Annotated in this window: 53 protein-coding genes and 1 pseudogene (2 of these 54 only partly in view); 44 read left to right on the top strand and 10 right to left on the bottom strand. The window is 61.1% G+C overall.

Annotation, left to right across the window (positions count from 1 at the left end; genetic code table 11):
- Both ABVQ20_RS16325 and argE read right to left on the bottom strand, forming a co-directional pair.
- On the bottom strand, positions 1 to 235 hold the 5' portion of the coding sequence (locus ABVQ20_RS16325; protein ID WP_354460547.1) for a 2-hydroxyacid dehydrogenase. The gene continues 689 nt to the left of window position 1, outside the view; only the first 235 of its 924 coding nucleotides appear in the window; its start codon is at positions 233 to 235; its stop codon lies beyond the left edge, outside the window.
- Positions 236 to 247: 12 nt separating this feature from the next.
- Positions 248 to 1372, bottom strand: coding sequence for an acetylornithine deacetylase (argE, locus tag ABVQ20_RS16320; protein WP_354460546.1), 1125 nt, complete (start codon positions 1370 to 1372; stop codon positions 248 to 250).
- 208 nt (positions 1373 to 1580) lie between these two features.
- Between argE and ABVQ20_RS16315 the strand changes: the two genes are divergently transcribed.
- The 16 genes and pseudogenes from ABVQ20_RS16315 (at position 1581) to ABVQ20_RS16240 (ending at position 17904) form a co-directional block, all read left to right on the top strand.
- The gene (locus tag ABVQ20_RS16315; RefSeq protein ID WP_354460545.1) at positions 1581 to 2483 is read left to right on the top strand and encodes a GNAT family N-acetyltransferase; all 903 of its coding nucleotides are present in this window, start codon (positions 1581 to 1583) and stop codon (positions 2481 to 2483) included.
- Positions 2484 to 2487: 4 nt separating this feature from the next.
- Entirely contained in the window at positions 2488 to 3414 is a 927-nt protein-coding gene (locus tag ABVQ20_RS16310) for a LysR family transcriptional regulator (protein WP_354460544.1), read from the top strand.
- Positions 3415 to 3557: 143 nt separating this feature from the next.
- Positions 3558 to 4751, top strand: a complete 1194-nt coding sequence (locus ABVQ20_RS16305) for an FAD binding domain-containing protein (RefSeq protein WP_354460543.1) — start codon at positions 3558 to 3560, stop codon at positions 4749 to 4751.
- A 244-nt stretch (positions 4752 to 4995) separates the two neighbouring features.
- Entirely contained in the window at positions 4996 to 6198 is a 1203-nt protein-coding gene (locus tag ABVQ20_RS16300; protein ID WP_354460542.1) for an MFS transporter, read from the top strand.
- Positions 6199 to 6241: 43 nt separating this feature from the next.
- Positions 6242 to 7561, top strand: a complete 1320-nt coding sequence (locus ABVQ20_RS16295; protein ID WP_354460541.1) for a c-type cytochrome — start codon at positions 6242 to 6244, stop codon at positions 7559 to 7561.
- 10 nt (positions 7562 to 7571) lie between these two features.
- Entirely contained in the window at positions 7572 to 8066 is a 495-nt protein-coding gene (locus ABVQ20_RS16290; RefSeq protein WP_354460540.1) for a (2Fe-2S)-binding protein, read from the top strand.
- Positions 8063 to 10294: a xanthine dehydrogenase family protein molybdopterin-binding subunit gene (locus tag ABVQ20_RS16285; protein ID WP_354460539.1), complete on the top strand. Its 2232-nt coding sequence runs from the start codon at positions 8063 to 8065 to the stop codon at positions 10292 to 10294. The genes ABVQ20_RS16290 and ABVQ20_RS16285 overlap by 4 nt, the downstream gene beginning before the upstream one ends.
- Before the next feature lie 594 nt (positions 10295 to 10888).
- Positions 10889 to 11173 (top strand): annotated as a pseudogene (locus tag ABVQ20_RS16280) (ArdC-like ssDNA-binding domain-containing protein); the annotation flags it as partial.
- A 235-nt stretch (positions 11174 to 11408) separates the two neighbouring features.
- A complete protein-coding gene (locus ABVQ20_RS16275) occupies positions 11409 to 12071 on the top strand; it encodes a phytoene desaturase family protein (protein ID WP_354460538.1) in 663 nt (220 codons plus the stop codon).
- 450 nt (positions 12072 to 12521) lie between these two features.
- On the top strand, positions 12522 to 13817 hold the full coding sequence (blh, locus tag ABVQ20_RS16270) for a bifunctional sulfur transferase/dioxygenase Blh (protein WP_354460537.1): 1296 nt from the start codon (positions 12522 to 12524) through the stop codon (positions 13815 to 13817).
- Between the two features lie 26 nt (positions 13818 to 13843).
- A complete protein-coding gene (gene bigR, locus ABVQ20_RS16265; RefSeq protein WP_354462190.1) occupies positions 13844 to 14149 on the top strand; it encodes a sulfite-sensing transcriptional repressor BigR in 306 nt (101 codons plus the stop codon).
- Positions 14146 to 14556: a YeeE/YedE family protein gene (locus tag ABVQ20_RS16260; protein ID WP_354460536.1), complete on the top strand. Its 411-nt coding sequence runs from the start codon at positions 14146 to 14148 to the stop codon at positions 14554 to 14556. Before bigR ends, ABVQ20_RS16260 begins: the two co-directional genes overlap by 4 nt.
- Positions 14553 to 14987 carry a DUF6691 family protein gene (locus tag ABVQ20_RS16255; RefSeq protein ID WP_354460535.1) on the top strand — a complete coding sequence of 145 codons (435 nt, stop codon included), beginning with the start codon at positions 14553 to 14555 and terminating at the stop codon, positions 14985 to 14987. The genes ABVQ20_RS16260 and ABVQ20_RS16255 overlap by 4 nt, the downstream gene beginning before the upstream one ends.
- Positions 14984 to 15763 (top strand): sulfite exporter TauE/SafE family protein, encoded by a 780-nt coding sequence (locus ABVQ20_RS16250; protein WP_354460534.1) that lies wholly within the window; start codon positions 14984 to 14986, stop codon positions 15761 to 15763. The genes ABVQ20_RS16255 and ABVQ20_RS16250 overlap by 4 nt, the downstream gene beginning before the upstream one ends.
- Before the next feature lie 456 nt (positions 15764 to 16219).
- The gene (locus tag ABVQ20_RS16245; protein ID WP_354460533.1) at positions 16220 to 17131 is read left to right on the top strand and encodes a LysR family transcriptional regulator; all 912 of its coding nucleotides are present in this window, start codon (positions 16220 to 16222) and stop codon (positions 17129 to 17131) included.
- Positions 17132 to 17235: 104 nt separating this feature from the next.
- On the top strand, positions 17236 to 17904 hold the full coding sequence (locus tag ABVQ20_RS16240) for a glutathione S-transferase family protein (RefSeq protein WP_354460532.1): 669 nt from the start codon (positions 17236 to 17238) through the stop codon (positions 17902 to 17904).
- A gap of 97 nt (positions 17905 to 18001) precedes the next feature.
- Here ABVQ20_RS16240 and mocR read toward each other — a convergent pair whose 3' ends face one another.
- Positions 18002 to 19444 carry a rhizopine catabolism transcriptional regulator MocR gene (gene mocR / locus ABVQ20_RS16235; RefSeq protein ID WP_354460531.1) on the bottom strand — a complete coding sequence of 481 codons (1443 nt, stop codon included), beginning with the start codon at positions 19442 to 19444 and terminating at the stop codon, positions 18002 to 18004.
- A 267-nt stretch (positions 19445 to 19711) separates the two neighbouring features.
- On the opposite strand from mocR, the gene iolE reads away from it, so the two are divergent.
- From iolE to ABVQ20_RS16195, 8 genes are all read left to right on the top strand, one after another.
- Complete coding sequence (gene iolE, locus ABVQ20_RS16230) at positions 19712 to 20620, top strand: myo-inosose-2 dehydratase (RefSeq protein ID WP_354460530.1); 909 nt, start codon at positions 19712 to 19714, stop codon at positions 20618 to 20620.
- A gap of 28 nt (positions 20621 to 20648) precedes the next feature.
- Positions 20649 to 21740 carry an ABC transporter ATP-binding protein gene (locus ABVQ20_RS16225; RefSeq protein WP_354460529.1) on the top strand — a complete coding sequence of 364 codons (1092 nt, stop codon included), beginning with the start codon at positions 20649 to 20651 and terminating at the stop codon, positions 21738 to 21740.
- A 1-nt stretch (position 21741) separates the two neighbouring features.
- On the top strand, positions 21742 to 23061 hold the full coding sequence (locus ABVQ20_RS16220) for an extracellular solute-binding protein (protein ID WP_354460528.1): 1320 nt from the start codon (positions 21742 to 21744) through the stop codon (positions 23059 to 23061).
- The gene (locus tag ABVQ20_RS16215; protein WP_354460527.1) at positions 23061 to 23969 is read left to right on the top strand and encodes a carbohydrate ABC transporter permease; all 909 of its coding nucleotides are present in this window, start codon (positions 23061 to 23063) and stop codon (positions 23967 to 23969) included. The genes ABVQ20_RS16220 and ABVQ20_RS16215 overlap by 1 nt, the downstream gene beginning before the upstream one ends.
- Positions 23966 to 24784: a carbohydrate ABC transporter permease gene (locus ABVQ20_RS16210; RefSeq protein WP_354460526.1), complete on the top strand. Its 819-nt coding sequence runs from the start codon at positions 23966 to 23968 to the stop codon at positions 24782 to 24784. The genes ABVQ20_RS16215 and ABVQ20_RS16210 overlap by 4 nt, the downstream gene beginning before the upstream one ends.
- Before the next feature lie 97 nt (positions 24785 to 24881).
- Positions 24882 to 25874, top strand: coding sequence for an inositol 2-dehydrogenase (gene iolG, locus ABVQ20_RS16205; protein WP_354460525.1), 993 nt, complete (start codon positions 24882 to 24884; stop codon positions 25872 to 25874).
- Positions 25875 to 25905: 31 nt separating this feature from the next.
- Entirely contained in the window at positions 25906 to 26844 is a 939-nt protein-coding gene (locus ABVQ20_RS16200) for a sugar phosphate isomerase/epimerase family protein (protein WP_354460524.1), read from the top strand.
- A gap of 369 nt (positions 26845 to 27213) precedes the next feature.
- The gene (locus ABVQ20_RS16195; RefSeq protein WP_354460523.1) at positions 27214 to 27804 is read left to right on the top strand and encodes an NAD(P)/FAD-dependent oxidoreductase; all 591 of its coding nucleotides are present in this window, start codon (positions 27214 to 27216) and stop codon (positions 27802 to 27804) included.
- Between the two features lie 198 nt (positions 27805 to 28002).
- Here the strand turns inward: ABVQ20_RS16195 and ABVQ20_RS16190 are convergent, their stop codons facing one another.
- Entirely contained in the window at positions 28003 to 28860 is an 858-nt protein-coding gene (locus tag ABVQ20_RS16190; RefSeq protein WP_354460522.1) for a LysR family transcriptional regulator, read from the bottom strand.
- Positions 28861 to 28958: 98 nt separating this feature from the next.
- On the opposite strand from ABVQ20_RS16190, the gene ABVQ20_RS16185 reads away from it, so the two are divergent.
- From ABVQ20_RS16185 to ABVQ20_RS16140, 10 genes are all read left to right on the top strand, one after another.
- A complete protein-coding gene (locus tag ABVQ20_RS16185; protein WP_354460521.1) occupies positions 28959 to 30296 on the top strand; it encodes an aspartate aminotransferase family protein in 1338 nt (445 codons plus the stop codon).
- 31 nt (positions 30297 to 30327) lie between these two features.
- Positions 30328 to 30780, top strand: a complete 453-nt coding sequence (locus ABVQ20_RS16180; RefSeq protein WP_354460520.1) for a cobalamin B12-binding domain-containing protein — start codon at positions 30328 to 30330, stop codon at positions 30778 to 30780.
- Positions 30777 to 31778, top strand: a complete 1002-nt coding sequence (gene meaB, locus ABVQ20_RS16175) for a methylmalonyl Co-A mutase-associated GTPase MeaB (protein WP_354460519.1) — start codon at positions 30777 to 30779, stop codon at positions 31776 to 31778. Before ABVQ20_RS16180 ends, meaB begins: the two co-directional genes overlap by 4 nt.
- Positions 31775 to 33466 carry a methylmalonyl-CoA mutase family protein gene (locus ABVQ20_RS16170; protein ID WP_354460518.1) on the top strand — a complete coding sequence of 564 codons (1692 nt, stop codon included), beginning with the start codon at positions 31775 to 31777 and terminating at the stop codon, positions 33464 to 33466. The genes meaB and ABVQ20_RS16170 overlap by 4 nt, the downstream gene beginning before the upstream one ends.
- 10 nt (positions 33467 to 33476) lie before the next feature.
- Entirely contained in the window at positions 33477 to 34226 is a 750-nt protein-coding gene (locus ABVQ20_RS16165) for an enoyl-CoA hydratase/isomerase family protein (protein ID WP_354460517.1), read from the top strand.
- A gap of 7 nt (positions 34227 to 34233) precedes the next feature.
- A complete protein-coding gene (locus ABVQ20_RS16160) occupies positions 34234 to 35862 on the top strand; it encodes an AMP-binding protein (protein ID WP_354460516.1) in 1629 nt (542 codons plus the stop codon).
- A gap of 19 nt (positions 35863 to 35881) precedes the next feature.
- Entirely contained in the window at positions 35882 to 36967 is a 1086-nt protein-coding gene (locus ABVQ20_RS16155) for an AraC family transcriptional regulator (protein ID WP_354460515.1), read from the top strand.
- A gap of 75 nt (positions 36968 to 37042) precedes the next feature.
- Positions 37043 to 37810, top strand: a complete 768-nt coding sequence (locus ABVQ20_RS16150) for a 3-hydroxyacyl-CoA dehydrogenase (RefSeq protein WP_354460514.1) — start codon at positions 37043 to 37045, stop codon at positions 37808 to 37810.
- Positions 37811 to 37836: 26 nt separating this feature from the next.
- Positions 37837 to 39027: an acetyl-CoA C-acyltransferase gene (locus tag ABVQ20_RS16145; RefSeq protein WP_354460513.1), complete on the top strand. Its 1191-nt coding sequence runs from the start codon at positions 37837 to 37839 to the stop codon at positions 39025 to 39027.
- A gap of 130 nt (positions 39028 to 39157) precedes the next feature.
- On the top strand, positions 39158 to 40276 hold the full coding sequence (locus ABVQ20_RS16140) for a branched-chain amino acid ABC transporter substrate-binding protein (protein WP_354460512.1): 1119 nt from the start codon (positions 39158 to 39160) through the stop codon (positions 40274 to 40276).
- A gap of 597 nt (positions 40277 to 40873) precedes the next feature.
- On the opposite strand, the gene ABVQ20_RS16135 is transcribed toward ABVQ20_RS16140, so the two are convergent.
- Genes ABVQ20_RS16135 through ABVQ20_RS16120 form a run of 4 tightly spaced genes read right to left on the bottom strand, consistent with a single transcriptional unit; the run spans position 40874 to position 43794 of the window.
- Entirely contained in the window at positions 40874 to 41314 is a 441-nt protein-coding gene (locus ABVQ20_RS16135; protein WP_354460511.1) for an RbsD/FucU family protein, read from the bottom strand.
- Between the two features lie 13 nt (positions 41315 to 41327).
- The gene (locus ABVQ20_RS16130; RefSeq protein WP_354460510.1) at positions 41328 to 41912 is read right to left on the bottom strand and encodes a DUF1349 domain-containing protein; all 585 of its coding nucleotides are present in this window, start codon (positions 41910 to 41912) and stop codon (positions 41328 to 41330) included.
- A gap of 41 nt (positions 41913 to 41953) precedes the next feature.
- Positions 41954 to 42790, bottom strand: coding sequence for an amidohydrolase family protein (locus ABVQ20_RS16125; RefSeq protein WP_354460509.1), 837 nt, complete (start codon positions 42788 to 42790; stop codon positions 41954 to 41956).
- Positions 42791 to 42807: 17 nt separating this feature from the next.
- Positions 42808 to 43794: an aldo/keto reductase gene (locus ABVQ20_RS16120; RefSeq protein WP_354460508.1), complete on the bottom strand. Its 987-nt coding sequence runs from the start codon at positions 43792 to 43794 to the stop codon at positions 42808 to 42810.
- A gap of 102 nt (positions 43795 to 43896) precedes the next feature.
- On the opposite strand from ABVQ20_RS16120, the gene ABVQ20_RS16115 reads away from it, so the two are divergent.
- From ABVQ20_RS16115 to ABVQ20_RS16090, 6 genes are read left to right on the top strand one after another with little or no spacing between them, the layout of a single operon-like run.
- Positions 43897 to 44859 (top strand): aminotransferase class IV, encoded by a 963-nt coding sequence (locus ABVQ20_RS16115; protein WP_354460507.1) that lies wholly within the window; start codon positions 43897 to 43899, stop codon positions 44857 to 44859.
- Positions 44860 to 44882: 23 nt separating this feature from the next.
- Positions 44883 to 45929 (top strand): ABC transporter substrate-binding protein, encoded by a 1047-nt coding sequence (locus ABVQ20_RS16110; RefSeq protein ID WP_354460506.1) that lies wholly within the window; start codon positions 44883 to 44885, stop codon positions 45927 to 45929.
- Positions 45926 to 47035, top strand: coding sequence for an ABC transporter ATP-binding protein (locus tag ABVQ20_RS16105; protein ID WP_354460505.1), 1110 nt, complete (start codon positions 45926 to 45928; stop codon positions 47033 to 47035). Before ABVQ20_RS16110 ends, ABVQ20_RS16105 begins: the two co-directional genes overlap by 4 nt.
- 4 nt (positions 47036 to 47039) lie before the next feature.
- Positions 47040 to 47939: an ABC transporter permease gene (locus ABVQ20_RS16100; protein ID WP_354460504.1), complete on the top strand. Its 900-nt coding sequence runs from the start codon at positions 47040 to 47042 to the stop codon at positions 47937 to 47939.
- Positions 47936 to 48733: an ABC transporter permease gene (locus ABVQ20_RS16095; RefSeq protein WP_354460503.1), complete on the top strand. Its 798-nt coding sequence runs from the start codon at positions 47936 to 47938 to the stop codon at positions 48731 to 48733. The genes ABVQ20_RS16100 and ABVQ20_RS16095 overlap by 4 nt, the downstream gene beginning before the upstream one ends.
- 45 nt (positions 48734 to 48778) lie before the next feature.
- Positions 48779 to 49438, top strand: coding sequence for a helix-turn-helix domain-containing protein (locus ABVQ20_RS16090; protein ID WP_354460502.1), 660 nt, complete (start codon positions 48779 to 48781; stop codon positions 49436 to 49438).
- A gap of 24 nt (positions 49439 to 49462) precedes the next feature.
- Here the strand turns inward: ABVQ20_RS16090 and ABVQ20_RS16085 are convergent, their stop codons facing one another.
- Positions 49463 to 50422, bottom strand: coding sequence for a GntR family transcriptional regulator (locus ABVQ20_RS16085; RefSeq protein WP_354460501.1), 960 nt, complete (start codon positions 50420 to 50422; stop codon positions 49463 to 49465).
- 18 nt (positions 50423 to 50440) lie between these two features.
- Positions 50441 to 51970, bottom strand: coding sequence for a UxaA family hydrolase (locus tag ABVQ20_RS16080; protein ID WP_354460500.1), 1530 nt, complete (start codon positions 51968 to 51970; stop codon positions 50441 to 50443).
- A gap of 106 nt (positions 51971 to 52076) precedes the next feature.
- Here ABVQ20_RS16080 and ABVQ20_RS16075 point away from each other — a divergent pair, with 106 nt between their 5' ends.
- The 4 genes from ABVQ20_RS16075 to ABVQ20_RS16060 form a co-directional block, all read left to right on the top strand.
- The gene (locus ABVQ20_RS16075) at positions 52077 to 53000 is read left to right on the top strand and encodes a dihydrodipicolinate synthase family protein (protein WP_354460499.1); all 924 of its coding nucleotides are present in this window, start codon (positions 52077 to 52079) and stop codon (positions 52998 to 53000) included.
- A gap of 132 nt (positions 53001 to 53132) precedes the next feature.
- Positions 53133 to 53948, top strand: coding sequence for a shikimate dehydrogenase family protein (locus tag ABVQ20_RS16070; RefSeq protein ID WP_354460498.1), 816 nt, complete (start codon positions 53133 to 53135; stop codon positions 53946 to 53948).
- 63 nt (positions 53949 to 54011) lie between these two features.
- Positions 54012 to 55256 carry a DegT/DnrJ/EryC1/StrS family aminotransferase gene (locus ABVQ20_RS16065; protein WP_354460497.1) on the top strand — a complete coding sequence of 415 codons (1245 nt, stop codon included), beginning with the start codon at positions 54012 to 54014 and terminating at the stop codon, positions 55254 to 55256.
- A gap of 566 nt (positions 55257 to 55822) precedes the next feature.
- On the top strand, positions 55823 to 56160 hold the beginning of the coding sequence (locus tag ABVQ20_RS16060) for an APC family permease (protein WP_354460496.1). 1150 nt of this gene lie beyond the right edge of the window; only the first 338 of its 1488 coding nucleotides appear in the window; it begins with the start codon at positions 55823 to 55825; its stop codon lies off the right edge, out of view.

The following is a 56160-nucleotide window of genomic DNA, read 5'->3' as shown; positions in this document are numbered from 1 at the left end:
TCGCCGGCACCGCAGCGAAGCGAAATTGGTCAACGCCCGCGCCGAGGGAAAACAGGATCTCCAGGTTCCTGTAGCGGGCGAGGTTATCCGGCACGGTCCAGGTGATGAGATAGCGCACCGCGTCGGGATCGACCGTCGCGGCGTCTATGGCGAAGGGGAGGTCCGGCAGTTCTTTGGCAAAGGCACCGGCGAAGACCGCGCCGCGGCGCGCATCGGAATTGAACAGGAATGACATCCCGGTTCTCCTTCAAGCCGCGCAACGTGCGCCCAGCGCTTCGATCATCCGCAGGCAAGCAGTGAGTTCGCTGGCAAGAATATATTCGTTCGGCTTGTGGGCACGACCGATGTCGCCTGGGCCGCAGATGATCGCTTCGAGGCCGGCGGCCTGGTAGAGCCCGGCTTCGGTGCCGTAGCTGACGGCGGCTAGCGGCGCTTCGCCGGTCAGTTCGCTCAGCAGTGCCGCCAGCGCGGCGTCTTGCGGCAGCGACAGCGCTGGGTAGGCGCTCATCGGCGTCCACTCGACAAGAAAGCCGTCGGCTGCGAGGGCCTCGACCTGCGCCCTGACCGGCGCGAGCAGGCTCGCCGGGTCGACACCGGGTATGGCGCGTGCCTCCAGATCCAGCGTACAACTATCGGGGATGATGTTGACCGACTGTCCTCCTGCGATAACGCCGGCTTGCAGCGAGGAATAGGCCGGCTCGAAGGCGGAGTTGAATGGACCGTGCGTCAGCCGCTCGGCTTCGCTCACGGCCGCGCTCAGCGCTTCGGACATCGCGTGGATGGCGTTGAGCCCGAGATCGGGCCGAGAAGAATGGCCGGAGCGCCCTTTGATGGTTACGCGGGCGGCAGCCTTGCCCTTGTGGCCGCGCACGGCGCGCATGCCGCTAGGCTCGCCGACGATGACGCCGAGCGGTTTTGCGCAAAGATCGGGAAGCCGGGCGATCAGGTGTGGCACGCCGCGGCATCCCACTTCCTCGTCGTAGGAGAAGGCGAGATGGATCGGTCTGGCGAGGCGCAGTCCAGCCAGCATGGGCACAGCCGCCAGCGCAGCGGCAAGAAACCCCTTCATGTCGGTGGTGCCGCGACCATAGAGGTATTCGCCTTCGCGGCGCATCGTAAAAGGGGACGAGTTCCACTGCGGTTCGCCGGCGGGGACGACGTCCATGTGGCCGGACAGGATGTAGCCGGGGATATCAGTGGGGCCGATCGTCGCGAAAAGATTGGAACGGTCGCCTTCCGGCCCTAGGATCACAGTGACCTGCGCCCCGTGTTCCGCGAGGTAGGCCTCAATCCAGCCGGCGATGTCGCCGTTCGGTTTGCCGGCCACCGATGGAAAGGCGACGAGACGGTCGAGGATGTCGAAGACGTCCATTCCAGCCCTCAAGGCATTTTGGGATTTTGCATTCCGGGCTCGCCGGGCAGGTACCCTCAAGCATGTCTGCGTTCTTTCGCGATTGCATGCCGAAAGCGGAAATGTTTCAGTTGAATCTTGCGTTGGTGCGCGGCTTTCGAACAGATCATATTGGTCTGGTTGTTTAGCGTTGGCAGGGTCTCCCTCTATCGCGGCATCTTTCAGAGGCATGGAATTGAAGCCATCCGAAAGCTTGAAAATCGATGCCTTCTCGATGCGGGTCGGCGACCTTGAAGGCGTCGAACTGGACCGGCTGCACGCGCTCTCCCTGTCCGTGGGATGGCCGCATCGGGCCGAAGACTGGCAATTCCTGCGCGACGTGGGACAAGGTTTCGTGGTGCTCGATGAGATCGGACGGGTTCTCGGTTCGGCAATGTGGTTCGCGCATGGCGCCGATTTCGCGACCGTGGGGATGGTCATCACCTCGCCGCGCCTGCAGACGCTGGGGGCGGCGCAATGGCTGATGAAGCGGATATTCGATAAGGTTGGCGGGCGCGATCTACGCCTCAATGCAACCCGGGCGGCAAGGCGGCTCTATCTTTCGCTGGATTTCGTGCCCGAAAAGACGGTCTATCAATGCCAGGGCATAGCCCGCGCGCAGTCGATGGGCGGATCGACGGAGACGCGGGGCGATATCCGAGGCCTGGACGCTAGAGATATTCCCTCGGTGATCGCGCTCGACGCGGCGGCATTTGGCGTCAGGCGGGCGGCGCTCATCGAAAAGCTTTTCGCGCACTCGGCCGGCTATGGTCTTTTCAAGGGAGATACGCTGAAGGCTTTCGCGCTCTGTCGGCCGTTCGGGCGGGGCCATGTCGTGGGGCCGGTCGTGGCGGAAAGCGACGCTGAGGCCGTGGCGATCGTCCGACCGCATGTGGCCGACCATTCAGGATCTTTCCTCAGGGTCGACACCCATATGGACAATGGCGAATTCGCCGCCTTTCTGTCGCACAGCGGAATGCCGGTCTTCGACACGGTACTGACCATGTCGATGGGCAAACGCCTCCCCGATTTTGTCATCAGCGGTGCAGCTACACCGATGATCTATGCACTAACCAGTCAAACTCTTGGGTAGTTCGATGGACAAGTTTGCCGCGCTGAGCGCGTTCGTAGCTGTAGCCGACCATGGCGGCTTTGCGCCCGCCGCTCGCCGTATGGGCCTCGCACCTTCTTCGTTGACGAGGCAAATCAGTTTGCTTGAAGAAGCCCTCGGCGCTTTGCTTGTGAACCGATCGACACGCAGCGTAACGCTTACGGATGCCGGGGCGCGCTATCTCGAGGATGCCCGCCGCATTCTCGACGATATGGAGAACGCCGATCGCAGCGTCAGCGAGCAGGGCGGGCCGCCCAGCGGGGTGTTGCGTATATCCCTGCCGGTTGCCTTCGGCCGGCTGCATGTTGGACCGGCTCTTCCGCTCTTTCTCAGACGTTTCCCAGGGATGAGGCTCGACATCTCGCTTTCGGATACGGTTGTGAATCTGGTCGAGGAGCGGATCGATATCGCCATTCGCCTGGGTGCATTGGCTTCCTCCAGCTTGATTGCTCGCAAGCTGGCGCCGCATAGGCGACTGATATGTGCCAGTCCGGACTACATTGCGGAACATGGCGCGCCGGTATCTCCGCGTGATCTTCCACGCCACAATTGTCTGCTGTTCGACTATCTCACGGGCGAAACCACTTGGACTCTGGTCAAGGATGGCGCCCGCGAGCGGGTCTCCGTTTCGGGAAATCTGCGCGCCAGCGGTTCGGAGCTTTTGCGGGAAGCGGCGATCGGTGGTGCGGGGCTGATCTTGATGCCGACGTGGCTGGTCGGCCCCGACCTTTCCGACGGTCGGCTGGTGCCGGTCCTGGAAGAATGGTCCGTCAGCCCCGGCGCGGAGGAAGGCGCCATTTGGGCGCTCTACCTCTCCAGCCGGCGCGGATCGCGCAAGGTGAGCTGCTTCCTGGACTTTCTGGCAGAACACTTCGGATCACCGCCTTACTGGGATACGGCAGGCGGTCGCTGAGCGACCTGGCGGCTCATCGCCTTTTGCACCTCCCTCGATCATGTCGATCTTTGCGTCCAGCGCAAAGAAGAGCGCGAACATCGTCGGATTATCGCCTCGTTCTCGGGCGTCCATATTGATGTCGTCAAGCAAGGAGATGACACATGTGGGACGCCCTCTCACGGACTACAAATTCCGCCACCAGGACGCGTCGCGCCATCGTCATTGGTGGCTCGCTCGGCGGTCTCTTCGCCGGCAACATGCTGCGCAGCATTGGTTGGAACGTCGATGTTTTCGAGCGCTCGGCGGGCGACCTCGACAGCCGGGGTGGCGGCATCGTGCTCCAGCCGGACGTTGTGGAGGTGTTCCGCCGCTCTCATGCCACGCTTGACACGTCCGTCCTCGGTGTCCAGTCGCGATACCGGACCGTCTTTCGACCTGACGGCTCGATCGAGTCGAAGCATGTCGCGCTGCAAACGCAGACCTCCTGGTCGCTGATCTATACAACCCTGAAAGCCGCCTTCGGCGAACAGCACTATCATCGGGCGAAAACCCTGCTGCGCGTCGAACAGGATGAAGCCGCAGGGAACGTGACGGCGATTTTTGACGACGGCAGCCGGGAAACCGGTGATCTGCTGATCGGCGCGGACGGCGGCAATTCTACCGTGCGAGGTCAATATTGGCCGGACATGCGGCCTTGCTACGCCGGCTACGTCGCCTGGCGTGGCTTGCTGGCCGAGGACAATATGCCGCCGGTCTCTCGCGACACCCTGCACGGCGATTTCGGTTTTGCCAACAACAGGGGCTCTCACATTCTCGGCTATCTCGTGCCGGGCGGCGACAACGACGTCCGTCCCGGCCACCGGATCTTCAATTGGGTCTGGTACCGCGTCGTCGACGACAAGATGCTGGCCGAGGTGATGACCGACCGCGACGGAAAATCCCGTGGCTATGCAATTCCCGAGGGTTTTCTCGCGGATCGCTGGGTCGACCACATTCACCGAGAGGCGCAGTCTTTTCTCCCGCCCGGGTTCCGCGCTGTCGTGCGGGCGACGCCACAGCCCTTCGCTCAGGCAATCCGTGATCTCGCCTCGGATCAGATGGTGTGGGGACGCGCAGTCATCCTCGGCGACGCTGCCTCGATCCCGCGTCCACATACGGCCGCCAGCACGTTGAAAGCCGCCGCCAACGCCATTGCGCTTGCCGATCAACTCGCCGCGTCGCCGGACGACGTCGATGCGGCGCTCGCGCGATGGGAGGCGCCCCAGGTGCTGTATGGCAAATACCTTGAAAAACAAGGCGTCGAGACGGGGAACTATCTGCTCTTCCACCAGTCATCAAAGACGGCGATCGGTTAGAACGCCCTGTGCCTTCCCAATCACATCAAGGACCGCCGCGCTCCATCGGACGCCGGCCGCGGCAGGCGATCCCACGATCAAGCCATCGCCATCGCGATTTCAGTCAATCGACGAGACAAATCTGCAATCCAGGCCGGCGACGATGACCTATCTTCGGACGCTTCCAACGGCGGCGGTAGCAGAAGAACCCTTAGCGAATTTCACCCACGGCTGAACGCCGATCTGCTTCAGGAGAGACCGACAAATGAGACAGGAAGCCATCGCCGTCGCACTTCCGTCCGTGCTGCGAGGGTCGGCGATCTATGCCATGGCGACCGCCGCGGGCATCGCCGTCGCGAACATCTACTACAATCAACCGATGCTCGGCCTGATCGAAGAGGCACTGCCCGGCCGGCTGACTGAACTGGTTCCGACCGCAACCCAGCTCGGCTATGCCTGCGGACTTTTTCTGCTCGTCCCGCTTGGCGATATCGTTGAACGGCGGCGACTGATCGTTCTGCAGTTCGGCTTTCTCGCCATAGCGCTCGTGCTGGCCGCAATGGCTCCGAACGCTTTGCTCGTCGTCCTCGCCTCTCTCGTGGTGGGGCTCTCGGCCACGGTCGCTCAGCAGATCGTTCCATTGGCCGCGCATCTATCGCCGCCGGAGCGCAGAGGGGCTGTCGTCGGCACGGTCCTGGCGGGCATTCTGACAGGCATCCTTTTGAGCCGGACACTTGCAGGTTTCGTGGCAACCCATGCGGGTTGGCGAGAGATGTTCTGGCTGGGTGCGCCGATGGCGCTTGCCGCGGGCGGGCTGATGTGGCTGATCCTGCCGGCCACGCCTCCTGACTCTAACCTCAGCTATGGGAAGTTGCTGCGCTCGATCCTCGGTCTTTGGCGGGAATTTCCAGCCTTGCGGCTCGCGGCCATCACCCAGGCGTTTGTCTTCGCGGCCTTCATCGTGTTCTGGACAGTGCTCGCGTTGCGGCTTCAAGCGCCGCCTTTCCACCTTGGCGCGGATGTCGCTGGGCTTTTCGGCGTCCTCGGGGCCGTCGGCATCCTCGCCGCGCCGCTGGCCGGCCGCTTCGCCGATGCGCGCGGCCCCGCGCCAATCGTCGCGATGGGAGCCATCGTGACATTGCTGTCCTGGGTCGTCTTCGGCGTGTGGACCTCGCTTGCAGGCTTGATTGTCGGTGTCGTGCTGCTGGACTTCGCCGTGCAGTCGGCCCTGGTCTCGAACCAGCACATCGTCTTCGCATTGCGACCTGAAGCTCGAGCCAGGCTCAACACCGTCCTGATGGGCGCGATGTTCCTTGGTGGTGCGCTTGGCTCCGCAGGGGGCACGACGGCCTGGCAACTCGGCGGCTGGACCGGCGTGGTCGGGCTCGGTCTGATCTTCGCCCTCGTCGCGACGGCGTTGCAGCTTGCGAATATCAACCGCGGCCCGCGCCCCACACGCGGGTCCTGACGTTCTCGCCGGCACAATTGCGTTGCGAAGGGAGCAGCGGATCATGCGTCTCAAAATCATCCTCGGCATCGGCGCTGCTTTCGCCGTGCTCGCTGGCGGAGCCGCGCTTGCCTATGCATGGCGCTCCGAGATCGCTCCAATCGCAACACCCTCGCCAGCCAGCTTCGATCCAGAGATCGTGGCCAGGGGAAAGGCACTGGCTCTCATTGGCGATTGCCGAAGCTGCCATACGGCTCCAGCCGGCCGCGTCTTTGCCGGCGGCCTGGCGATGCCCACTCCCTTCGGCATCATCTACTCCACTAACATCACGCCGGATCGGGAAACCGGGATCGGCTCATGGTCGGGGGAAGCGTTCGCGCGGGCGATGCGGGAAGGCGTCGATCGGCAAGGCCGCCATCTCTACCCGGCCTTCCCATACGACCACTTCACGCTGACGAACAGCGAAGACATCAAGGCGCTTTACGCCTACTTCATGACGCGGGAGCCGGTGAGCGCCAAGACGCCCGCCAACCAGCTTCCTTTCCCCATAAGTATCAGGCTCGTTCTCGCCGGCTGGAAGCTGCTGTTCCTTGACCAGAGGCAACTACAGCCCGACTCCGCGAAGGACGAGCGGTGGCACCGCGGGCGATACCTCGTCGAGGGGCTCGGTCATTGCGGCGGCTGCCATACGCCGCGCAACCTGATGGGGGCGGAAAAGAAAGCGCACGCGTTCGAGGGCGGCGAGGTCGAAGGTTGGCGCGCCTATGCGCTCGGCAAGACTTCGAAAGCGCCGATACCCTGGACCGCGGATGCGCTGGAAACTTACCTCGCAGAGGGCTTCCATCCAGATCACGGGGTGGCCAGAGGGCCGATGGCTGCCGTGGCGGAGAATCTCTCCCAGGTGCCGCGCCAGGAACTGGCCGCGATGGCGACCTATCTCGCTTCGCTTGGACCGGCCGCTGCCGCATCGCTGTCCGAGCCGGCGGCCGTCGCCACGCCGTCGATGCCGCAATCAGGCGGCCTTCAGGTTGCAACGCCGCCAGCGCAATCCGATTCCGGGGCGCGGCTCTACGCCAATGCTTGCGCCTCCTGTCATGATTCCGGCCGGACACTCCCGCTGGGAGCCGTTCCGCTCCGCGTGTCGACGGTGGTATCGGGAGAAGGTCCGGAAAATCTGGTGACGTTGATCCTCAACGGCGTTCCGGCCACGAACAGCAGCACGGCTCCCGTCATGCCGGGCTTTGGCGCTGTCATGACCGACGGGCAGATCATGAGTTTGGCGCGCTATCTGCGCCGCGACCTCGCCGGGCGCTCCGAGTGGCCGTCGCTGGAGGCCACCTTGCGAAAGGCCCGTGCCGCACAGGCGGCCAGCCGGTTGAAATGAGGAGGACATGATGGCCACCGTGACAATCAACGGAACACCTCACACCGTCGAGGCAGCCCCAGACACGCCGCTCCTCTACGTGTTACGCAATGAGCTGAAACTCAATGCCGCCAAGTTCGGTTGCGGCCTCGGCCAATGCGGTGCCTGCACCGTCATCGTTGAGGGTGAGGCAATATTCTCCTGCATCACGCCGGTCGAGCTGGTCGAGGGGCGTGCTGTGACGACGCTCGAGGGGCTCGGCACCAGGGAAAAGCCCAGCGCGCTGCAGCAGGCCTTCATCGACGAGCAAGCGGCCCAGTGCGGCTACTGCATTCCGGGCATGATGATGCGTGCGCAGGCACTGCTTCAGCGCAATCCGCAGGTCTCCGATCGACAGATCCGCGAGGAACTGGAGCCGCATCTGTGCCGCTGCGGCACGCATATGCGCATCCTGAGGGCGATCCGCCGCGCGGCCAACCATCTGGCGGGACAAGCAAACCCAGTCGGGACGGGAGGTCGCTCATGAGCATCATGCTGTCCCGGCGTGCCGTCCTTTTGGGGACAGGCGCCCTCACGCTGGCGTTCAGCCTGCCCGGCGCGCGCGCGCAGACGGCAGCAAGCGAGGGCGATATGGCGGCGCCGGAGCGCAAGCTCCCTGGCAGCCTTGACGGCACGCCGCGGCTCAATGCCTGGATTCGCATAGACGCAAACGGCGCCGTCACCATCCTGACCGGCAAGGCCGAACTCGGCCAGGGCCTCAGGACCGCGATCCTCCAGATCGCCGCGGAGGAACTCAAGGTCCCGTTCGACGCGCTCGCGCTGGTGACGGCCGATACCGGCCGGACCGCCAACGAGGGCTACACCGCAGGCAGCCATTCCATGCAGGATTCCGGCACCGCGATCCGCAATGCCGCTGCGCAGGTGCGCGAGATCCTGATTCAGGAGGCCGCGCGTCGACTGTCGGTCCCGGCCGAGAGACTTCATGCGGCCGATGGCGCGGTTGTCGGGGCGGGCAACATTCACCTGGGCTATGGCGAGCTGGTTGGCGCCGAATTGCTGGAGGTCGACGCCCAACCGACCTCGAAGCTCACCGCTGCTTCCGAATTCACCGTGATGAACCGATCGATCCCGAGGGTCGACATCCCGGGCAAGGTCACAGGCGGCGACGCCTATGTCCAGGATCGCCGCCCGCAGGGCATGTTGCATGCCCGGATGATCCGGCCGCCGAGCTACGGGGCCGAGATCATCCAGCTCGATTCCACCTCTGTCGAAGCGATGCCAAGGGTCTTGAAGGTTCTTCGCGACCGCAACTTTCTTGCTGTCGTGGCTGTCGATGAATGGACGGCCCTCCAGGCAATGCGCCGTCTTTCGACACTCGTGACCTGGAGCGAACAGGCCGAATTGCCCGACAGCGCAAGGCTGGCGGACGCACTGACGGCGCTGCCCTCACACGACACTGTCATCCTTGACGTTGGCAAGCCCGGCGCGTCGGGCAAAGTCGTCGAAGGACGCTTCGCCAAGCCCTATCTTGCCCACGGCTCGATCGGCCCGTCCTGTGCTGTCGCCGAAGCGAGCGGCGGAACGGTGACGGTCTGGACGCACACACAGGGTGTTTACCCGCTGCGCCAGGCGATTGCCGGAATGCTGAAGCTGCCGCTCGACAAAGTGCGATGCATCCACACGGAAGGAGCCGGTTGCTACGGCCACAACGGCGCCGACGACGTCGGAGCCGACGCGGCGCTAATAGCGGCGGCTATGCCGGGCCGGCCGGTGCGCGTGCAATGGATGCGTGAGCAGGAGCACTCCTGGGAGCCCTTCGGACCCGGCATGGTGACCTCTGTGCGCGCGGTGGTCGGCGATGCGGGAACCATCACGGATTGGCATTATGAGGTATGGAGCCAGTCCCATATGATGCGGCCCGGGGAGCCGGGCACGTTGCTGGCCGCGCGCGACAAGAGAGATCCAGCCCCGCCGCCTCCGCCCATCGAAATTGCGCAGCCGGAGGGTGGCGGCGACCGCAACGCGATCCCGCTCTATCGCTTCCCGAATTCACGGGTGGTGACGCATTTCCTGCGCGAGATGCCCCTGCGCGGATCCTCGATGCGCTCACTGGGCGGCTATCTCAACGTTTTATCGATCGAAAGCACGATGGACGACTTGGCCCGTGCCTCGGGGCAGGATCCGGTCGACTTTCGGCTGCGTTTTCTTGAGGAAGATCGTGCTCGAGCGGTGGTCGAGAGAGCGGCCGCCGACTTCGGTTGGAGCGGACGTCCGCCGCTTCCCAGCGGGGGCGGTTACGGTTTCGGTTTTGCCCGATACAAGAATCTGGAGGCCTATTGTGCCATCGCATTGGAGATATTCATCGATCCGGAAGCCGGCGACGTCCGCATCCGCCGTGTGAGTGCCGCGGTGGACACCGGTGAGGTCGTCAACCCTGACGGCATCCGGAACCAGATCGAAGGAGGCATTATCCAGTCCACCAGCTGGACGCTTTTTGAGCAGGTCACATTCGATAGCAGGCGCATCACCTCGTTCGACTGGTCGTCCTATCCGATCCTGCGGTTCTCCAGCGTGCCGGAGAGACTTGACGTCGCGGTCATAGACAGGCCTGGCGCGCCGTTCCTCGGCGTGGCCGAAGCAGCACAAGGCCCGGCGGGGTCGGCACTCGCAAACGCGATCCGCGATGCTTGCGGCCAAAGGTTGCGGCAGCTTCCGTTCACGCCGGCTCGTATCCGGCAGGCGTTCGGCCGATGACCGGGCGGACAATGCCCGAGCCGCAAGCGGTGGCCGTTCCTGCCTAGGTGAGTCACCGGCGGAGTGGCGCGATAGCGCCCACACCCACGCGAATGCGCAGTGCTACTTGCCGTACTAATTTGCAGAAAGTACGGTAGGGACTCACCAAGCTATTGAAAAGATTGGTGATCCCGACCAGGAATCGACCCTTAGGGTGGGGTGCTTAATTCGAACGCGAGCCATCCTCGCACGAAGGTGCCAGATGAAGAACATCCCTGAGAAAAAGAGTGCACCAGGCAGGATTGGGACGCCACGGCTTCAGCATCCTGATCGCCGTCCTCCTATGGCCGCGCTCGCCTGGGCAGTCGGAACGCACCCGGATGCGAGGTCGTGCGGCCAGGGGGCGGAGCGGAAAGGGCGTCGAGCCGGAAGCCGGGGAACCTTGTGTTACGTGATTTCGATTTCGTGAGGAAAAGCCTTCCCCTGGTCGGCACTCTCGTCGCCGACGCATCCCTTCTGCGGATGCCCCCTCTAGAGTAAGAGTGCGGACCGGGGTTGCCGTGACGGGTTGACGGCTGGAGGAGAGCCCTCCGGCGCCCGTCGCGGAGAACCGCGATGTCCAGACATCATCATAACGCTCGCGCCGGCGCCGACCGGGCAAACCTTTACGACGACATCACCAACAAGATCATCGCCGAGCTGGAAGCCGGCCGCGTTCCCTGGGTGCAGCCCTGGGGCACGGCTTCGGCCAATGCCGCCACTGGTCGCGCCTATTCCGGGATCAATGTGCTGATCCTGTGGGGTGCGGTCATCGAACATGGTTTTCCCGTCCAGAGCTGGCTGACTTTTCGCCGGGCGCTATCGCTGGGCGGCCATGTCCGCAAGGGCGAACACGGCACCATCTGCCGGGGTGGCAAAGGAACAGAACATCAGGGTGATCCGACACGCGTGAGGATGTTGCTCTATGCGGGTCCTTCGTCCACCGCCGTGAATGTGCTACTTATTGTGACACCTATTGTGATACAAATCGGAAGTTGGAGCAGAAAGAGAACAATAAAAACAATAGCTTGCCGAGAGGCTCGATCCCGCCGACCGGGTCGTCTCGGTCGCCGACAGCCACGCCACCATTCATGACTTGCTCGGCAGCAGGTACCCTGACAAAGCCTTCGAGAAGGCGTTCGCTCAGTACGAAACCTTTCCGTCCTATCTACAGGTTTCGCTTGGCGTGGCGCGCGACCTGTCGCGGGAGCCAGGCTACCTCACGCTCGTTCTTGACGACCCGTTCGAGGTCGATCCCGGGACTCGCCTTCCGACCCTGGCGTTTCGCGTTTTCCATTACGACCCAACCTTCTCGCCGCCGGGCAAGACCGCGGTGACCTGCTTTCTGCCGACGCCCAATTTCGCATTCTGGGCAGACCTGCGCCGCGACGACCCGGAACGCTACCGGGCGGAGAAGCATCGCATTGCTCAAGCCGTCATCGCTGTACTAGAACGCCGGCTACCCGGTGTCCGAGGCGAGATCGAGGTCACCGACGTGTCGACCCCGGCGACGGTTCTCCGCTACACCGGCAACTGGAAGGGGAGCATGGAGGGCTGGCTGATGACCCCCGACACCGGCTTCAGCGCGTTGCCGCAAACTCTGTCGGGTCTCAAGCACTTCGCGATGGTCGGACAGTGGGCTCAGCCCGGCGGCGGCCTGCCGAGTGGCCTCCTGACGGCCCGCGCCGCTATCCAGGCGATCTGCCGTCAGGACCAGGTATCGTTTCGGCCCGACGCGGCGGCCGTCGGCGATGAATAGACGGCGAGTGCTGGTTGGCGCTGGCGCAGTGGCGCTTGGCGCCGTCGGCGCGACTGCCCTTGGCCTCTCGCGGATGGGCTCGATGAACGGCTGCACCGCTGCCGTGGCCACGACTAGGGCGTCCCTACCGAATCATCTGGAACTCATGGATCTTATCCGGCACGCGACGCTGACGGCGAGCGGCCACTGTGCAGCTTTTTCTCGAATAGGTGAAGATAGGCTGCCGCACTGCCACCCAGGACGGTGACGCGCGGCATGTAGTGAGCGTGAAGAATCGACAGGCCTCGCCCCACGAGGCTTCCAACAGGCCGCTGATTGGCTCGCTGCATCTGCCAGACGACCTCGGCGGGTAAATTGAGTCCGCTAGCAGTTCCGCTACGAGGGCCATTGCATCAGTCATTATTATACATTATATGCAATTGAATATTGATTAGAACCCAGGTGCTCGATATGAATATGATCCGTGTGAATGACGTGTTGACCGTCGGTCACCAGCCCTCGATTTCCGAAGTCCGGTCGCTTGCCGGCCATGGGTTTGCAGGAATGATCAACGCCCGACCTGACGGGGAAGAGACCTCCCAGCCCGGAAACGCCGCCGAACGGGAGGCGGCTGGCCAGGCAGATGTCTCCTACACCTTCATACCCCTCACCATGCCGACCATCACGGAGGCGGACGTGCGGGCCTTCCAGGCGGCTATGGCCGATGCCGGCGGCCCCGTCTTTGCTCATTGCAAGACCGGCATGCGCGCCGTCACCCTGTATGTACTGGGCGAGGCACTTGATGGCCGTATGTCATCCGTGGATATCGCGGCTCTCGGCTTGAAACTCGGCCTGGACCTGTCGGCAGCATCGCGATGGTTCGAAGCGCACAGGCAACTCCGACCGGACGTGAAGGGGTTCTTCGATCCCCGGACTGGAAGTGTGCAATATGTAGTTTCGGACCCGGATACCCGAAAATGCGCCATTATCGATCCGGTTCTTGATTTCGACGAGAAGTCCGGAGCGACCACGACGCGCAACGCCGACGCGATACTTGCCTATGTTGCCGAGAGCGGGTTGACCGTCGAATGGATCCTCGACACCCACCCCCATGCCGATCACCTTTCGGCGGCCCAGTATCTGAAGGAGAAGACGGGCGCCCCAACCGCGATTGGCGCGCCGGTGACCGACGTCCAGCGCTTGTGGCGGGGCATCTACAACTGGCCGGAACTTCGTGTCGACGGTTCGCAGTGGGACAGGCTGTTCTCGGACGGCGACACCTTCAAGGTCGGTTCCATAGCCGCGCGCGTGATGTTTTCGCCCGGCCACACCCTGGCGTCGATCACCTATGTCATCGGCAATGCGGCCTTTGTCCACGACACCGTCTTCATGCCTGACAGCGGCACGGCTCGTGCCGATTTCCCCGGTGGCGGCGCTCGCATCCTGTGGAAATCGATCCAGGGGATCCTGGAACTTCCGGACGAAACCCGCCTGTTTACAGGGCACGACTACCAGCCGGGCGGACGCGAGCCGAAGTGGGAAAGCACGGTCGGCGAACAGAAGCGCGCCAATGCACACCTGGCCGGCCTGGACGAGGACGGCTTCGCCGGATTGCGCGTGGCGCGTGACCGAACGCTGCCGATGCCCAAACTCATCCTGCATGCCCTGCAGGTCAACATTCAGGCGGGGCGTCTGCCGGAGCCGGAAGCAAACGGTATGCGCTATCTGAAATTTCCCCTCGATGCATTGCAAGGAGCAGCGTGGTGAGTGAGGCTCAGCCTGATACCGCGAACATGTCGCCCGCCGCCATGGAATCGCGCGCCGGTGAAGTGGCGGCTTTGTTGAAGACGCTGGCACATCCAGTGCGGCTGATGCTCGTCTGCACCCTTGTCGAAGGGGAGCATTCGGTCAGCCAGCTGGAAGAAATGCTCGACATCCATCAACCGAACCTTTCCCAGCAACTGACCGTGTTGCGCGACGCCGACATTGTGAAAACGCGGCGGGACGGGAAACAGATCTTCTACCGGCTGACCGCCGAAAAGGCCGCTCGATTGGTTGCGGCACTTTACACGATCTTCTGTTCGGAAGGCCGGCCATGACCTCTTATCTCGTATCCCTTCTCGGCGGGGCCCTTGTTGGCCTGTCATCGGTCATCCTGCTGATCCTGAACGGCAGGATCGCCGGCGTAAGCGGGATTGTCGGCAGGGCGGTCCAAGGCATCAATACCTGGACAAACGCTGCCTTCGTCGTCGGATTGCTGCTTGGCCCGGTGGTGTACTTCGCGGCTTTCCGTCACTGGCCGACCGTGACCGTGACGGCGTCGCTGCCGTTGGTCATGCTTGCGGGATTGCTGGTCGGCTTCGGATCCCGAATGGGCTCGGGTTGCACCAGCGGTCATGGGGTGATGGGGCTAGCCCGGCTATCGCCACGTTCGATCGTCGCGGTCCTGACATTCCTTGCGAGCAGCATCGCGGCTGTCGCGCTTCTTCGCGGAGCAGTCTTGTGAAACACGGCAAACTACAACCTGTCGCCGCTTTGGCCGCGGGCATGCTTTTCGGGTTTGGTCTGGCGCTGTCGGGCATGCTCGATCCTGTCCGGGTCCAGGGCTTTCTCGACGTTTTTGGCGTGTGGGATCCGAGTCTGGCCTTCGTGCTCGGCGGCGCCGTTGCGGTTGCAATGGGAGGCATGGCCTGTATCCGGCGGATGTCGCGACCGCTACTGGCGGATCGCTTCCATTTGCCAATGAACTCGCGGATCGACGCCCCTCTGGTCATTGGCTCGGCGATCTTCGGCTTGGGATGGGGCCTGGGCGGGTTTTGCCCTGGTCCGGCAATAGCTTCGTTGTCTCTTGGGCTAGCGCCAACGCTGACCTTCGTAGCCTTTATGCTGGCGGGGATAATTGCCCATGATCGCGTCTTTGTCGGGAGAGCATCATGACCGATAGCTTGTTTGCTGCTGTCGGCTCGGGAGGTCTGGTCGGTTTCACTCTTGGTCTGGTCGGCGGCGGCGGATCGATCCTTGCCACGCCGCTCTTGCTCTATGTTGTCGGCGTCGCCCAGCCACACATTGCCATCGGCACAGGCGCGCTTGCAGTGGCCGCCAACGCTTTTGCGAACTTCGGAGGCCACGCCTTGAAGGGCCACGTCTGGTGGCGTTGTGCGCTTGTCTTCGCAGCATTGGGCTCTGCAGGTGCCCTGGCGGGTTCGACGCTCGGAAAGTCGATCAACGGGACGCATCTGCTTTTCTTCTTTGGCCTGCTCATGCTGGTGGTCGGCGGACTTATGGTTCGCCCACGGCGTAGCGCGTTGACGACAGTCCGGCCTGTCGACGCCAAAATGTGTGCGATGACAGCTGCAGTCGCTGTTGTCGCCGGTGCGGCCTCCGGCTTCTTCGGCATTGGTGGCGGCTTCCTCATTGTTCCCGGATTGATCCTGGCAACCGGAATGCCGACGATCAATGCCATTGGCACATCCTTGCTCGCTGTCACAGCCTTCGGCCTCGCGACCGCCTTCAATTACGCCTTGTCCGGAATGGTTGACTGGCAGTTGGCAGCCGAGTTCATTGTTGGCGGCTTTGGCGGCGGCTTGATTGGCATGTTCGCGGCAACACGCCTCGCTTCTTACAAGAACGTGCTCAATAGGATGTTTGCCGCACTCATCTTTGTCGTCGCGAGTTACGTTCTCTACAGGAGTATAGGCGAACTGGCTCGGTAATAGTCTGTGCTATAAAATAGTCGGCCGCTTCCAACCGTGTTTGCCCATATAGCGAACGGTTGTTAGCCGTCTATAGATGGGCGAATTTCAATATGAGCTGATCGGCGACGGCACCAAGGTCGACTCAATCGCGAACGCATATTTCCACGGCGCCTGACTTTGCCACGGTTACGGAATTAGCCAAATTGCTGGCATCGGCAGTCAGCGCTGATCACCATTAGGCGTTTTGCCAAGAAGGCCTAGGTCGCGGACCTTCGGTAGCGAAGGCCTGCGTCTCGAGCTGGCGGCGTGTAGATTTTCCATTCTCTGTAACTAGCACAACCCATTGTCCGCCGATGTGCCTAACTCGCATTGGCTGGCGGACATTGTCTCTGATCACTATCTGGGTCACGGCTCCTTGCGGACCGGCACGTCTGCAGGAGCGATAGGGGCTTGATCAGTGGCGGGAGGCAGAACTTGGATCTTTTCACTTCGATGCGTTATTTTATCCGCGTCTATGACAGTAATTCGTTCAGCGCCGCGGCAAAGTCTCTCAAGGTCGGGCAATCGGCTCTCTCCAAAACCATTGCGCATCTTGAGCGTGAACTCGGTGCGCCACTATTTCTCCGGTCGACACGACAGCTCACGCCAACCGAACCGGGCAAGGTATTCTACGAACACGCGGTCAAGGTTGTCGAGGATGCCGAAGCTGCGCTTTCCGCCGTCGGGAGCAAGTCGCAGAATTTCTCTGGTCAAATCACGATCAGCGGCACACTGACCTTCATGTGCCAATACATTATCCCCAAGCTGCCACAGTTTATCGAGGCCCATCCGGGCATCGACATCTCAGTCCATCTTGATGACAGAAATGTCGGACTGATCGAACAGGGTATCGACGTAGCCCTGCGAATGGGGCAACTCGATGACTCCGGTCTCGTTGCAAAACGGATCGGACGTTGCAGGCGCATCGTGGTGGGCGGGGTATCGTATCTTGAAACGCATGGGGAGCCGCAGACGCCGGAAGAGCTGGTTGAGCATACGACCATCGTGCTTGCGCAAGGCGAGGGTGGTGACCGTTTTACCTTTGAGGGTCCGCACGGGACGAAGTCCATCTCGGTCAGGCCCAAGCTGCGGATCAACGCCACAGAAGGCGTGCGCTCTGCTGTCCTTGCAGGGGCAGGTCTTTCGGTTGCCACGGAGTGGATGTTCGAGGCCGAGCTAGACAACGGCGTGGTCCGTGAAGTTCTCACCGACTGGGCGCTCCCGGATCTCGATCTATGGGCCGTCATGTCCGCAGGTCGCAGAACGAGCGCAAAGGTTCGGGCCTTTGTAGAATTCATCGAAGCTCAAGTAAATTCCACTCGATTCGGGGTCGGATATCATTCCTGAGGGGACTATATGTTATTCTATTTCTCCAGATAATCGATCGATGTGGAATAAATTACCTATGAGCAGCGCCGTCATCGGGACGGGCCGAATTAGGAAATAAGATAATGTCTATCAAAATCTATGGCGACCTAGGCTCGGGCAGCCTGCGCCGTGTCGCCACCGCAGCTAAGATCATGGGCGTCGACTACGAACGCGTGAACGTTGATCTTTTCAAGGGTGAAAGCCATACGCCGGAGTTTCTAAAGCTCAACCCCCATGGGCTGACACCGGTCCTGCAGGATGGCAACACGATCATTTGGGAAGCATCGGCGATCAATCTCTACCTCGCTGAGAAAGCCAACTCGCCGCTCGTGGGCAAGACCGCAAGTGAACGCTACGAGGTCTTGCAGTGGATGTTCTGGTCAGGCGAGCAATGGCGTATCTTCGCGGTGCTGATGTTCAACGAGCGTGTCGCCGGTCGCGCGATGGGGCAGATCGAAGACCCCTCTATCGTCGATCTCGCACTCAAGAATATCCGGGCAGCCGCCTCGGTGCTCGACACTCATCTCGCCAGCCGACGGTTCATTGTCGGCGACGAATTAACGCTGGCTGACATCGACATCGCCGCTCCGTTCTCACAGGTTCACCGCACCAAGGTGCCCTTTGCCGACTTCCCGAACCTTTGGGCGTGGCAGCAGCGTCTTCTGGAAACAGTTCCGGCATGGGCAGAAACCAAGCGTGACTTGGATGAGCGCATGGACACGTTCATGAACGCCCTCGGCATTACATTCTAACACAAAATCAGAATGAGGTGTGCCTGACATGGTGCATCTCGTTCCGTCCAGTCGGCCGAGGGGGCCCTGCGGCCAGCTCATCAGCGGCAGACGAGGCTCACGACAGAGTCCGCACGTGCTCGATAGCCTGGCGTAGACGTCGGATGCCCGCTTCGCTCTCGGCCTTGTTGCAGGCTGCATAGCCAAGCACGAGCCCGTTGCCAGAGGACGACCAGTAATATTTTGACAGCGGCGAAGCGTTAACGCCGAGTTTGTCGGCGAAATGCACAACCGCTCGGTCGTCGCAACTTTCGTGAAGAGAGGCAACGACCTGGATTCCGGCTTCTGCCGGCGAAAGGGTCATATGGTCGGCCAGTTCGGTCTCGCACAATTCGTAGAACAGCTTGCGTCTCTCGGCGTAGATGCGGCGCATGCGCTTGAGGTGACGGCTCATGTGGCCTTCATCGATGAAATCGGCCAGTGCCGCCTGAAGCACCAGGGGCGCGAACTGCCCGGTGGTGCTCAGCGCGTGCGGAATGCCCTCGCACAAGGCGGGGGGCAGGACCATGAACCCGAGCCTCAGCGCCGGAAACAGCAATTTCGCAAAGGTACCGACATAGATGACGCGGTCGGCGTAATCCATGCTCTGTATGGCGGGCACCGGCCTTCCCTGAAACCTGTACTCTCCGTCGAAATCGTCCTCGATGATCCACGAATTGTTGCGCTCGGCGATTTCAAACAGACGCAGCCGCTGGTCCATTCGCATCGTGATTCCCAACGGATGCTGGCAGGCGGGCGTTACATAGATCAGTCGCGGCGAAACCTCCGGCTGGTTCATCTGCCAGCCGTCGCGGTCGACGACAAGTGGCAGGATGTTGGCGCCGGCGACGGTGAAGGTCGCCTTGGCCGCGTAGTAGCCGGGCTCCTCAAGCCACACCGTGTCGCCAGGATCGAGCAGCAGGCGCGCCAGCAGATCGAACGCTGCCTGCGCTCCCGTCGTCACGACGATCTGTTCGGGCGAACATCGCACGCCCCTGGCCGAGATCAGGTAGCCGGCGATCGCCTCTCTGAGCGCAGGCAGGCCCGTCACGTGATAGGTGCCGAACAACATGTCGGCGCCAAACGTCGCCCGACGCGCCAGAAGCCTGCCCCAGACGCCAAAGGGGAAGCTGTGCGGGTCTGGCATGCCCGGATGGAAGGCGAATCGGCCGGGCGATCCGTGATGGAAGGGTTGCTGCATCAGGCTCTCTCCGCGCCTGGACAGCGGGCGGCGAATTGGGGGCGTCGCAAGCGTGTCGCTATGGTCCGTCGTGTGCACGGGCAGGTCGATGACAACCGGGCGCGCGCCTTGCCGGCTTGCGAGATAGCCTTCGGTCGCCAGTTGGTCATACGCACCAACGATGGTGTTGCGGGCGAGGCCGAGATCCTCGGCCAGCGCCCGCGTCGAGGGCAATTCCGATCCCGGTGCGAGGCGCCGGTCACGGATCATCGCGGCAATCTGCCGGTAGAGCTGGCGATGGATCGGCTCGTCGACGGTCCGGTCGATGACCAGCGCGTCCATTGGAAAGGCCTGGCGCCGTCGCCTCGACATCCGCATTGCAAAGCCTCCGGGAAAGCGTCGAGCTTAGACCCACAGAGAGCCGATTGAAACTGGCACCTTCACTTCCGTGCAAACTGGCCCTCGCGATGGAGACAGATCGGCGCTTACATCAAAAGAAAAAGGGAACAACGGGTAAGGCAAGCCGAAAGCGGGACACCTTCACCGACCGGAGCGGTTCGGGTGAAGCGCCGTTGCCAATGGCATTGCCTGGTTCGATGAGGAGCGACGATGGCAGTCCGCATAGGCATAAACCCTATAACGTGGACCAATGACGATGTGCCCGAGCTCGGCGGGGATACGCCGCTGGAGGTCTGCCTTTCCGAAACCGCGGAGGCCGGCTACGCGGGCACCGAACTCGGAGGCAAGTTTCCACGCGCCAGCACCGACCTGGCCGCGGCTCTCGCTCCCTACGGCCTGGAACTGGTCTCCGGGTGGTATGATGGCCGGATCTGCGAAAAGGAGGTCGAGGAGGAGTTCGAGGCCATCCTGCCGCATCTGACGCTCCTGAGGGACCTCGGTGCGAAGCATGTCGTCTACGCCGACACGTCACGCGGCCGCCATGGCGCAATTCACGATCCGATCTCCCAGCGTCCCGCACTTGCCGACGACGAATGGAAATCCTACGGCAACAAGATAACGCGGCTGGCGGAGCGGTTCGCGGATTTCGGGGTCGGCATGGCCTTTCACCATCACATGGGAACCATCGTCGAGACGGATGCGGAAATCGGCAGGCTGATAGCCGGTTCGGGCGAGGCCGTGGGCCTCCTCTACGACACCGGCCATTGCCTGTTTTCCGGCGGCGATCCCGAGGCGCTGCTGCGGCGGCATGTTGGCCGCGTCGTTCATGTGCACTGCAAGGATGTGCGGCTGGACGTGCTGAAGCGCGCCCACGCCATGGATATGAGCTTCATGGGTGCGGTGATGGAAGGCATCTTCACCGTGCCGGGAGACGGTTCCGTCGACTACCCGACGCTGCTGAAGGTGCTGGCCGACAATGGCTATGCCGGCTGGCTGGTGGTCGAGGCCGAGCAGGATCCGGGCAAGGCCCACCCGCTTACCTATGCAACGATGGGCCATCGCAACCTGCGCGACCTTGCCCGCAAGGCCGGCTTCGAGGTCAAGGAGCGGAAGAACTGATACCCTTCGGGGACGCTGGGGAGCGGCAATGAGTTCTGTCCTGTACCAAGGTGTGGTCAAGAACTACGGCGCGCTGAACGTCTTGCGCTCGCTCGATCTTGCCGTTCCCGACCACATGTTCCTGGCCCTGCTCGGTCCTTCGGGTTGCGGCAAGACGACGGCGCTTCGCATCCTGGCCGGCCTCGACATGCCAAGTGGCGGCAAGGTCTTCATAGGTGATCGCGACGTTACCCGGCTGCAGCCGCGCGACCGCGACATCGCCATGGTCTTCCAGAGCTATGCGCTCTACCCGCAAATGACGGTCGGTGAAAACATCGGCTACCCCTTGTGGATTCGCGGTACGCCCGATGCCGAGCGTCGCGCCAAGATCGACGAGGTCGCCGCGGTTCTCGAGATCGGCCACCTGCTCGACCGGCGGCCGCGCCAGCTGTCCGGCGGGCAGAGGCAACGCGTGGCCCTGGCGCGCGCCATTGTCCGCGATCCGGCGGCCTTCCTCATGGACGAGCCGCTGTCGAACCTGGACGCCAGGCTGCGGCTGACCATGCGCGGCGAGATCAAGCGTCTGTGCCTGCGGCTCGGCGCAACCACGCTCTATGTCACCCACGACCAGGTCGAAGCCCTGACCATGGCGGATTTCGTCGCGGTGATGCACGCCGGCGCGCTGCAGCAGATGGCGCCGCCGGCAGATATTTATGACCGCCCCGCCAACCGTTTTGTCGCAACCTTCGTCGGCAACCCGCCCATGAACATCCTTCCGGTCATGCTTGCCGAACAAGGCATCGCGATCGGCGGAACGCCGGTTCCGATGGATGCTGCGCGGCTGCCGGCATGTCGAGCGGCCGAAGTGGTCGAGATCGGCCTGCGGCCGGAAGATATCAGCGTCTCAGCGCCGGGCGCGTCCAACACGCTGCCCGGCGAGATCTATGTGGTTGAACCCATGGGCAATGAGACGCTGGTCAATGTGCGCATCGGCAGCGGCAATGTCTCGGTGCGCGCGGGCCGCGATTTCAGGGGCGCGGTGGGCGCCAACATCGCGGTCACCTTCGATGTGTCCAACGCTTGCTTCTTCAATTCGGCCGGACTGACGGCCGTCCACAGAGTCAACAGTGATGGAGAGTGAAATGACGCATTCCAGCAGAAGCAGACTTACTCGCCGCTCCGTACTCAAGGGAGGAATTGGCCTCGCGCTTGCCACCACGGCCCTGACCGCGATCGGGCTGCCTGTCCCGGCCAGAGCGGCCGGCAAGAAGGTGATCATCGGCGCCTTCGCCGATGGCGGCCTGACGCCGTTCAAGCAGAAGATCATCCCGCTGGCCAAGGATGCCGGCTTCGACATCGAATTCCTCGAGGATGAATATGGCGTGACGCTGGAGAAGTGGTTCGCCGACGCCAAGAACAGCGCCGGCCAGTACGACCTCTATCTTCTCGACGATCCATGGGTGCCGCAGTTCGGTGCCGCCAACGTGCTCGAGGATCTTGGAGCGGCCGGAGTTGACGGCGGCGACAAGGACTGGATCGGCTCGATGATCGACATGGGCTACTGGCCGCCCCAGAAGGGTCCACGCGTGAAAGGTTTCGAAACCACCACGCCGACCCTCATCTGCGTGCCGTTCGTCGGCGACCTGCAGACCCTTACCTACCGCAACGATGTCTACACGAGCGGCGCGCCAAAAACCTGGGACGAAGTCATCGCCAAGGGCAAGGAAGGCGTCGCGGCGGGCAAGATCAAGTATCCGGTCGTGTTCCGCGGCGTTTCCGGAAATCCGATCGTGACCAGCTGGTATCCGGTCTTCCTGTCGTTTGGCGGTTCCTTCTTCGACGACAAATGGAACCCGGTCTTCAATTCGGCGCAAGGCAAGGCTTCGGCTGAATTCTTCGTCGGCACCATGAAGCAGAACGCGCCGAGCGGCGTTGTCGAGTTCGACTCCGATCAGGAAGGCGCCGCGATCCTGGGCGGCGAAGCCGGCGCGATCATCCAGTATTCCGGCAATGCGCTGAAGGCCGACGATCCGACGCAGACCAAGGTGGCGGGCAAGCTCGATTTCGGCGTCGTGCCGAAGCAGACATCGGCGATCGCCCAGATGGGCATCTTCATCGCCGGCATTCCGAAATCGGCGCCGAACAAGGCCAACTCGGTCGAGTTCCTGAAATGGTATGTCAGTGCCGACATACAAGCCAAACTGTCGGAGGCAGGCTCCATTCCGGTCAAGCGCAGCGCCTTCGGCATCGCCAAGCCCGGCAACCGCTTGATCCCGGTCGCGCTGCAGCAACTAGATGCTGGCGCGCTGCCGCGGCCGCGCACGCCCGACTGGGCCAAGGTGGAGGAACTGCTCGGCATTGAGCTCAACAAGGCCCTGCAGGCCGGTTCGGGTGGCGGCGCCGCGTTGGACAATGCCGCCAAGCAGGTCAAGGACTACCTGACCACGGTCGGCTATTACTGATGGCAAAAGGCGGAACGCAGATCCGCAAATACCGTCTGCAGGGGGCGGGGCTCGACCTCGCCCTCCCTTATCTCATGTTGGCGCCGGGACTGCTGATCGTGCTTGGCGTGCTTGTCTATCCGCTCTGGGACGGCCTGCGCGCCAGCACCAAGGTCTATCGCTACGGATCGGTCGTCGCCGATGCCGGCATGCAGAACTACATCAAGCTGTGGAGCGACCCGCAGTTCCTGAACTCGCTGTGGGTGACCGTCAAATTCGTCGCCCTGTCGGTCACGTTCGAGACAATACTGGGCTTCGCCCTGGCGTTGTTTTGCCTGCGGGAATTTCGCGGCATTCGGTTGCTCAGAACTATCCTGATCATCCCGATGGTGATCACGCCGGTCGTCGTCGCCATCGTCTTCCGGCTGATCTATGCCAGCGACGCCGGCATGCTGACGGCGATCTCCGTGTGGATGGGCGGCGGCCAGGTGCAAATCCTCGGCAGTCCTGTCAAGGCCTTTATCGGCCTCGTCATTCTCGATGTCTGGGAGTGGACGCCGTTGATGTTCCTGATCCTGCTAGCCGGCTTGCAATCGCTGCCACACGAGCCCTTCGAGGCCGCGCGTGTCGATGGCGCCGGCAGTTGGCGGGTGTTCGCCGATCTCACATTTCCGATGATGCGGCCCGTCCTGGCGATCGCCATCGTGCTTCGGACGATCGACGCCTTCGGTACCTTCGACCAGGTGTTCGTGCTCACCCGGGGTGGACCGGGCGAGGCGACGCGGCTGGTCTCGATCTATGGCTACGACACCGCCTTCAAGTTCCAGCAGACCGGCTATGCGGCCGCGCTGTTCGTGACCATCGGGCTGGTCGTGCTTGCCTTGGCCTTCAGCGCCGTGCGGCTTCTACGCAGGGTCGACGCGTCATGAACAGTCGTCTGGCGCGGATCGGGGTGATGAGCGCGGTACTGGCCATCGTGCTGTTGCCCATCTACTGGCTTGTCTCGACCTCGCTGAAGTCCAATCGCGAGATCACCCAGGAAGGCACGCTCTATCCGCATGTCCCGACACTGGACAATTACATCAGGCTGTTCACCGAGAAGCAGTTCGGCGCCTATCTGACCAACTCGCTGGTGGTGACGTTCTTCTCGGTGGCGATCGCGCTGGTGGCCGGTTCGATGGGGGCCTATGCGATTGCGCGCTTTCGCCTGCCTTTCGCAATGGAGCGCAAGGTCGGCCTGTTCCTGCTGACGCTGCGCATCGTGCCGCCGGTGGTCATCCTGATCCCGGTCTACCTGCTGATGCTCAAGCTCGGCCTGCTCAATAGCTGGTTGGGGTTGATCGCTACCTACACAGCGTTCAACATCACCTTCTGCGTCTGGATGATGGAAAGCTTCTTTCGTGAAATCCCGGTGGATCTCGAGGAAGCCGCCATGGTTGACGGAGATTCCCGTTTCGGTGCCTTCCGGCGCATCACGCTGCCGCTGGCTGCACCGGGCCTCGCCGCCACCGCCATCTTTGCCGTGCTTGTCACCTTCAACGAATTCCTGTTCGCGCTGGCGCTGACGGCCACGCCCCGGGCGATGACGATGCCGCGCGGCACGGCCACGCTGATCGGCCGCATCGACACCGACTGGGCCTCGATGGCGGCCGCCGGCGTCATCGGCGCGCTGCCGATCGTCTTCTTCGCGCTTCTGGTGCAGCGCCACCTCGTTCGAGGGCTGACCATGGGAGCCGTGAAATGACGGCCCGGCTCCGCGACCATTCACCTCAATCCGGCAACCGTGTCGGCAACACACAAGGCCGCTCGACACCAGCCGGTCTGTCAGGGAAGTCAAACGCATGATCGATGTTTGTCTGTTTGGAGCGGGCCTCATCGGCCAGGTGCATGCCGGCAATCTGGCGCGCCATCCCCGGGTGCGCCTGCGGTACATCGTCGATCCGAACACCGAGGCCGCTTTGAGGGTTGCGTCTCTGACGGGCGCCGAGATCGTCGATACAGAGACCGTCATGAACGACCCGTCGGTGCGCATGGTGTTCATCGCTTCGGCGACAAGAACCCATGCGGACCTCGCCATGGCCGCCGCCGCCCAAAGCAAGGCGATCTTCTGCGAAAAGCCGATCGACCTTGATCTCAAGCGCACCGACCAGTGCCTGGCCGTCGTCGAGAAGGCGGGCGTGCCTTTCCAGATCGGATTCAACCGCCGGTTCGACCCTAGTTTTCGCGCACTGAAGGCGCGCCTCGACCAGGGCGAGATCGGCACCGTTGAGCAAGTCATCATTACCAGCCGGGATCCCGAGCCGGAAACCGAGGAAGCGCTGGCTGGAGGAGGGGGCGTCTTCCGGGAGATGACCATCCATGATTTCGACATGGCGCGAAACCTGCTGGGCGAGGAGCCAGTGGAAATGTTCGCGACAGGCTCGTCGCTGGTCGCGCCGCAATATGCGAAGCTGGGCGACTACGATACCGCGATGTTTGTGTTGCGCACAGCCTCCGGCAGGCAGTGTCACATCAACAACAGCGTCAGGGCCGCCTACGGTTACGACCAGCGCATCGAGGTGCATGGCGCCGAAGGCATGCTGCGGGCCGGCAACAGGGTGCCGACATCGGTGGAGATGTCCGGCGCGAAGGCGATATCGCGCGATAAGCCGTATTACTTTTTCGTCGAGCGCTACGGCGAGTCCTACGCGGCCGAAATCGATCATTTCATCACCTGCGTCGAAACGGGCCGTAGGCCGGACGTCACCGCCAGCGACGGCCGCAAGGCGATGATCCTTTGCGAGGCGGCACTCGCCTCCGCCCGGTCGGGTAGGTTCGAGGCCGTCAGGTTCTAGGTCCGGTGTGACCCAAACGAGGAGCTTTCAGATGAAGATCGGCATGATCACGGACAGCCTTGGCAATCTCGGCTTCGACGAGATGCTGCGCGCCTCGGCCGAGCTTGGACTCCAGACGCTGGAGTTCGCGTGCGGCAACTGGTCGTCGGCGCCCCACATCGATTTGCGGGCAATGCTGGCCAGCCCGACAACGCGCCGGGAATTCGTTGCCAAGATCAGGGATCACGGTCTGACGATCGCGGCGCTTAATTGCTCGGGCAATCCGTTGCATCCCGGGCCGCAGGGCGCGGTGCACCATGCGGTCACGCAGGATACGATAAGGCTGGCCAGCCTGCTGGAGATCGACCGTGTTGTCATGATGTCAGGCCTGCCGGGCGGACCGGGGGACGCCAATCCGAACTGGGTCATCACCGACTGGCCGCCGGAGTGCCTGGAGATCCAGCGCTACCAGTGGGACGAGCGGATCATTCCCTACTGGCGCGACCTCGTCGCGTTTTCGAACGACCTCGGCATCCACAAACTGTGCCTGGAGCTGCACGGCCATCAGGCCGTGTACAACGTCCAGACGCTGTTCAAGCTTCGCGACGCTGTCGGTGAAACGGTGGGCGCCAATTATGACCCCAGTCACCCACTCTGGATGGGCGCTGACCCGATTGCCGCCGTTCGCAAGCTCGGATCCGCGATCTACTACGTCCATGCAAAGGATACCCGGATCGAACCGATTCCCGCGGGCATCGACGGCACGCTCGATGCCCGCCCGCCAACTCTGTATGCTGAACGAGCCTGGAATTACATCACTCTTGGATATGGTCACGGCGAGACCTGGTGGCGGCAGTTCTGTACCGCGCTCAAGCAGGCCGGCTACGACGATGTGTTGTCAATCGAGCACGAGGACATGATGCTGTCGCCGATGGAAGGTATGCGAAAATCCGTTGCGCTGTTGCGCAACGTCGGTATCAACCTGTCATAAAGCGAGGACACGCCGAGGCTCGGGCTGAGAGAGCATCGTCGCTACTCGACCTCGGCGACGAACTCAACTCCGAACAGGTCGAGCTTTGGCGCCAAGGTGCGAAGTCCCAGTTTCACAGAGCGCCTTGAGCCGGGCGGATCAATACGGCACAGACGTAACCAAATTCGAGGGTGAAGGCGTTCCAGGCGCGCTTGCGGCCCTCAACAGTGAACTTGCACGCCGGCGTTATCCATCTCGACCACGAGGTGCCTCACATCTCGGTCGAGCCGCGCGAAGATCCTGACGACCCACGTGAGATCAAGACAGCCTCATCGGTGCGCAGGATTCCATTGGTCGGCGTGGCACTAGAGGTGTTCAAGAGGTACCCTAATGGCTTTCCGCGGTACAAGGATTGCGAGGCGTCGCTATCAGCCCTGCTCGACAAGCACTTCGAGCACCACAAATTGTTCCCAACCGACAAGCACACTGTCTATTCGCTGCGGCATTCGTTTCCATGCTCGAGCCCTTGGGCATTTGCATACCCATGGTGCGCAAGCGCGGCTACCACAGGCATTACCAAGCCGACCGCCTTCCAGGCAGGCCGTTGTTGATGTCGCCGCCTCCGCTCTCTACTGCCCGATGACCCAGGGGCTCCGGCTGACGACGGGAGCCGAGATTGCGCGCTTCCCCCTGGTAAAGACGCCCCGACAACTGGTCCGCGCCGAACGCATGGCGCGCGAGGCAATCGATTTCGGTGAAGCCGTCGAGCCTGAGCCCTGGGCAGGCTGGCGTCCGTGCATGCCGGACATGCTTCCGGTCGTTGGCGCCGTTCCGGAAAAGCCCGGCCTATGGTGCAATTTTGGCCACGGCCATCAGGGGTTTACGCTAGGACCCTCGAGCGCCCGGCTATTCTTAGTACTGGTGCACGGCAGAGCCGAAGACAAGCTTTCTCAAGCTGTGTCGCCTGGCCGCTATCTCTGAGCCGACGGGCGTCGCCTGGCTGCAGGCATCCCATCCGTTTCGGCTGTGTGCTTCCACTGGTGCTATCGCTACCCCCAGTGATTGCCTTTGCGAGCCAGGTCTAGCGGGATGCCAGAAGTTCTCCCAAAGCTCAGGCAAGCGCGCTGAGCGCTGCGAGTCCATTCCTTGACAACAGCTTGGCAGCGGACAGCGGGGTCCTCAGAGGGACGGAAGAACGCTTCGGATGTGGTTGGCGAATGCCTCGACTGCAGGCGATCGTTCAGAGTCGGCAAAAGCGATCAGAACTCCAAGGCGGCTCAATTGGGGAAGGGGGGCGTTCAGAATATGGAGGTCGGGTGGGACCGCCTCCTGAGTCATCACGCTTATTGCCAGACCAGAGCGCGCAACGGCAATCAACCCGGCAAGGCTGTTGCTCGCGTAGGAAATCTTATATTGCAGCTTTGCGTTGGCCATGGCGTCGCATGCGGCTCTATGGTCCATGGCATTCGATGCCGGCAGGGCCAAAGGCACAATGTCGCCGAAATTGTGAAGTGCCAGGGTCGGTTTGCTGCCTACCCACACCAGTGCTTCCGTCCGTACAATTTCTTCTGAACTGTTTGCATTCGGAGTCGAGACAAGCGCCAAGTCGATCTGGCGCGAGTGCAGAAGCGTTCGCAATTCAACTGTCGGCGCCGAAACGACCTTGATCTCGACATCTGGGTATCTGGTTCCGAAGCTCTTCAAGAGTGCGGGGAAGAACGCACTCAAATAGTCTTCGGGGCTGCCGAAAGTCATCGAACCGTGCAAGCCCTTGTCCGAGAACGCCGAAATTGCTTCGTCATGGATTTTGAGAATGCGCTCCGCGTAGGCCAGGAAGCGCTCTCCACTGCCGGTGAGGCGGACGCCGCTGCCGCTTCGATGAAACAGGCTTTGGCCGAGCGCGTCCTCGAGCCGTTGGATCTGCATGGTCACCGCGGATTGCGTGCGTCCTACCTGTACCGCCGTCGCACTGAGGGTCCCAGAGTGGGCCGCACGAACGAATGTCGCCAGGAGCCTGAGATCGAGTGGAGCTTGCATATCAATTCTGCTGATATCTGAATCCGAATACTATCAATTTTACTGCAGTCACGCCAGCCGCTAGTTGTCATGTTGAGCGCTTTTAGCGGGAGTGTGAAATGTCAAAAAACTTGGACAGCGGGTTTTGGGCCTCGGCCCGGAATCACCTCATACGGTATGGCGGCACCTTCGAGCCGGCCATCATCGAGCGCGCCGCCGGCTGCTTCGTCTATGACGCGGACGACAGGGCGATCCTCGATTTCACCTCGGGTCAGATGAGTGCGCTGCTCGGGCACGCTCACCCCAGGATTGTTTCGACGGTGAGCCGGCAGGTCGAAAGGGTGGCACACCTCTTCAGCGGCATGCTGTCGCGTCCAGTGGTTGAACTCGCCGAGCGTCTGGCCGCGCTGGCGCCGGGTCTCGACCGGTCGTTGTTGCTGTCGACGGGCGCCGAGTCGAATGAAGCAGCCATCCGGATGGCGAAGCTGGTGACCGGCAAGCACGAGATCGTTGCCTTCTCGAAGAGCTGGCACGGAATGACCGGAGCCGCGGCGTCGGCGACATACAGCGCCGGCCGCAAGGGCTATGGCCCCGCGGCGGTCGGATCGCTCGCGATCCCCGCGCCCAACAGTTTCCGGCCGCGCTTCAAGCATGCTGACGGCTCCCTGGACTGGCGCACCGAACTGGACGATGCCTTCGCGCTGGTCGACAGCCAGTCGACCGGAAATCTCGCCGCCTTTGTCGCCGAACCGATCCTGTCGAGCGGCGGCATGCTGGAACTGCCGCCCGGCTATCTCGCGGCGCTGAAGCAGAAATGCCGCGAACGCGGCATGCTGCTCATCCTCGACGAGGCGCAGACCGGTATTGGCCGCACCGGAACCATGTTCGCCTTTCAGCGAGATGGCGTCACACCGGACATTCTGACGCTCTCCAAGACCATCGGCGCGGGTCTTCCCTTGGCGGCTGTCATGACAACAGCTGAAATCGAAGAGGCCGCGTATGAGAAGGGTTTTCTCTTCTACACCACGCATGTTTCCGACCCGCTGCCGGCGGCTGTGGGCCTGGCCGTGCTCGATGTGGTGGAAGAAGACAAGCTCGTCGAACGGGCGGGCGTTATGGGCGCGCGGCTGTTCGACGGACTGTCGAGGCTGAAGCAGCGCTACGAATGTGTCGGTGACGTGCGCGGGCGTGGCCTCATGCTTGGGGTTGAGATCGTCAAGAACGGCCAGCACAGGGATCCCGACCACGAGCTCGGCGCCAGAATTGCCGCGGAAGCGTTCAAGCGCGGCCTGAGCATGAACATCGTCAAACTGCCGGGGATGGGCGGCGTGTTTCGCATAGCGCCGCCGCTGACGATCTCCGAGCAGGAACTCGATCTCGGTTTGCGTATCATTTCGGAATCGATCGAATCCGGGCTTGCCGCCAATGCGGGCCTTTCCGGCATTGCCGCGGAATGAAGGGCGCATCGGACAAATGACGGATACGATCATGACAGACGGGAACCCCGGCGCGGCCTCGGATAGCGAAGTGCATTCGCCTGGCACCATCCGGGTGCTTGTCGCCAAGCTCGGGCTCGACGGCCACGATCGGGGCGCCAAGATCGTAGCCCGCATCCTGCGTGATGCCGGCATGGAGGTCGTTTATACCGGTCTCTACAAATCGCCCAAGGAAGTCGTCAACGCCGCGATCCAGGAAGACGTCGATGTCATCGGCGTCAGCCTGTTGTCGGGTTCGCATGTCCCGCTGTTTCGAGAACTGGGGCGCTGCCTTCGGGACCACAAGGCCGAGCACATTTTCGTTGTCGCAGGTGGTGTCATTCCTGAACAGGATTATGCGACGCTGCTTGAAAGCGGGGTCGACGCGATTGTGCCGCAGGAGGCCCGCGCCGATCTGATTGTCACGACAATCAGGAACCTGATCGAGGCCCGTGGCCGCATATGACCGCATCTAACCCTGCAAAACCGGTCAAGCGCTCCGCTTACGTCCCCTCGCTTGAGTTGGTGCGCGACGTGCGTGCCGGCGGCGTTCTGGCCATTGCCCGGATGATCTCCCGCGCTGAGGCCGGATATGCGGAGGCTTCGGAGGCCCTGGCGCAAATCTACAAGCACACCGGCAAGGCCCACATCGTCGGCATCACCGGCGTGCCGGGCGCCGGCAAGTCCACCCTTGTCTCTGCCCTCATCAAGGCCTTCGCGTCGGACGGGTCCAAGGTCGGGGTCGTCGCGGTCGACCCAAGCAGCCCGTTTTCCGGCGGCGCCATCCTGGGCGACCGGGTCCGGATGAACGATGCGGCCGAGTCCTGCCAGGCCTTCATCCGCAGCATGGCAACGCGCGGTCACCTTGGCGGCCTGGCCCGCTCGACGCTTCAGGCGGTCGATATTCTCGATGCCGCCGGATACTCGCCAATCATCATCGAAACCGTCGGCGTCGGCCAGGATGAGGTGGAGGTGGTGACAGCCGCTCATACCATCGTGGTCCTGTCCGCTCCCGGGCTCGGTGACGACATCCAGGCGATCAAGGCAGGTATCCTGGAAATCGCCGACATCCACGCCGTCAGCAAATGCGACAAGCCGGAAGCGGCAGCCACGATCTCGGCCTTGAAAGGCATGATGGCGCTCGGAACGGCCAAGACAGACTCCGCGTGGAATCCTCCGGTCTTGCCGGTCAGTTCGGTGTCGGGCGAGCGGATCGGCGATCTGAAAGACGCCATTGGCCGCCACTGGGTGCATTTGCGAGAAAGCGGGGAACTGGCGGACCGCCAGCGCGGCATTTGCAAGACGCGGATACTTGGCACCGCCAGGCACCTTTTCCAGCAGAAGTTCAATGATGAGGCTGGGGAGGTGGAGAAGCATATCCAGGCCGTGGTGAACCGCGACATGGATCCAACCGTCGCCGCCCGCCTGTTGCTGGGCTGGGACAATGAGGTGCGTCCGAGATGAATCTGTTCTCAGCGCCGGCGATCGAAAACGTCAGGGAAAGGCAGGCCGAGTGGGAAGTCAACGAACTCGCGGCGGCCTTGAAAAACAGGCCCGAAGAAAAGCCTGACTACGAAACCGAGTGCGGGATTCCGCTGAAGCGGATTTATACGGCCGCCGACGTTGCTGATATCCCGGCGAGCGACCTCGGCTTTCCGGGCGCCTATCCTTTCACGCGTGGCGCCTATCCCACAATGTATCGCGGGCGCCCATGGACCATTCGCCAAGTGGCGGGCTTCGGCAATCCGGAAGCTACGAACCAGCGTTACAAATACATGATCCAGACGGGTCAGACCGGCCTTTCGACGGACTTCGATCTGCCGACTCTGCTTGGCCTGGATTCAGACAATCCGATGGCCTTCGGCGAAGTGGGCCGCGTTGGCGTCGCCATCGATACGGTGGACGATGTCGACCGTCTTTTCGATGGCATCGACCTGGAAAAAATATCCGTCTCCCTCACCATCAACCCTTCGGCCTGGGTCATCTACGCGATGTTCGTCACTGTTGCCGAACAGCGCGGCTACGACCTTCACAAGCTGACCGGGACATTGCAGGCGGATCCGCTGAAGGAATACGTCGCGCAGAAAGAATGGATCTATCCGGTGCGACCCGCCGTCAGGCTGCTGCGTGACCTGATCATGCACAGCGCAAAGGCGACGCCGAAGCTCAATCCGATCAGCCTCAGCGGATATCATCTGTCGGACGTCGGCGGAAATGCGTTGCAGGAAATCGCGTTCATCATGGCCTTCACCATCGCTTATTGCGAAGAGGTCATCGAGGCCGGAATGGACATCGACGATTTCGCGCCGAGGCTGTCCTTTTTCTTCATCAGCCATCAGGATTTCTTCGAGCAGATCTGCAAGTTCAGGGCGGCCCGGCGCGTCTACGCCAAGATCATGTCGGAGCGGTTCGGTGCCAAAAAGCCCGAATCCATGCGGCTGCGGGTGCATGTGCAGACCGCCGCGATGAGCCTCACGAAAGTCGAGCACCACAACAATTTGATGCGGACCGCCATCCAGGCCCTCGGCGCCGTGCTGGGCGGTTGCCAGAGCATGCATACCAACGGTCTCGACGAAGCCTTCGCCATTCCGACCGAAGAGGCGATGAAGCTGGCGATCCGGACCCAGCAGATCATCCGTGACGAGATCAACGTGACGTCGGTCATCGATCCCCTTGGCGGTTCGTATTTCATAGAGCGCCTTACGCGGGACATGGAAGACGAAATCTGGAAAGTGCTGGATGAGGTGAAGGAACGCGGCGGCGCCATCAAGCTGGTCGAGGAAGGCTGGTTCCAGCAGAAGCTGGCCGACTCCGCGTACGCGACCTTCAAGAAGATCGATACGGGCGAAAAAATCTCGGTTGGCGTCAACCGCTATGTCGATGAGACCAGCGATTCCGCCGAGGTCCACATCCATCCCTACGACGATGAATGCACGCAGCTGCAGATCGACCGTTTGAATGAGGTCCGCGCCAACCGGGACAGCGATCGCGTTCAACATCTTTTGAAAGAGCTCGCCCAACAGGCCGGATCCGACGACATCAACCTGCTGCCGAAGACCATCGAGCTCGTGAAGGCAAGAGCGACGCTGGGCGAGATTTGCAGCTCGCTGCGGGATGTCTGGGGTTCCTATGCCGAACCGATGATCGTCTGAGGAGGACACCATGACGCAAGCAGTCATTTCCAGAAACGACGGGCCTGTTGCCTGGATCAAACTGAACCGGCCCGAACGGCTCAACGCCATGAACCGGCAGCTCGTCGATGAACTAGCCGCCGCGCTTGCGAAAGCCGAGGCGCAAGTGGATACCCGTGTCATCATTCTCCATGGGGAAGGGCGCGCCTTCTGCTCCGGGGACGACCTCAAGGACCTCGATGCGCAAACCGTGTCCGAGCCAGCGACGCAGGCCTGGGTCGAGGCGATCCAGAACGTCACCCTTCAGATCATGCAATCCAGGAAGATCGTTATTGCCGCGGTGCATGGCTGGTGCGTGGGCGGGGCTCTCGAATGGGCCATCAACTGCGATTTCCGGTTGTTTGCCGACAATACCCGCTGGTTTTTCCCTGAGGTCACCTATGGGCTGTTCGTGACCGGCGGCGTGACGGCGCTGTTGACCAAACAGGTCGGGCCGCAGGTCGCCAAGGAACTGATGATCCTGGGCGAACGGCACGACGCCGCAAAGGCTGTCGAGGTTGGCATCGCATGGAAACTCGTCGCCGAAGCCGAACTGCTTAACGAAGCGAGAAAACTGGCGCTCACGATCGCGGAGCGTCCCGCGAGCGCGGTGTCGGACATCAAGCACGCCATCAACGAAGGCTTTCACTCATCCCTCGCGGACGCAATGGCGCTGGAGACCAAAGCCACTGTCAGTGGCTTCATGTCTCCAGAGGCTCAAGCGCGAGCAAAAGAGTTTTGAACGCGCCATGACAATTCACGACGCCTCATCACCCCCCTACATCCCGGGCAGGCACGAAGACGAGCTCGAAGGCCGGGTGTTGCCCAGGATACTGTTGAAGCAGGCCGAACGGCTCGGAGCCAGGAAATTCCTCGAAGTCCGCGGGCGCTCCGTGAGCTTCGAGGACATGCTGCTGATGTCGAGCCAGCTGGCGCGCGGCTTGCGCGAGCTGGGTGTCGGCCGCGCGGACCGCGTGGCGATGCTGCTGCCCAATTGTCTTGAACTCGTCGCGATATGGTTTGCGGCATCAAGTCTGGGCGCGATCGAGGTGCCGAACAATCCCGGCCTGAAGGGGGAGCTCCTCTGCCATAACCTCAACAATTGCGGCGCAGAGGTGCTCGTTACAGACGCCGATGCTCTTGCGGAACTCGCAAGGGTTCAGGACGACCTGCCCAATCTGCGGACGCTCATCCTCGTGGGCGTTGATCCGGGTGAGGCGCGGGCGGCAGGCATCAGGATCGCCCGGATTGTCCGTTTTGAGGAATGTCTGGCCTCGCGGCCGGATTATGATCTGGCCGAAGTCCATTACTCCGACCCGATGGCCATCCTGTACACGTCGGGTACCACCGGCCCCGCCAAGGGGGCGTTGATGTCTCACCATCATTGCTATTCCTGGGCTGCGGCAATGGCATCCAACCTCGGCTACACGACCGGCGACAGTTATTTCTCGGCCTTGCCGCTGTTTCACACCGACGCCCAGATGTTCGGTGTGTTCATGCCCCTGATCTACGGGACGCAATCGACGCTGGTCGACGGCTTCAGCGCGTCGAGGTTCTGGGACCAGGTCCGCGCCAGTGGCGCCACGGCGACAAATCTGCTGGGCGCCATGGCCGTCATGCTGATGCGCGCGCCGCGGTCCGGGAACGACAGCGGCAATCCCGTCAAAATATGCCAGTGCATTCCCATGGTTCCGGACAAGGAGGCTTTCGAGCGCCGCTTCGGCATGAAACTTGTCACCGGCTACGGCCAGACCGAAACCAGCTTTGTAACGTTGGACACGGCGGATGAAACGAGACCGGGCTCCTGCGGCCGGCCGCATCCGGACTGGGAAGTGGCGATCGTCGACGAAGCCGACAGGCGCCTGCCGCCCGGCACTGTCGGCGAAATCGTTTCGCGCCCGAGCAAGAGCTGGAGCATGTTTTCCGGCTACTATCGTGCAGACGCCAAGACGGTGCAGACGCTCAGGAACCTTTGGTATCATTCCGGCGATGCCGGCTTTCTGGACGAAGACGGCTGGCTCTATTTCAAGCATCGCCTCAACGAGGCGATCCGGCGTCGGGGCGAGAACATTTCCGCCTACGAGGTGGAAACCGTCGCTGAAAAACACCCCGACATCGTCGAGAGTGCGGCTTTCGGAATTCCGTCGGAATTCACCGAGGAAGACATCATGGTTGTCGCCATGCGCAAACCGGGGTCCGCGCTGGAACCCGCCGCTCTGCTCGACCACTTCCGGGAGCTCGCGCCTCGCCACATGGTTCCGCGCTACATCGAGATTACCGACACCCCGCTGCCGCGAACGCCGACAGAAAAAGTCGCCAGGAACGCCTTGCGGCAGCGCGGTGTGAGCGATGCCACATTTGATCGCGGACAGCGTTAGAGCGGCGGGGTCATAAGCGGTGGAACGTCGAATGATCGCTCCCTGTTTCATGGACGATACGCTCGAATGCCTTCGCCGCCACAACGTGGAGATCGAACCCCTGCTGGCGCGGGTGGGCCTGCCGCCGGTCATTTCCCAACCGATCTCCGCGGAGCAATATGGCGCGCTTTGGCATGCCGTTGCCGAAACCATGGACGACGAGTTCTTCGGCGAAGGGGCTCGGCCGATGCGGTCCGGCAGCTTCGCGCTGCTGTGCCACGCGCTGCTGTCGACCAAGACGCTGGAGCATGCGCTGCGCCGAGGCCTGCGATTCCTGCGCGTGGTCCTCGATGATCCTCACGGCCAACTGATCGTCAGGAACGGACTTGCCGAGGTCATCTTGGAGGACGCCAGTCCGCTGCGCTCGGCCTTTGCCTACCGCACCTTCTGGATCATCGTCCATGGCGTGAACTGTTGGCTGGTGGGCCGGCGCCTGCCGATCCGCTGGGTGGATTTCAAATGCAGCGCGCCACCCGACGGAACCGACTACCGCCTGTTTTTCGGCGCCCCGGTGCGGTTTGATCAGCGGGAAAGCCGGCTTGTCTTCGATGCCGATTTCCTGACGCTGCCTGTCATCCGTGACAACAGCGCCTTGCGGGAATTCCTGCGCCAGGCGCCAGCCAATATTCTGGTGCGGTATCGCCACGATGAGGGGCTCTCCGCCGCTGTTCGCGGACGCCTGCACATGACGGTTCCGTCCGCGTGGCCAAGCTTCGAGACACTCGCCGCGGGAATGCGTATGCAAGCGCCGACCTTGCGCCGGCGCTTGCAATCAGAGGGGCAGACCTATCGCTCCATCAAGGATGAAATGCGCCGAGCCCTGGCCATGGAAGCCTTGCTTGGCGGCAGCCGAAGCGTGGCCGATCTGTCCGCCGATATCGGCTTTTCCGAACCAAGTGCCTTTCATCGGGCATTCCACAAATGGACCGGCAAAAGCCCCGCGTCGTTTCGCCGAGAGGCCGCATCGAGGCTCGATGCACAGGACCGTTCGCCCGCGAACTCGGCGGGGCCGCAGGCACGGCACGCATCGAACGGCAAACATTGCAAAATCGATCACCAAATCTGAGCGCTTCGGTCATCGTATGCCACTTTGCTCCGTTGCAACATGTTCGGGCGAGGCATTCTCGCGCGGGCATGAACAATGCGGATCAAGGATAGCGTTTTTTTGGTCACCGGCTCCGGCTCCGGATTGGGAGCCGCGGTTGCACGCATGTTCGCCGCTGAAGGCGCAAACGTTCTTGCCATCGATGTGAACGCTGCGGCCGGCGAAAAAGTCGCCGCGGAACTGGGCAGCGCCGTGCGCTTTCACCGGGCCGATGTCACCAGCGAAATCGACGGCATTGCCGCGATTGATGTTGCCACGAACACGTTCGGGCGCATCCACGGGCTGGTGAATTGCGCGGGCATAGCGCCGGGTGAAAAGGTCCTCGGGCGGGACAAGCTTCACAGCCTCGAAAGCTTCGCGCGCACGATTGCGATCAATCTCGTCGGCACCTTCAACATGTTGCGGCTTGTCGCCGACCGCATGGTGAAGGGAGAGCCCGATGCTGATGGCGAGCGCGGCGTGATCGTCAACACAGCCTCGATCGCGGCGTTCGATGGGCAGGTCGGTCAGGCGGCCTACGCGGCGTCAAAGGGGGGTGTCGCCGCGCTGACGCTGCCGGTCGCTCGGGAGCTGGCTCGCTATGGCGTACGCGTCGCCACCATCGCCCCGGGCATCTTTGAAACACCCATGATGGCGGCCATGCCGCAAGAGGTGCGGGACGCGCTCGGCGCGAGCGTGCCGTTTCCGCCGCGCCTGGGCCGTCCGGATGAGTATGCCAGCCTGGTGAAACACATCTGCGAGAACATGATGCTGAACGGCGAGGTTATCCGCCTTGACGGCGCGTTGCGCATGGCGCCGCGATGACGGGCACTGCAGGAGGGATCGGCTGGGTGACCACTCGTGATCCGATAGTCATCGTCGGCGGCGCCCGCACGCCCCTTGGAGGGTTCCAAGGCGCCTTCAAGGACGTTGCCGCCGCGCAGCTTGGCGCGGCCGCTGTCCGGGCCGCCTTGGAGCGGTCCGGAACCGGGATGGATCTCGTCGATGAGGTGCTGTTGGGTTGCGTGCTGTCCGCCGGTCAGGGCCAGGCGCCCGCGCGCCAAGCCGCCATCGCCGCCGGCCTGCCGCTCAGTGTCGGTGCCACGACCGTAAACAAGATGTGCGGGTCCGGCATGATGTCGGTGATGCTGGCCCACGACCGCATTGCCGCTGGTTCCGCGGCGATCGTCGTGGCGGGTGGCATGGAGAGCATGACCAACGCGCCGTATCTCCTCGATCGTGCGCGCTCCGGCTATCGGCTCGGGCACGGCAAGATCGTCGATCATATGTTCCTGGATGGCCTGGAGGACGCCTACGACAAAGGGCGGCTCATGGGGACCTTCGCCGAGGACTGTGCGCATGCCTACCAGTTTAGCCGCGGCGCCCAGGACGCCTTCGCGGTCGCTTCGCTGGAAAGGGCGCAGAAGGCCATTGCCGAGGGCAGCTTCATCAAGGAGATCGTCTCGATCACGGTGGCGGCGGGCAAGACCGAGCGCATCGTCGATGAGGACGAGCAGCCTGCGAAGGCAAGACCGGAAAGAATCCCCGCGCTGAAGCCTGCTTTCCGGGAGGGCGGCACGGTAACGGCCGCGAATTCCTCGTCAATCTCGGACGGCGCCGCGGCCCTCGTCCTCATGCGCCGTTCAGAAGCAGACAAGAGGGGCGTTGGCCCGCTCGCCACAATCCGTGGCCATGTCACTTACGCCCAGGCGCCCAACCTCTTCACGATCGCGCCGATCGGCGCCATCCGCAAGCTCTGCGAGAGGATTGAATGGGATCTCGGGGATGTGGATCTCTTTGAGATCAACGAGGCTTTCGCCGTCGTGCCGATGGCCGCGATGCGCGAACTCGGCCTGCCTGAAGACAAGGTGAATGTGCATGGCGGCGCATGCGCGCTTGGCCATCCGATCGGCGCGTCAGGCGCGCGCATCATCGTCACGCTGGTCGCCGCGCTCCGGAAATATCAGCTGAAGCGCGGCATAGCGGCCGTCTGCATCGGCGGGGGCGAGGCCACCGCATTGGCGGTGGAACGCATGCCTTGAACAAGCCGCGCCGAATGGCAGGCGCCTGATGGGGAAGGCGGCCGCAAATTTCAAAGTCAGCTTGATGCGCCGGGTGGGCATCGCATCGAAGCATCAATCAACGCCCACAATGCTAAATGGGAGCCATCGCATGAAAAAATCACTGTTGTTCGCGGTTGCCGTGACCGCGCTTGCCGCGTTCAGCGGCAACGCCCGGGCCGATATTCTGATCGGTGTCGCCGGTCCGATCACCGGTCCGAATGCCGCCTTTGGCGCGCAATTCCAAAAGGGCGCCGAACAGGCAGCGGCCGATATCAATGCCGCGGGCGGCGTCCTCGGCCAGCAGATCAAGATCCAGGTTGGAGACGATGTGTCCGATCCGAAACAGGGGATTTCGGTTGCCAACAAGTTCGTCGGTGACGGGGTGAAATACGTGGTCGGCCATTTCAATTCGGGCGTGTCGATCCCCGCCTCGGAAGTCTACGCCGAAAACGGCGTGCTCGAGATATCACCCGCATCCACCAATCCGCAGTACACCGAGCGCGGTCTCTGGAACACGTTCCGCACCTGCGGCCGTGATGACCAGCAGGGCAAGGTCGCGGGCGACTATATCGCTGCGAATTTCAAGGACGCCAAGCTCGCCATCGTCCACGACAAGAGCCCATACGGACAGGGTCTCGTCGACGTGGCGAAGAAGGTGCTGAATGCCGATGGCGTTACAGAAGTGATGTATGAAGGCATCAACATCGGTGACAAGGACTTCTCCGCGCTCATCGCCAAGATGAAGGAAGCCGGGGTTACGCTGATCTACTTCGGCGGTCTGCACACCGAGGCCGGGCTGATCATGCGCCAGTCCGCCGATCAAGGCTTGAAGGCTACTTTCTTCTCAGGCGACGGAATGGTTTCGAACGAACTAGCCGCGATTGCCGGTGACGCCGTCATCGGCACACTCAACACCTTCGGCCCGGATCCACGCAAGAATCCAGTCGCAAAGGATATCGTCGAGAGGTTCCACGCAGCCGGCTTCGAGCCGGAAGCCTACACCCTATACTCCTATGCCGCGGTTCAGATCATCGCCGCCGCGATCGCCAAAACTGGATCCGCCGATGACGCGATGAAAGTAGCCGAAACCATCAAGGGGTACGGGCCGTTCAAGACCGCCATCGGTGACTTCGGCTACGACGCCAAGGGCGATCCGACGCGTCCTGACTACGTCATCTATGAATGGAAGAAGGGCGAGGACGGAAAACCCACCTATTTCGAAAAATAAGAACTCGGGATCGAATGATCATTTTCAAAGATGCCCGGTGTCATGGCCGGGCATCTTACGGATGGAATCAATCCCGAAGAGTCCCTGGGAAGCGCATGCAGTCGGCGACTTCGCGGCGGAAACAACGGTATTTGCGCGCGAACAGAAGCAGTGGAAACGATGGAAGAAGGTCTAATTCGGCTACGGGCATCCACTTCGAAGGGACACTACTCCGGTTGTCTTATTGATGGGCGGACGCTGACGAGGCAGCCAACGGGTCCTTCTTGGGACGCCTGTTGAAATAGTAGCGCTGACCTATCGCGCGAAGACCGTCGCCGCTCAGGATCCTGCGGCCGACGTCGTGTCCTGGTTTATCCGGAGCGCAGACATCAATGACGCGCGCCCAGCGTTTGGCGAACAGGCCGGCGCAAGCGAGCGAGGCTCCTAAGTCGATCCTTGCCAGAAAGATATCATGAGCATGGGAGGAGCCAAATGCCCCCCTGTCGGGTGAATGCGTTATCTCCAACGCCGTTACCCGTGCCATCTGCTTCCATCCCAAAACGCCCATGGGATGCCAGCCCGCTCAATCTAATCCAGGGAGGCAAATGCCAATATCGGTCAGTTCCCGCCCAGGTTGACGGTCCCCTTGCGAATAATCACGTTGCCGTAGAATAAGGTTTCGCCAGTCGCTATGACGGCGAATGCCTGCTTGGTGCGCTCGTAAAATGCGAAACGCTCAATCCGGGCAAGCTTTGTCGGCTCACCGGGCAAGGCATCGAGCGCCGTCTGTATCGCGATATGTGCCGGTACGATCTTGTCAGGATCGCCGATGACTTCCATGCCCATCACCGGATCCGGTTCGGAATCGTCCAGTGGCATCACCGACAGCACCGCTTTCAACATGCGCGGCAAGTCGCTCGCTTCCATGCGGATAAGACGCTTCGACACTGTTTGTGCGGGGAAGCTCCCATCGGCGATGACAATTTCGTCGCCATGGCCCATGGCGCGCAACGCGTGCAGAATGTCAGCATTCAGGATAGGGTCGATTCCAATCAGCATGATGAAGGATCCTTCAGCTTAGATCGTGGAGATCGGTGGTGATGGCCGGGCCGATCGAAAACTCCGAAAAATGGACGGCCAGCCCACTGCGCTCCGGCGTACACGCCGTCGGGCCGACCGCGTAAGAGGCGGCAACCGGGAAGGGCGCGAGGCGCAACAGCGGCCAGAATTTGCCGTCCCGCGAAGCTTGAATGCGCATAGCGCCCCCGGCAAGCGTCACCCGGATGTGGAAGTCCTCCAGTTCCTTGAAAGGCTGCGAGACCGACCAGTCGGACTTGCCGTCGGTGATGACGGTGCTGAGGAAGAGTTCGCCATCGGTGAACTCCACGCCGGTCTTGACCCAGCGTTTCTCGTCGATACGAACCATGAGGCCTGCTTGATCATACAGGGTACGAAATTCGCCCTGGATGCGAATCCTGGCGGTGAAGTCATCAGTCGCCGGAAAGCCGAGGAAATGACCGCTGTCCCGGGTGAAATTGTAGTGGGTTTCTCGCCAGAAATCGGTCTTGGCATCAGTGGTCATGGTGAGGCTCGCATCCTCCGCCAACCAGCCTGCCGGCTGGTTGAGCCATGTGCCGTCCTTGAAGTTAACGTTCATGTCGTTTCCTCAGGTGAGAATGATGGTCATCGCTCGCTGCGCTACCGCAGACGATAGGCATCGATCGCGTTTAGATGGAAAAATCGGTCGGCCAATTCGGGATTGGCATCGGCCAGCCGGCCCGCGATGTCTCTCACGTCCTTATAGCCGGCCGCTAATGTGCAAACAGGCCAGTCAGAGCCGAACATTATGCGCTCCGGGCCAAAAGCATCCAATGCCAGCCGCATGTATGGATCGAAATCTTCGGCCCGCCATGATCCCCATTCCGCTTCGGTAACGAGGCCGGAGATCTTGCACCAGACATTTCCATGCGCGGCGAGCCTCTTCAGGCGAGATTGCCAGGGGAGGTTGACCCCGGACGCGATTGGGGGCTTGGCCATATGATCCAACACGAACCGCCCGCTTGGAAATTGTTGCACCAGATCGATGGCGGCAGGCATTTCCCGGGTGCGCACAAGCAGATCGAGGGTTAACTCGGCCGCGAAAATGGCCGACACGCCAGCACGGACCGCAGGCCGTCGCAGCCATTCAGCATCGGGCTCGTCGTGAACATTGTGGCGGATGCCGACAAGTCGGTCCCCGCCGGGGAGCGCGCGCAGCTTCCCGATCATGTGCGAGCAGTCGTTCGCCTGAAGATCTGCCCAGCCGACGACACCTGCAACGAAGGCATGATCGTTGGCTATGGCAAGAAATTCGCGGGTTTCGTCCGCGTCGTGGCGGCATTGCACCAAGATGGTCGCGTCGATGCCGGCTTCCGCCATCAACGGCAACAGGTCGTCGGGGCCGAAATCACGCCGCAGCGGGCGCATCGCTTCGCCTGCCATCCATGGGTAACTGCCTGTCGTCAGGTTCCAGAAATGCTGGTGAGCGTCGATCACGCGCGGTTGCATGCGGTTCAGGCAGTGGGGGCTTGAGGTGAGATCAGCCCAAAGGATCGCAAGTCGTCCCACATGGCCGCTGGGATTGGGTGCCGCAACAGCGCGTTGTTTTCGACGATCTCGTCGCGGCTTCTGGCCCCGCTCAGGACACTTGCTACCGCGGGATGCAGTGTCGGAAACTGAATGGCGGCGGCCTTCAGGGGCACGTCATGACGCAAGCAGACCCTTTCGAGTTCGAGGGCGCGGTCGATTAGCGCCTTGTCGGCCTCCTGGTAGTTGAATTTCGCACCGGCTCCCGGATTTGCGAGAAGGCCGCTGTTGTAGACGCCGCCTATGATGATGGAGATCTGCTTGTCCACGCAAAGCGGAAGGAGTTCATCGAGCGCCCCCTGTTCAAGCAGCGTGTAGCGGCCGGCAAGCAGGAAGCAATCGAAAACGCCGTCCCGGGCGAACTCCACCAGCATTTCGCTCTGGTTCATGCCGGCACCGACGGCACTGATCTGGCCCTCGGAGCGCAGTTTGTCCAATGCCTTGTAGGCGCCGTCCATTGCCTGCGCATAGTGCGCGTCCGGATCGTGGATATGCAGCACGTCGATGCTGTCGAGGCCCAGACGCCGGAGGCTTTCTTCGACCGAAGTCATGACCCCGTCATAGCTGAAATCGAACACCGGGCGCTCTGGGGGCGTTCCCTTGTAGTAGGCGTCCTCGCCCTGCGGTTCTTGGGGAAGCCGCAGCAATCTACCCACCTTTGTGCAAAGAACGTAGCTGTCGCGCGGTTTGGTTTTCAGGAAGGCGCCCAAGCGTTGTTCGGCCATGCCGTTGCCATATTGCGGCGCGGTATCGAACAACCGTATGCCGAGATCCCAGGCAGCTTCCATCGTCTCAAAAGCGGCAGCATCGCTGGTCGCGGAGTACAGCCCGCCAATCGCCGTCGTTCCCAGGCCCAAGGCTGTGGCCTTGAGCAACGTGCGGCCCAGAGGCCTCCGTTCAGATGTTTCCTGCATGAAAGTTTCTTCCCAAAACGCGACCTGAAATCTGCTCGGCAGTTAATTCCCACTCTCTTTCTTTCGTGTCAATAAATTTCTCCAAAGAAAATTATCTTGCAAATGAGCAATTTTCTTGTCATCGTATGCATGCCGATTTCAGGAAGTGTAGAAGCATCCATGAACGCTAAAAATGCAAACGGCGTCGCCTTCAGCGATGGCAGGTTCGTCCCGGTCGGCGAAGCCAAGATATCCGTTCTGGATTGGGGTTTCTCCCGTTCGGATGTCACCTACGACGTCGTGCATGTGCGGGATGGAAGCTTCTTTCGTATGGATGATCACCTTGCGCGTTTCGAGCGATCGATGCTGGGCGTCCGGCTGACGGCACCTCATTCGATGGCGGAGATCGCGTCGATAGCAGAGCGATGTGTTGCTCTTTCTGGGTTGCGGGATGCCTATGTGGCGATGATCTGCACGCGTGGGAGTCCACGCGTTTTCGGCTCCAGGCGGCCGCAGGACTGCGACAACAAGCTTATCGTCTATGCAATTCCATGGATCGACGTCATCCCACCCGATGTGCAGGCAAGAGGAGCCCATCTCCATATCGCTTCCGTGCCGCGGATCCCCCCCGCCTCCATTAACCCTGCCGTCAAGAACTACCATTGGGGCGATCTGACCCGCGGCCTGTTCGAGGCCCACGATGCGGGAGCCGATACCGCAGTGCTGTTGGACCGCGACGGTTATGTCACCGAAGGCCCGGGGTTCAACGTCTTCATTGTGCGCCAGGGCGAAGTGCTCACCCCCGATCGGGGCGCCCTGGAGGGGATCACACGCCGCTCCGTCCTCGAACTTTGCGAAATGCTCGCCATTCCGGCGCGGATTGCGCCGTTGCGGAAGCAGGATCTGCTGTCGGCGGATGAAATGTTCTGCACAACAACGGCGGGCGGAGTCATGCCCGTATCGCGCATCGACGATCACATCATGAGCGGCGGCAAGCCGGGAAAACTGAGCTCGCAGCTCAAGTCATTCTATTGGGAGCAGCACAGGGCAGGTTGGCACCAGACGCCAGTTAACTACTCCGCATAACGACTCAACGAAGGGGAATGAAAATGAAAAGACGTGAATTTCTGTCTCTCACCACCACTATTGCAGCGGGTGCATTGGCATCTTCCGCGTTCAAGCCAGCCAAGGCGGCTGGCAAGGAACTGCGCATTCTGACCTGGGAGGGATATGCCGACGACCAGTGGGTCAAGGCCTTCCAGGAAAAGACCGGATCGACCGTAAGCATCAGCTATACGGGCAGCGTTGATGAAATCTTCGCCAAGATGACAGCATCGGGTGGTGCGGATTTCGACGTGATCGCCATTGAGACGTCATCCTACAAACGGCTGACGCAGGAGAAACTGCTGCAGCCTGTCGATCTCGCGAAAGTCCCGCAGTCGAGCAATCTTCTGCCGGCGTTCCGTTCCGTGTCGGCGATTATTTTCGACGGCAAGCCATACGCGGTTCCCTTCGCCTGGGGTTCGATTCCGCTGATCTACAGCACCGACACGTTCAAAACCGCGCCTGACAGCTGGAGCGTTCTTTGGGACAAGAAATACAAGGGTCGCATCATCGTGATGGATGATGCCAACAATGCGATCGTCACCACGGCGCTCCTGCTCGGCATCAAGGACCCCTTCAACCTCACCACTGACCAGTTCTCACAGGTCAAGGCCAAGCTTCTGGAGCAGAAAGCCAATGTCGCGAGCTACTATGCCGGCTTCGACGACGGCGTCAGTATTTTCGCCCAAGGAGGCATCGATCTAATGATGTCCATGGGTGAGCCTCAGGCGCCGATGTTGCGCAGCCGTGGCGCCAATGTCGGGCTTACAATTCCGAAGGAAGGTGCGATCGGCTGGATCGATTGCTGGGCGATCAGTGCCAAGGCCCGCGACACCGATCTCGCTCACGCATGGGTCGACGCCATGCTCGAAAAGGCGGTTGGAACCTACATCAGCGAAAAGACCGGTTACGGCAACACCACCAATGGTGACGCCAATGAAAAGATCGGCTTGACCTATTCCGACAGGCTTGTCTTCCTTCAGGCGCCCGAAGACTTCGGCCGTCGTATCGAATTGTGGAACGAGATCAAGGCAACTCCGGTTCAACAATGACTGCTGCATTCTCCGAGGAAGAGGTCCACAGACCGAACGTCATCCAGCTGGTTGGCGTGACCAAGTCCTATAGGAACCTCAACGTTTTGAAACCAGTCGATCTTGACATCAAGGATGGAGAGTTCCTCACCATCCTTGGACCATCCGGATCGGGAAAGACGACAATTTTGCGGATGATCGGCGGCTTCACGCCGCCGACATCCGGCCGTATCTTGCTGCGCGGCGCCGACATCTCCCAGGTGCCGATCTTCAGACGGCCGTTCAACACCGTGTTTCAGGACTATGCACTTTTCCCGCACATGACGGTTGCAAAGAACGTGGCTTACGGGTTGCGGATCAGGCGAAGACCGGCTGCGGAGATCAAGACAAAGGTCTCTGCGGTCCTTGATACCGTCAACCTGACTGACAAGGCCGAGCGCTATCCCAGTGAATTGAGCGGTGGCCAGCGCCAGCGGGTGGCGCTGGCGAGGGCCATCGTCTGCGAGCCGCAGGTCATTTTGCTAGACGAACCGCTGGCAGCGCTGGACGCCGAGTTGCGGCGTTCGATGCAGGAATTTCTAAAGGACCTGCAGCGGCGCATTCGCACGACATTCGTGTTCATCACGCATGATCAGGAAGAGGCGATCTCCATGTCGGATCGCATCGCCGTCATGGATCACGGCAATCTGGTTCAGGTTGGCACCCCTCAGGAGATCTATTACAAGCCGCGGAGCGAATTCGTGGCGAAGTTCTTTGGCGAGAACAATCTGCTGCCCGCGCAGCTCGATACCGATGGCGTAACAGGCATCGTCCAAAGTCCGCTCGGAAGGCATCCGATTCCCGCATTGGCCAGCAGTAGCGCCGACCTCTTGCTCGCCATAAGGCCGGAAAGTTTCGCCATCCACGACGGCAACGAATTGCGCGGTGATCAGCGTGTTTCTCAGGCGCGTCTGGAAAACGTCACCTTCCTGGGGGCTACAACCCAATTGTCGCTTGCCATGGGAGGGCCAGAACACAAGATCAAGGTCAGAGTTCCTACGGACCAGTCCGGGAAGCATCTGAATTTGGGTGACGATGTGCTGCTTCGATGGTCTGAAGCCGATGTCAGCTTCCTGCCAAGAGGATGATGAGATGACCGTTTCCACCGCCGACATCGTTAGCGCCGGCAATAGCGGCCCGCTATATTGGCGGCCGTCGCTCGGGAGAATTGCTGCAAGGATACTGGTCTACGGTGTTCCCACACTCCTGATCCTCGTACCGCTTTTGTCGTTTCTGACCTACAGCTTTCTTGAGATGAAAGACAATCAGGTCACAGGGCAGCCGACGTTGTCAAATTACGCAGGGTTTTTCCAAAGCGGCAGCTATCTCTATGTTTTCTTCGGGACCGTAAAGCTCGCTTTCATCGTAGCTGCGGTGGCACTCATTTTGGGATATATCATCTCTTATCTGATATGGCGGCTGGAGGGGTCGGTACGCTATCTTCTGCTGCTGCTCAGTGCACTGCCGCTGGTTATGAACTATGTGGTCAAGATCTATGCGATGCGCAGCATTCTTGGCTTCAATGGCTTCCTGAATTCCTTTCTGCTCGCGGCCGGCATCATCGATGCGCCGAGCAAACTGTTCATTTTCAACCAGACTGCCGTCATGCTGACGATGGCGGTGATCTATCTGCCATTCGGGATTCTGCCGATTTTTCTGGCACTGGAGCGTATACCGCAATCGCTGCTGAGTGCTGCCGCCGATCTAGGTGCCAAGCCTGGCCAGATATTCCTCAGCGTTGTCCTGCCGCTCAGCCTTCCGGGCTCGATTGCTGGCGGGCTGTTCGTCATGGTCATCGCGCTCGGCGACTATCTGACGCCGCAGATGGTAGGGGGGAGTGAAGGTTTCACTTTCGGCCGTGCCATATGGAGCCAATTCGGCATGGCGTTCAACTGGCCCTTCGGCGCGGCACTTGCGGTCGTCCTACTCGTCACTGTCATCGCGCTGATTGGCCTTGCCTCGTTCATCTTGCGAAACGCGAGGATGCAATGACCAGGTTGGAGCGCCTCACCATTGGACTTCTGTGGATTATCGGTGGCCTCACATTTGCGATACTTTATGCGCCGGCGCTGATCGTCATCCTGCTTTCGTTCTTCGGGTTAAAGAACCATCAGATCGACTGGTCGACCTTCAGCCTGGAATGGTACGGGAGATTGGCGGACAATTCGCAGCTGCTGTCAGCCCTTTACAATTCTATTGTCGTCGGGATCTGCGCTGTGGTCAGCGCGACAATCATATCATTGGCGCTGGCCTACTACATGAAAACCGGCGTGCGGCGTGGCCGCGCCTATGTCGAGTTCATCATCTTCCTGCCGTTCGTGCTGCCGGCTATCATCACCGGAATCTCACTGCTGGTCGCATTTCGGGAAATCGGGCTGGAGCGAAGCCTGATCACGGTCACTATCGGCCACATCGTGCTGATCCTGGCGGTGGTCTATCGCATGGTCACAATCAGGCTCGACACACTTGAGAATTCGCAGATAGAGGCGTCCCTCGATCTCGGCGCAAACGGTCTTGAAACCTTCCTCTATGTTGTTCTCCCCCAGTTGCGGTCGGCGCTGTTGACCAGCTCGCTGCTTGCTTTTGCGCTGTCGTTCGACGAAACATTGGTCACGTTCTTTCTCGTCGGCGGGGAAACGACGCTGCCCATGCGGCTCTGGGCAATGATGCGAACCGGCTTTACCCCTGAGATAAATGCGCTCGTTTCGATCGTGCTGTGCGTGACATTGTTGTTCGCAGCGTTGGGTGCGATGTCGCTTCGCGAGAGTATTGAACGCAAGCCATAACGTGGCGAAACTAGTAGTCTAGGCAATTGGAATCGACGGCAAGATATGAATAAGAAAACCAAAGATCTCGGAAAATTGCTGAAGGAGCGGCGCGCCTATCATGGATGGACGCTTGCCGAAGTCAGTTCCATGACTGGCATTGCCTCGTCGACTTTGTCGAAGGTCGAGAACGGTCACATCTCGCCGAATTTCGACACCATATTGAAGTTGTCGCACGGCCTTGGCGTCGAGATCGGCGACCTGCTGAATTCAGCGCCTAGCGAGCCCACGCCACCGCTTGTGGTTGCCCGGCGCAGCATCAGCCGCAATTTCGAGGGCCAGAGGCTCGATCGCCAGCATTACAGCTACAGCTATCTGTCCGCCGACGTGGCGCACAAGCGCATCATTCCGATCTATATCGAGGTGCAGGCGGTGACCCCTGAGGAGATGGGGCCGCTGACCGCTCATGTGGGCGAGGAATTCATGCTCGTCCTGAGCGGCAAGGTGCGTCTGTACAGCGAGTATTACGAGCCGATGGATCTGGAGCAGGGCGACAGCGTCTATCTCGATAGCACCATGAAACACGGCTACATGTCGCTGCAAGAGCCAACCAGTTCCATTCTCGTTTGCTGTTCGAGCGCCACGCCGAACCTGGCGCAGACATTGCGGGAAATCATCAAGGACCAGATCATCCAGGAATCGCAGTCCGGCCCGAAAGCTGACTGAGCGGCGATGCCTGCTGTCCCGGCGCTAATCGAGCAGATAAGGCAAATGCGAGACAACGCTGATTTTGCGAAACGCCCGCAAGCGCTCAACGGCCTTGTCGCTCGACCGCTGCAGATGTTGGCGCAGCGCGTCCTGCGCCAAAGCCGGGTTGCCGGCAGTGATGGCGTCTATGATCTCCAGATGCTCGTCCATGAAGGCATCGATTGGCAATCTGCCCCGCACAGCCCTCTGGATGTGCTTGCCCGCGACGAGGATGCCGCGCGTGCGGATAAGGGTTTCCAATATGTCGGAATTGGAGCTGTACTGCAGCAGATTCACATGCAGGTCTTCCTCGAGCCCATCCAGTTCTGCCGGCTCCACCAGCGGAAATTTGGCCGCGGCCTGCATCAGGCGCCCACGCATTTCGGCAAGCTCGTCGGAAGGAATGCGGGCCATGGCGGTGCGCAAGGCCGCCGGTTCGAGCAACAGCCGTATTTCATACAAATCCTGGAATCGGCGTTCGTCGAGCGGGTTTATCCACCAGCGGGATTTCTCGTCGCCTATCACGATGCCGCTCTTCGCCGCATGGTTCAGTATGTCGCCGGCAACAGTCCTGCCGACCTTGTAGTGGCGCGCCAGAGCAAGTTCGTTGATGCGGCAACTTCCAAACACGGCACGAAGGATGACCGTTTCCTCGAAGTCGTAATAGTAGGATTGCCAGGCGAAGGCCTTGGCATTCTTTGGCACTTCGAGCATCTCGCCCGTTATCTTCAGCCGCAGCGGCGGTCCGCCCGTTCCAGCCAACACGCCACGACCCTCGAACCGACGAACCAGCCCTTCTGCCTCGAGCGTGGCAAGCGCCTGCTTGACCGGCGATCGGCTCGAACCAAAGAGGGCGGCAATCGGTCCCTCGAGCAAGACAGTGCCTTCCGGAACGGATCCGCCAAGGACAGCCCTTCTGAGGGTGTCGGCGATGGATTCATAAGCGAGCGGGCGATGCCCCATGCGAGCCCTTCCGAGACGTCAGGTTACCGCCCCTATTTGCCAAGGGACGAATTCGGAGTCACCATAATTGTAACCTTCGCTGAGCGTGCGTTCGCCCGAAGCTATGGCGACAATCTTTTCGAAAATACGTTCGCCTGCCTCGGCGATGCTGTCGCTTCCATCGATGATGCCGCCGCAATTGATGTCCATGTCCTCGCTCATATGCTCGAACATGGCATTGTTCGTGGCGACCTTGATGCAGGGCGCTGGCTTGAACCCGGAAACGGAACCGCGCCCCGTCGTGAACACGATCAGGTTGCACCCGCCCGCGACCTGTCCGGTGACTGCGACCGGGTCGTAGCCGGGCGTGTCCATGAAGACGAAACCGGGTTCCCGGATCGGTTCGGCATACTCATAGACTTCCCGCAGCGGCATCGATCCGCCCTTGGCGACCGCACCCAGGGATTTCTCGAGGATCGTCGTGAGGCCGCCCTCCTTGTTGCCGTGCGAGGGGTTGTTGTTGAGCTCCGCACCGTTCTTTGCGGTGTAGTCGCGCCACCATTCAATTCGCGCCATCAGCTTGCGCGCGATCTCTGGCGTCGCCGCGCGGCGCGTCAGCAAGTGTTCGGCGCCGTAGATTTCGGGCGTTTCGCTGAGCACTGCGGTGCCGCCATGCTTGACCAGAAGGTCGGCGGCATAGCCGAGCGCCGGATTGGCGGTGATGCCGGAGTAACCGTCGGATCCGCCGCACTGAAGCGCCAGCTTGATGCCGGAAAGCGAAACGGTCGTCCTTTGCTCGGCGTTGATGGCCGGCAGTATCTCGCGAATAATGCCAATCGCCTCTTCGATCGTCTTGCGCGTGCCGCCAAGCTGCTGGATCGTCATAGTCCGCAGCATTGGCCCTTCCTCCAAGTCGAATGCCTTGACGAGGTGGCTGATCTGGTTCGTCTCGCAGCCGAGCCCGATCATCAGGATGGCGGCGAAATTCGGGTTCCTCGCGTAGCCACTCAACGTTCTGCGCAGATACTGATATCCCTCGGTGTTCGTGGGGATCGCACATCCCGTACCGTGAGTGAGCGCTACGACGCCGTCGACATTGTTGAATTCACCGAAGCCGGTTGTCTTGAAATGATCGGCGACCGCTCGAGCCACCGTGGCCGAGCAATTCACCGAGGTGATGATGCCGATATAGTTCCTGGTGCCGACCAGCCCCGATGCGCGCCGGTAGCCTTGGAAGGTCCTGCGTTCATTTTCGGGCAGCAAAGGCGTCGGTCCGCCGTCGACGGCGAATTCATGCGAAACGGCGCTGTCGAGCATTGCCAGGTTGTGCAGATGGACGTGGCTCCCGGGAAGGATGTTGGTACTCGCCCGGCCAATGATCTGTCCGTATTTGGACACCGGTTCGCCTTCGCCGATAGCGCGCAAGGCAATCTTATGACCGCTGGGAATCTCTGCTTGAGCGATAACCTTGCCGAGGTGTTCGGCTATTTCGATCCGCCTCGTGGCAACCGCGACATTGTCCGCGTCGTGCAGTCGGATGATGGCCGGGGCCGATCGACGAACTGGCATAGTCACCTCCATTAATGAGTATTGCATGCAAAAATCATTCATGTTAGGCAGGTGAAAGTCAAGAGAAGACTTTGAAGCACGACGATTCTTTGGGGATTTTCCGAAAATGGCTAAGGACCAACCGTATTCGGGCCTCTTTCCGGTGGCGCCGACACCCTTCACCGAAACCGGAGAGATCGATCTTGCAGGCCAGCGCCGCGTGCTGGATTGCATGATCGACCAGAAGGTCGACGGCATCTGCATTCTGGCCAATTACTCAGAGCAGTTCCTGCTGTCAGACGACGAGAGGGCGCAGCTCACTGATCTATGCTTGGAGCACGTGGCGGATCGTGTGCCGGTGATGGTCACCTGCAGCCATTTCAGCACCGAGATCGCCAGTGCGCGCGCGCGCCACGCGGCGGACCGCGGTGCCAAGCTGATCATGTTGATGCCTCCCTATCATGGCGCCGGCATCAAACTCGACGAAGCGTCGATTCAGGAGCACTTCGCCAGGGTTGCGGACGCAGCGCGGTTGCCGATCATGGTCCAGGACGCGCCATTGAGCGGCGTCACCCTCTCTGTCGAATTCCTTGTGCGTCTGGCGCAGTCCCTTCCTCTGGTCCGTTATTTCAAGATCGAGGTGCCGGGCACGGCCGCGAAGCTGCGCGAGTTGATCGAAAAGGGTGGCGATGCGATCGAGGGACCATTCGATGGTGAAGAAGCAATCACCTTGATGGCTGATCTCGACGCTGGCGCAACCGGCGTCATGTCGAGCGCGTTGCTTCCCGACCTCATTTGCCCCGTCATCCAGCATCATCGCGCTGGCCGCCGGCAAGAAGCGGTGAAGGCTTACGAGCGCATTCTGCCTCTGATCAACTATGAAAACCGGCAATGTGGATTGCGGGCGACGAAGGCGGTGATGGCGCAAGGCAAGGTTATCAAGTCCGACCATGTCAGGCATCCGCTGAAGGCCCTGCATCCAGCGACGCGAGATGGCTTGCTGGAACTTGCCCGGAGTATCGATCCCCTGGCCCTGCATTGGGGCAAGTGAGACTTGACGGTATTGCTCAACCACATGATGCCGTCACCGACAAGGCATCGCCGTAAAACTGCACGCCGGACGGAGCTCGACCGGTCTGCGGCGAAGCAAAGTTTCTCTGCCCGTGGAAGGGACTTGCCTTAGATGCTGTCAGGTCTTGAGCGCCCAAATGGCGAAATCACCGGTAGAACGCGCCTTCTCGGAATCCTGGCTCATCCAACCGAACATGTCAAAGCGCCGCCTGAGATCAACCGCATTGCCCGGCTGAGGGGCACGGACGCTGTCATGGTGCCACTGAATGTAGCGCCAGCCGATCTGGAGAGCCTTGTTGGCGGACTGCGCGTGCTGAAAAGTTTCGATGGAGCGATCGTTACTGTCCCACACAAGCAGGCGATCATCCGCCTTTGCGACGTGGTCAGCCCGCAGGCTCGCGCTGTCGGCGCTGCCAATGTGCTGCGCCGGGATCATGACGGCCGGATAATAGCCGACCAACTCGACGGCATCGGTTTCGTCGAGGGGCTGCGGCACGCCGGCATTGAGGTTGTGGGCAAGTCTGTCTACATCGCTGGCGCAGGCGGGGCGGCAAATGCCATTGCCTTTGCACTCGCTGAAGCGGGCGTGCGGCGTCTAACCCTTGCCAACCGTACGCAGGGCAAGATCGAGGCGCTGCGCGAAAAGCTGATCGCTGCCTATGGTAACATTGATGTCGGACTGGGTTCTGGGAACCCGACCGACCACGATCTTATCGTGAACGGAACGACGCTGGGCATGAATGTGTCCGATCCGCTTCCACTCGACACGCACTTGCTGAAGGCAGACATGGTGGTTGCCGAAGTGATTATGGAGCCGGAAATAACACCGCTTCTCGACGCTGCACGCAAAATCGGCTGCAGGATCCATCTCGGCCGACACATGCTTGAACATCAGCTTCAACTCATGGCCAACTTCCTCGGCCTTTAGATCTCCCCAAGACCTTAATTTGCCGGCAAACGAATGCTCCAGAACCCGAAGAGAGACATCCTAATGCAAGACCTGGCCATCAATGGTGGCCCTCGCGCTATCGAGGGGACCCTTCCGAGCTTTCGCGATGCATCGGGGCGCACGCTCGGCGACGAAGAGATGAAGGAGCTGTCGGACGTCCTCAAGTCTGGCAGCCTTTCCTTTCTCGTTGGTCCGAAAACAGGTGAGTTCGAAAGGCAGTTCGCGGCGAGATACGGTGTCAGCCACGCGGTCGCCGTCAGCAGCGGGACCGCGGCACTTCACACAGCAGTCATTTACCTCAACCCCGAGCCTGGCGATGAAATCATACTCTCGCCCATTACGGACGTCGGCACGGTCATCCCAATCATTTCCCAACTCGCTATCCCGGTTTTTGCTGATGTCGATCCGAACACCCACAACATCGACCCGGCCTCCATCGAGCGGAACATCAGCACGCGCACCCGAGCTATCATCGTTACACACGTCTACGGTCATCCGGCCGACATGGATGCGATCATGGCTATCGCGAAGAAACACAACCTTTTCGTCATCGAGGACTGCGCCCAAGCTCATCTTGCCTCGTACAAGGGGAAGCTGTGCGGCACTATCGGTAATCTCGGCTGTTTCAGTTTCCAGCAGTCGAAACACATGACCACTGGCGACGGCGGTATGGTGATAAGCAATGAAGACGGGCGTTTCGGTCGCGGACTCAGACATTGCAGCGACAAGGGTTGGCCGCGTGAAAGGGGTGGCCGCGATCATTTGTTCCTCGCGCCAAACTATCACATGACTGAGTTGCAGGCGGCTGTAGGCTTGGCCCAACTGAAGAAGCTGGACCGGTTTGTCAAGGCGCGGGTCGATGCCGCCGACAGGCTGAGCGCGCTGCTGTCCGGCGGCGAGGTCATTCCCGTCTTACCGTTGCCGGGGACAACCGGCGTCTATTTCTTCTACTCATTTCGCCTAGATTCTCAAAGATTGTCGCGGCCTATCCCGGAAGTCATGAAAGCCCTGACGGCCGAGGGCATCGATGGTTTCATCGGCTATCCCGGTCAGATCCCCCTCTATCGATATCCCCTGATCAAGGAACACAAAACGTTTGGCAGTTCCGGCCTGCCGTTCACTCTCGATGGCGTTCGCAAGGACGACTTCGACACAGAACTTTGTCCGGTGGCAGAGCGTGCCTGCCGAGAAACCATCTGCATGTGGTGGACGGACAGAATGGAGGATCACCATCTCCGGCAGATCGCCGATGCGATCCGTAAGGTGATCATGGCCTATCGCAACTAGCATTTCATGGCGACGCGATGCGGTTCACGGGAAAGTTCCAAACTGTCCATCGACACGAGATTGAAACAGCAACTGCATGCTCTCGCACAGCTGGAGTTTTGCAGCCAACCCCGCTGCGCTTGCCAAGAGCCTGACAGCGTGGCGCCTCGTGCCTTGTCCATGCGGCTATCAGCTATTTTTCGATCCCATCCAACCCCATCACGACACCTCACCAGCGCCGCGAACGCTAAGATGCTTTTGGCTTGGGAGCCATATTCTTCCTTCGACGATAGCACCTGCCGCACTGGGGTGAATCCGGAGTGGGAGACCCAAGCGGACGCGTCCTAACTTAAGTTAGCAGAGGATTGGCGTGAGGGCGTGATCAGGCGTAAAAATCCATCGACAAATTGCCCAAGTTCGCTTGTGCGACCTCATTGTCGATGGCTGTCGAGCTCGAATGTTTCGCTCGTTGATTAATAAGCAGAGCCAATAAATCATGTTGAAAAATGTATTTCTAGGGCGACGGCTTCGTACCTAACATACGTCCCAACGCCGCGATTTACGACGGCACTATAAAGGGGACTCGCATGACCACAACTTATGAGCGCGCTAGCCTGCTCGTTGACTCAAATGACGAAGCTGACCTCGCAGCACTTGGTTATACTCAAAAGCTTCACCGGACGATGAGTCCGTTTACGTCTTTCTGTTTGGCATTTTCAATGGTGTCGATCAACACCGGCGTTATTACTCTGTTCTCAGATCCGTTCAACCGGGTTGGCGGGTTTGGCGTGTTGCTCTGGTTTCTGGTCATTCCTTTTGTCTCCTGCATCGTGCTGGTTTACTCGCATTTGTCGGCCCGTATCCCAGTCACCGGCTATGCCTATCAGTGGTCCAGCCGCCTCGTGAACAAGAGCTATGGCTGGTT

It is taken from the genome of Mesorhizobium shangrilense (assembly GCF_040537815.1).
In the GTDB taxonomy this organism is placed as follows: domain Bacteria; phylum Pseudomonadota; class Alphaproteobacteria; order Rhizobiales; family Rhizobiaceae; genus Mesorhizobium; species Mesorhizobium shangrilense.
Note: the sequence above shows the minus strand (reverse complement) of the source record. Positions and strands in the feature narration are given on the sequence as shown.

What these genes read in the sequence shown, in the direction of transcription:
- ABVQ20_RS16310 (WP_354460544.1), top strand. Translation starts at nt 2,488, where the DNA reads ATGGACAAGTTTGCCGCGCTGAGCGCGTTCGTAGCTGTAGCCGACCAT.
- ABVQ20_RS16105 (WP_354460505.1), top strand. Translation starts at nt 45,926, where the DNA reads ATGACTGCTGCATTCTCCGAGGAAGAGGTCCACAGACCGAACGTCATC.
- ABVQ20_RS16210 (WP_354460526.1), top strand. Translation starts at nt 23,966, where the DNA reads ATGAACAGTCGTCTGGCGCGGATCGGGGTGATGAGCGCGGTACTGGCC.
- iolE (WP_354460530.1), top strand. Translation starts at nt 19,712, where the DNA reads ATGGCAGTCCGCATAGGCATAAACCCTATAACGTGGACCAATGACGAT.
- ABVQ20_RS16195 (WP_354460523.1), top strand. Translation starts at nt 27,214, where the DNA reads ATGGCTTTCCGCGGTACAAGGATTGCGAGGCGTCGCTATCAGCCCTGC.
- ABVQ20_RS16220 (WP_354460528.1), top strand. Translation starts at nt 21,742, where the DNA reads ATGACGCATTCCAGCAGAAGCAGACTTACTCGCCGCTCCGTACTCAAG.
- ABVQ20_RS16300 (WP_354460542.1), top strand. Translation starts at nt 4,996, where the DNA reads ATGAGACAGGAAGCCATCGCCGTCGCACTTCCGTCCGTGCTGCGAGGG.
- ABVQ20_RS16090 (WP_354460502.1), top strand. Translation starts at nt 48,779, where the DNA reads ATGAATAAGAAAACCAAAGATCTCGGAAAATTGCTGAAGGAGCGGCGC.
- argE (WP_354460546.1), bottom strand. Translation starts at nt 1,372, where the DNA reads ATGGACGTCTTCGACATCCTCGACCGTCTCGTCGCCTTTCCATCGGTG.
- ABVQ20_RS16160 (WP_354460516.1), top strand. Translation starts at nt 34,234, where the DNA reads ATGACAATTCACGACGCCTCATCACCCCCCTACATCCCGGGCAGGCAC.
- ABVQ20_RS16170 (WP_354460518.1), top strand. Translation starts at nt 31,775, where the DNA reads ATGAATCTGTTCTCAGCGCCGGCGATCGAAAACGTCAGGGAAAGGCAG.
- iolG (WP_354460525.1), top strand. Translation starts at nt 24,882, where the DNA reads ATGATCGATGTTTGTCTGTTTGGAGCGGGCCTCATCGGCCAGGTGCAT.
- bigR (WP_354462190.1), top strand. Translation starts at nt 13,844, where the DNA reads ATGTCGCCCGCCGCCATGGAATCGCGCGCCGGTGAAGTGGCGGCTTTG.
- ABVQ20_RS16190 (WP_354460522.1), bottom strand. Translation starts at nt 28,860, where the DNA reads ATGCAAGCTCCACTCGATCTCAGGCTCCTGGCGACATTCGTTCGTGCG.
- ABVQ20_RS16250 (WP_354460534.1), top strand. Translation starts at nt 14,984, where the DNA reads ATGACCGATAGCTTGTTTGCTGCTGTCGGCTCGGGAGGTCTGGTCGGT.
- ABVQ20_RS16225 (WP_354460529.1), top strand. Translation starts at nt 20,649, where the DNA reads ATGAGTTCTGTCCTGTACCAAGGTGTGGTCAAGAACTACGGCGCGCTG.
- ABVQ20_RS16075 (WP_354460499.1), top strand. Translation starts at nt 52,077, where the DNA reads ATGGCTAAGGACCAACCGTATTCGGGCCTCTTTCCGGTGGCGCCGACA.
- ABVQ20_RS16240 (WP_354460532.1), top strand. Translation starts at nt 17,236, where the DNA reads ATGTCTATCAAAATCTATGGCGACCTAGGCTCGGGCAGCCTGCGCCGT.
- ABVQ20_RS16290 (WP_354460540.1), top strand. Translation starts at nt 7,572, where the DNA reads ATGGCCACCGTGACAATCAACGGAACACCTCACACCGTCGAGGCAGCC.
- ABVQ20_RS16285 (WP_354460539.1), top strand. Translation starts at nt 8,063, where the DNA reads ATGAGCATCATGCTGTCCCGGCGTGCCGTCCTTTTGGGGACAGGCGCC.
- ABVQ20_RS16085 (WP_354460501.1), bottom strand. Translation starts at nt 50,422, where the DNA reads ATGGGGCATCGCCCGCTCGCTTATGAATCCATCGCCGACACCCTCAGA.
- ABVQ20_RS16215 (WP_354460527.1), top strand. Translation starts at nt 23,061, where the DNA reads ATGGCAAAAGGCGGAACGCAGATCCGCAAATACCGTCTGCAGGGGGCG.
- meaB (WP_354460519.1), top strand. Translation starts at nt 30,777, where the DNA reads ATGACCGCATCTAACCCTGCAAAACCGGTCAAGCGCTCCGCTTACGTC.
- ABVQ20_RS16150 (WP_354460514.1), top strand. Translation starts at nt 37,043, where the DNA reads ATGCGGATCAAGGATAGCGTTTTTTTGGTCACCGGCTCCGGCTCCGGA.
- ABVQ20_RS16130 (WP_354460510.1), bottom strand. Translation starts at nt 41,912, where the DNA reads ATGAACGTTAACTTCAAGGACGGCACATGGCTCAACCAGCCGGCAGGC.
- ABVQ20_RS16315 (WP_354460545.1), top strand. Translation starts at nt 1,581, where the DNA reads ATGGAATTGAAGCCATCCGAAAGCTTGAAAATCGATGCCTTCTCGATG.
- ABVQ20_RS16095 (WP_354460503.1), top strand. Translation starts at nt 47,936, where the DNA reads ATGACCAGGTTGGAGCGCCTCACCATTGGACTTCTGTGGATTATCGGT.
- ABVQ20_RS16110 (WP_354460506.1), top strand. Translation starts at nt 44,883, where the DNA reads ATGAAAAGACGTGAATTTCTGTCTCTCACCACCACTATTGCAGCGGGT.
- ABVQ20_RS16295 (WP_354460541.1), top strand. Translation starts at nt 6,242, where the DNA reads ATGCGTCTCAAAATCATCCTCGGCATCGGCGCTGCTTTCGCCGTGCTC.
- ABVQ20_RS16165 (WP_354460517.1), top strand. Translation starts at nt 33,477, where the DNA reads ATGACGCAAGCAGTCATTTCCAGAAACGACGGGCCTGTTGCCTGGATC.
- ABVQ20_RS16180 (WP_354460520.1), top strand. Translation starts at nt 30,328, where the DNA reads ATGACAGACGGGAACCCCGGCGCGGCCTCGGATAGCGAAGTGCATTCG.
- ABVQ20_RS16135 (WP_354460511.1), bottom strand. Translation starts at nt 41,314, where the DNA reads ATGCTGATTGGAATCGACCCTATCCTGAATGCTGACATTCTGCACGCG.
- ABVQ20_RS16200 (WP_354460524.1), top strand. Translation starts at nt 25,906, where the DNA reads ATGAAGATCGGCATGATCACGGACAGCCTTGGCAATCTCGGCTTCGAC.
- ABVQ20_RS16065 (WP_354460497.1), top strand. Translation starts at nt 54,012, where the DNA reads ATGCAAGACCTGGCCATCAATGGTGGCCCTCGCGCTATCGAGGGGACC.
- mocR (WP_354460531.1), bottom strand. Translation starts at nt 19,444, where the DNA reads ATGGACGCGCTGGTCATCGACCGGACCGTCGACGAGCCGATCCATCGC.
- ABVQ20_RS16080 (WP_354460500.1), bottom strand. Translation starts at nt 51,970, where the DNA reads ATGCCAGTTCGTCGATCGGCCCCGGCCATCATCCGACTGCACGACGCG.
- ABVQ20_RS16185 (WP_354460521.1), top strand. Translation starts at nt 28,959, where the DNA reads ATGTCAAAAAACTTGGACAGCGGGTTTTGGGCCTCGGCCCGGAATCAC.
- ABVQ20_RS16305 (WP_354460543.1), top strand. Translation starts at nt 3,558, where the DNA reads ATGTGGGACGCCCTCTCACGGACTACAAATTCCGCCACCAGGACGCGT.
- ABVQ20_RS16070 (WP_354460498.1), top strand. Translation starts at nt 53,133, where the DNA reads ATGCTGTCAGGTCTTGAGCGCCCAAATGGCGAAATCACCGGTAGAACG.
- ABVQ20_RS16120 (WP_354460508.1), bottom strand. Translation starts at nt 43,794, where the DNA reads ATGCAGGAAACATCTGAACGGAGGCCTCTGGGCCGCACGTTGCTCAAG.
- ABVQ20_RS16115 (WP_354460507.1), top strand. Translation starts at nt 43,897, where the DNA reads ATGAGCAATTTTCTTGTCATCGTATGCATGCCGATTTCAGGAAGTGTA.
- blh (WP_354460537.1), top strand. Translation starts at nt 12,522, where the DNA reads ATGAATATGATCCGTGTGAATGACGTGTTGACCGTCGGTCACCAGCCC.
- ABVQ20_RS16100 (WP_354460504.1), top strand. Translation starts at nt 47,040, where the DNA reads ATGACCGTTTCCACCGCCGACATCGTTAGCGCCGGCAATAGCGGCCCG.
- ABVQ20_RS16260 (WP_354460536.1), top strand. Translation starts at nt 14,146, where the DNA reads ATGACCTCTTATCTCGTATCCCTTCTCGGCGGGGCCCTTGTTGGCCTG.
- ABVQ20_RS16140 (WP_354460512.1), top strand. Translation starts at nt 39,158, where the DNA reads ATGAAAAAATCACTGTTGTTCGCGGTTGCCGTGACCGCGCTTGCCGCG.